The organism is Chitinophaga costaii (assembly GCF_900094705.1).
Classification (GTDB): Bacteria; Bacteroidota; Bacteroidia; order Chitinophagales; family Chitinophagaceae; genus Chitinophaga; species Chitinophaga costaii.
In genome coordinates this window covers 57,672-115,342 of the sequence record NZ_FMAR01000005.1, presented here as the reverse complement: position 1 = coordinate 115,342, position 57,671 = coordinate 57,672, and the positions used below count along the sequence as shown (strand labels likewise).

The 57,671-nt window shown below is 49.4% G+C and carries 48 protein-coding genes, 1 tRNA gene, 1 pseudogene and 1 riboswitch (2 of these 51 cut by a window edge); of the genes and pseudogenes, 28 read left to right on the top strand and 22 right to left on the bottom strand.

From position 1 onward, the window contains the following. Window positions 1–98, top strand: the 3' end of a protein-coding gene (locus GA0116948_RS09145; protein WP_089711326.1) for a M48 family metallopeptidase. Its footprint begins 700 nt before the window's first position; the window shows 98 of its 798 coding nt (coding positions 701–798); the start codon falls outside the window, past its left edge; it ends in the stop codon at window positions 96–98. Window positions 99–176: 78 nt separating this feature from the next. Here GA0116948_RS09145 and GA0116948_RS09140 read toward each other — a convergent pair whose 3' ends face one another. Next, window positions 177–1,136, bottom strand: coding sequence for a hydrogen peroxide-inducible genes activator (locus tag GA0116948_RS09140; RefSeq protein ID WP_089711324.1), 960 nt, complete (start codon window positions 1,134–1,136; stop codon window positions 177–179). Between the two features lie 395 nt (window positions 1,137–1,531). Beyond that, entirely contained in the window at window positions 1,532–2,755 is a 1,224-nt protein-coding gene (locus GA0116948_RS09135; RefSeq protein ID WP_123891758.1) for a hypothetical protein, read from the bottom strand. Window positions 2,756–3,045: 290 nt separating this feature from the next. On the opposite strand from GA0116948_RS09135, the gene GA0116948_RS09130 reads away from it, so the two are divergent. Then, entirely contained in the window at window positions 3,046–3,843 is a 798-nt protein-coding gene (locus tag GA0116948_RS09130; RefSeq protein WP_240619191.1) for an O-methyltransferase, read from the top strand. Window positions 3,844–3,904: 61 nt separating this feature from the next. Here GA0116948_RS09130 and hemL read toward each other — a convergent pair whose 3' ends face one another. The 7 genes from hemL to hemA form a co-directional block, all read right to left on the bottom strand. Then, the gene (gene hemL, locus GA0116948_RS09125) at window positions 3,905–5,191 is read right to left on the bottom strand and encodes a glutamate-1-semialdehyde 2,1-aminomutase (RefSeq protein ID WP_089711317.1); all 1,287 of its coding nucleotides are present in this window, start codon (window positions 5,189–5,191) and stop codon (window positions 3,905–3,907) included. Window positions 5,192–5,200: 9 nt separating this feature from the next. After that, window positions 5,201–6,175 (bottom strand): porphobilinogen synthase, encoded by a 975-nt coding sequence (gene hemB, locus GA0116948_RS09120; RefSeq protein ID WP_089711315.1) that lies wholly within the window; start codon window positions 6,173–6,175, stop codon window positions 5,201–5,203. 49 nt (window positions 6,176–6,224) lie between these two features. Further along, window positions 6,225–7,136, bottom strand: coding sequence for an oxygen-dependent coproporphyrinogen oxidase (hemF, locus tag GA0116948_RS09115; protein ID WP_089711313.1), 912 nt, complete (start codon window positions 7,134–7,136; stop codon window positions 6,225–6,227). 89 nt (window positions 7,137–7,225) lie between these two features. Continuing rightward, window positions 7,226–8,257: a uroporphyrinogen decarboxylase gene (hemE, locus tag GA0116948_RS09110; RefSeq protein ID WP_089711310.1), complete on the bottom strand. Its 1,032-nt coding sequence runs from the start codon at window positions 8,255–8,257 to the stop codon at window positions 7,226–7,228. Continuing rightward, a complete protein-coding gene (locus GA0116948_RS09105; RefSeq protein ID WP_089711308.1) occupies window positions 8,254–8,961 on the bottom strand; it encodes a uroporphyrinogen-III synthase in 708 nt (235 codons plus the stop codon). Before GA0116948_RS09105 ends, hemE begins: the two co-directional genes overlap by 4 nt. Continuing rightward, complete coding sequence (gene hemC, locus GA0116948_RS09100) at window positions 8,951–9,874, bottom strand: hydroxymethylbilane synthase (protein WP_089711305.1); 924 nt, start codon at window positions 9,872–9,874, stop codon at window positions 8,951–8,953. The genes GA0116948_RS09105 and hemC overlap by 11 nt, the downstream gene beginning before the upstream one ends. 3 nt (window positions 9,875–9,877) lie before the next feature. Beyond that, window positions 9,878–11,131, bottom strand: coding sequence for a glutamyl-tRNA reductase (hemA, locus tag GA0116948_RS09095; protein ID WP_089711303.1), 1,254 nt, complete (start codon window positions 11,129–11,131; stop codon window positions 9,878–9,880). Between the two features lie 227 nt (window positions 11,132–11,358). Here hemA and hemH point away from each other — a divergent pair, with 227 nt between their 5' ends. The 3 genes from hemH to GA0116948_RS09080 all read left to right on the top strand — a co-directional run bounded on the left by hemH (window position 11,359) and on the right by GA0116948_RS09080 (window position 15,076). After that, complete coding sequence (gene hemH, locus GA0116948_RS09090; protein WP_089711301.1) at window positions 11,359–12,396, top strand: ferrochelatase; 1,038 nt, start codon at window positions 11,359–11,361, stop codon at window positions 12,394–12,396. 94 nt (window positions 12,397–12,490) lie between these two features. Then, a complete protein-coding gene (gene hemG / locus GA0116948_RS09085; RefSeq protein WP_089711300.1) occupies window positions 12,491–13,840 on the top strand; it encodes a protoporphyrinogen oxidase in 1,350 nt (449 codons plus the stop codon). A 228-nt stretch (window positions 13,841–14,068) separates the two neighbouring features. After that, window positions 14,069–15,076, top strand: coding sequence for a LysM peptidoglycan-binding domain-containing protein (locus GA0116948_RS09080; protein WP_089711298.1), 1,008 nt, complete (start codon window positions 14,069–14,071; stop codon window positions 15,074–15,076). Between the two features lie 54 nt (window positions 15,077–15,130). Here GA0116948_RS09080 and fmt read toward each other — a convergent pair whose 3' ends face one another. Both fmt and GA0116948_RS09070 read right to left on the bottom strand, forming a co-directional pair. Beyond that, window positions 15,131–16,057: a methionyl-tRNA formyltransferase gene (fmt, locus tag GA0116948_RS09075; RefSeq protein WP_240619190.1), complete on the bottom strand. Its 927-nt coding sequence runs from the start codon at window positions 16,055–16,057 to the stop codon at window positions 15,131–15,133. Window positions 16,058–16,075: 18 nt separating this feature from the next. Continuing rightward, the gene (locus tag GA0116948_RS09070; RefSeq protein ID WP_089711752.1) at window positions 16,076–17,245 is read right to left on the bottom strand and encodes an exo-beta-N-acetylmuramidase NamZ family protein; all 1,170 of its coding nucleotides are present in this window, start codon (window positions 17,243–17,245) and stop codon (window positions 16,076–16,078) included. A gap of 172 nt (window positions 17,246–17,417) precedes the next feature. On the opposite strand from GA0116948_RS09070, the gene GA0116948_RS09065 reads away from it, so the two are divergent. The 5 genes from GA0116948_RS09065 (at window position 17,418) to GA0116948_RS09045 (ending at window position 20,772) form a co-directional block, all read left to right on the top strand. After that, a complete protein-coding gene (locus GA0116948_RS09065; RefSeq protein WP_089711296.1) occupies window positions 17,418–17,846 on the top strand; it encodes an FKBP-type peptidyl-prolyl cis-trans isomerase in 429 nt (142 codons plus the stop codon). 90 nt (window positions 17,847–17,936) lie between these two features. Next, a complete protein-coding gene (locus tag GA0116948_RS09060) occupies window positions 17,937–18,173 on the top strand; it encodes a cysteine-rich CWC family protein (protein ID WP_089711295.1) in 237 nt (78 codons plus the stop codon). Window positions 18,174–18,242: 69 nt separating this feature from the next. Next, window positions 18,243–19,490 carry a peptidase T gene (pepT, locus tag GA0116948_RS09055; RefSeq protein WP_089711750.1) on the top strand — a complete coding sequence of 416 codons (1,248 nt, stop codon included), beginning with the start codon at window positions 18,243–18,245 and terminating at the stop codon, window positions 19,488–19,490. A 116-nt stretch (window positions 19,491–19,606) separates the two neighbouring features. After that, window positions 19,607–20,344: a MotA/TolQ/ExbB proton channel family protein gene (locus GA0116948_RS09050; RefSeq protein ID WP_089711293.1), complete on the top strand. Its 738-nt coding sequence runs from the start codon at window positions 19,607–19,609 to the stop codon at window positions 20,342–20,344. Window positions 20,345–20,346: 2 nt separating this feature from the next. Beyond that, the gene (locus GA0116948_RS09045) at window positions 20,347–20,772 is read left to right on the top strand and encodes an ExbD/TolR family protein (RefSeq protein WP_089711291.1); all 426 of its coding nucleotides are present in this window, start codon (window positions 20,347–20,349) and stop codon (window positions 20,770–20,772) included. A gap of 49 nt (window positions 20,773–20,821) precedes the next feature. On the opposite strand, the gene prmC is transcribed toward GA0116948_RS09045, so the two are convergent. After that, window positions 20,822–21,688, bottom strand: a complete 867-nt coding sequence (gene prmC, locus GA0116948_RS09040; protein ID WP_089711289.1) for a peptide chain release factor N(5)-glutamine methyltransferase — start codon at window positions 21,686–21,688, stop codon at window positions 20,822–20,824. Between the two features lie 76 nt (window positions 21,689–21,764). On the opposite strand from prmC, the gene ribD reads away from it, so the two are divergent. Next, window positions 21,765–22,799, top strand: a complete 1,035-nt coding sequence (gene ribD, locus GA0116948_RS09035) for a bifunctional diaminohydroxyphosphoribosylaminopyrimidine deaminase/5-amino-6-(5-phosphoribosylamino)uracil reductase RibD (protein WP_089711287.1) — start codon at window positions 21,765–21,767, stop codon at window positions 22,797–22,799. A gap of 18 nt (window positions 22,800–22,817) precedes the next feature. Beyond that, window positions 22,818–23,414 (top strand): IMPACT family protein, encoded by a 597-nt coding sequence (locus GA0116948_RS09030; protein ID WP_089711285.1) that lies wholly within the window; start codon window positions 22,818–22,820, stop codon window positions 23,412–23,414. A gap of 5 nt (window positions 23,415–23,419) precedes the next feature. On the opposite strand, the gene GA0116948_RS09025 is transcribed toward GA0116948_RS09030, so the two are convergent. Both GA0116948_RS09025 and GA0116948_RS09020 read right to left on the bottom strand, forming a co-directional pair. Continuing rightward, window positions 23,420–24,310, bottom strand: coding sequence for a 3-hydroxyacyl-CoA dehydrogenase family protein (locus GA0116948_RS09025; RefSeq protein WP_089711283.1), 891 nt, complete (start codon window positions 24,308–24,310; stop codon window positions 23,420–23,422). Between the two features lie 120 nt (window positions 24,311–24,430). After that, complete coding sequence (locus GA0116948_RS09020) at window positions 24,431–25,072, bottom strand: carboxypeptidase-like regulatory domain-containing protein (protein WP_089711281.1); 642 nt, start codon at window positions 25,070–25,072, stop codon at window positions 24,431–24,433. A gap of 184 nt (window positions 25,073–25,256) precedes the next feature. On the opposite strand from GA0116948_RS09020, the gene GA0116948_RS09015 reads away from it, so the two are divergent. From GA0116948_RS09015 to GA0116948_RS09005, 3 genes are all read left to right on the top strand, one after another. Further along, window positions 25,257–26,354: an Mrp/NBP35 family ATP-binding protein gene (locus tag GA0116948_RS09015; RefSeq protein ID WP_170876078.1), complete on the top strand. Its 1,098-nt coding sequence runs from the start codon at window positions 25,257–25,259 to the stop codon at window positions 26,352–26,354. A 398-nt stretch (window positions 26,355–26,752) separates the two neighbouring features. Next, a complete protein-coding gene (gene pyrF, locus GA0116948_RS09010; protein ID WP_089711747.1) occupies window positions 26,753–27,583 on the top strand; it encodes an orotidine-5'-phosphate decarboxylase in 831 nt (276 codons plus the stop codon). A 124-nt stretch (window positions 27,584–27,707) separates the two neighbouring features. Then, the gene (locus GA0116948_RS09005; protein WP_170876077.1) at window positions 27,708–28,883 is read left to right on the top strand and encodes an acyl-CoA dehydrogenase family protein; all 1,176 of its coding nucleotides are present in this window, start codon (window positions 27,708–27,710) and stop codon (window positions 28,881–28,883) included. An 83-nt stretch (window positions 28,884–28,966) separates the two neighbouring features. On the opposite strand, the gene metE is transcribed toward GA0116948_RS09005, so the two are convergent. The 4 genes from metE to GA0116948_RS08985 all read right to left on the bottom strand — a co-directional run bounded on the left by metE (window position 28,967) and on the right by GA0116948_RS08985 (window position 33,968). After that, entirely contained in the window at window positions 28,967–31,279 is a 2,313-nt protein-coding gene (gene metE / locus GA0116948_RS09000; protein WP_205686104.1) for a 5-methyltetrahydropteroyltriglutamate--homocysteine S-methyltransferase, read from the bottom strand. A gap of 148 nt (window positions 31,280–31,427) precedes the next feature. Continuing rightward, window positions 31,428–31,566, bottom strand: a riboswitch (cobalamin riboswitch). A gap of 61 nt (window positions 31,567–31,627) precedes the next feature. Next, complete coding sequence (locus tag GA0116948_RS08995) at window positions 31,628–32,248, bottom strand: HAD family hydrolase (protein WP_089711275.1); 621 nt, start codon at window positions 32,246–32,248, stop codon at window positions 31,628–31,630. An 18-nt stretch (window positions 32,249–32,266) separates the two neighbouring features. After that, window positions 32,267–33,538, bottom strand: a complete 1,272-nt coding sequence (locus GA0116948_RS08990; protein ID WP_089711273.1) for a DUF2130 domain-containing protein — start codon at window positions 33,536–33,538, stop codon at window positions 32,267–32,269. Between the two features lie 166 nt (window positions 33,539–33,704). Further along, window positions 33,705–33,968: a hypothetical protein gene (locus GA0116948_RS08985; protein WP_089711271.1), complete on the bottom strand. Its 264-nt coding sequence runs from the start codon at window positions 33,966–33,968 to the stop codon at window positions 33,705–33,707. A gap of 138 nt (window positions 33,969–34,106) precedes the next feature. On the opposite strand from GA0116948_RS08985, the gene GA0116948_RS08980 reads away from it, so the two are divergent. Both GA0116948_RS08980 and GA0116948_RS21035 read left to right on the top strand, forming a co-directional pair. After that, a tRNA-Leu gene (locus tag GA0116948_RS08980) sits at window positions 34,107–34,190 on the top strand. A gap of 400 nt (window positions 34,191–34,590) precedes the next feature. Next, a pseudogene (locus GA0116948_RS21035) lies at window positions 34,591–34,731 on the top strand (transposase); the annotation flags it as partial. Window positions 34,732–34,767: 36 nt separating this feature from the next. On the opposite strand, the gene GA0116948_RS08975 reads toward GA0116948_RS21035, so the two are convergent. From GA0116948_RS08975 to GA0116948_RS08965, 3 genes are all read right to left on the bottom strand, one after another. Next, a complete protein-coding gene (locus GA0116948_RS08975; protein WP_205686103.1) occupies window positions 34,768–34,992 on the bottom strand; it encodes a restriction endonuclease in 225 nt (74 codons plus the stop codon). 162 nt (window positions 34,993–35,154) lie between these two features. Next, on the bottom strand, window positions 35,155–35,751 hold the full coding sequence (locus GA0116948_RS08970) for a mobile mystery protein B (RefSeq protein ID WP_089711269.1): 597 nt from the start codon (window positions 35,749–35,751) through the stop codon (window positions 35,155–35,157). Next, window positions 35,742–36,200 (bottom strand): mobile mystery protein A, encoded by a 459-nt coding sequence (locus GA0116948_RS08965; RefSeq protein ID WP_089711267.1) that lies wholly within the window; start codon window positions 36,198–36,200, stop codon window positions 35,742–35,744. The genes GA0116948_RS08970 and GA0116948_RS08965 overlap by 10 nt, the downstream gene beginning before the upstream one ends. Before the next feature lie 152 nt (window positions 36,201–36,352). Here GA0116948_RS08965 and GA0116948_RS08960 point away from each other — a divergent pair, with 152 nt between their 5' ends. From GA0116948_RS08960 to GA0116948_RS08945, 4 genes are all read left to right on the top strand, one after another. Continuing rightward, window positions 36,353–37,084 carry a reverse transcriptase domain-containing protein gene (locus tag GA0116948_RS08960; RefSeq protein WP_089711265.1) on the top strand — a complete coding sequence of 244 codons (732 nt, stop codon included), beginning with the start codon at window positions 36,353–36,355 and terminating at the stop codon, window positions 37,082–37,084. A gap of 148 nt (window positions 37,085–37,232) precedes the next feature. After that, window positions 37,233–39,362: a hypothetical protein gene (locus GA0116948_RS08955; RefSeq protein ID WP_089711264.1), complete on the top strand. Its 2,130-nt coding sequence runs from the start codon at window positions 37,233–37,235 to the stop codon at window positions 39,360–39,362. 242 nt (window positions 39,363–39,604) lie between these two features. Then, window positions 39,605–41,788, top strand: a complete 2,184-nt coding sequence (locus GA0116948_RS08950) for an alpha-L-rhamnosidase-related protein (RefSeq protein WP_240619189.1) — start codon at window positions 39,605–39,607, stop codon at window positions 41,786–41,788. A 93-nt stretch (window positions 41,789–41,881) separates the two neighbouring features. Beyond that, window positions 41,882–43,456, top strand: coding sequence for a glycoside hydrolase family 28 protein (locus tag GA0116948_RS08945; RefSeq protein ID WP_089711741.1), 1,575 nt, complete (start codon window positions 41,882–41,884; stop codon window positions 43,454–43,456). Between the two features lie 79 nt (window positions 43,457–43,535). Here the strand turns inward: GA0116948_RS08945 and GA0116948_RS08940 are convergent, their stop codons facing one another. Next, complete coding sequence (locus tag GA0116948_RS08940; protein ID WP_089711739.1) at window positions 43,536–44,597, bottom strand: LacI family DNA-binding transcriptional regulator; 1,062 nt, start codon at window positions 44,595–44,597, stop codon at window positions 43,536–43,538. A 263-nt stretch (window positions 44,598–44,860) separates the two neighbouring features. Between GA0116948_RS08940 and GA0116948_RS08935 the strand changes: the two genes are divergently transcribed. The 7 genes in view from GA0116948_RS08935 to GA0116948_RS08905 are tightly spaced (at most 57 nt apart) and all read left to right on the top strand, a layout consistent with a single transcriptional unit that may run on beyond the window. Continuing rightward, window positions 44,861–47,914, top strand: coding sequence for a SusC/RagA family TonB-linked outer membrane protein (locus GA0116948_RS08935; protein ID WP_089711260.1), 3,054 nt, complete (start codon window positions 44,861–44,863; stop codon window positions 47,912–47,914). Window positions 47,915–47,961: 47 nt separating this feature from the next. Beyond that, entirely contained in the window at window positions 47,962–49,455 is a 1,494-nt protein-coding gene (locus GA0116948_RS08930; protein ID WP_089711259.1) for a RagB/SusD family nutrient uptake outer membrane protein, read from the top strand. A gap of 57 nt (window positions 49,456–49,512) precedes the next feature. Next, the gene (locus tag GA0116948_RS08925) at window positions 49,513–50,343 is read left to right on the top strand and encodes a sialate O-acetylesterase (RefSeq protein WP_089711257.1); all 831 of its coding nucleotides are present in this window, start codon (window positions 49,513–49,515) and stop codon (window positions 50,341–50,343) included. Beyond that, window positions 50,327–52,933: a glycoside hydrolase family protein gene (locus GA0116948_RS08920; protein WP_089711255.1), complete on the top strand. Its 2,607-nt coding sequence runs from the start codon at window positions 50,327–50,329 to the stop codon at window positions 52,931–52,933. The genes GA0116948_RS08925 and GA0116948_RS08920 overlap by 17 nt, the downstream gene beginning before the upstream one ends. A gap of 51 nt (window positions 52,934–52,984) precedes the next feature. Further along, on the top strand, window positions 52,985–54,661 hold the full coding sequence (locus GA0116948_RS08915; RefSeq protein WP_089711253.1) for a sodium:solute symporter family protein: 1,677 nt from the start codon (window positions 52,985–52,987) through the stop codon (window positions 54,659–54,661). A gap of 46 nt (window positions 54,662–54,707) precedes the next feature. Then, window positions 54,708–56,687 (top strand): glycoside hydrolase family 2 protein, encoded by a 1,980-nt coding sequence (locus GA0116948_RS08910; RefSeq protein ID WP_165798416.1) that lies wholly within the window; start codon window positions 54,708–54,710, stop codon window positions 56,685–56,687. 4 nt (window positions 56,688–56,691) lie between these two features. Next, window positions 56,692–57,671: the start of an FAD-dependent oxidoreductase gene (locus tag GA0116948_RS08905; protein WP_240619188.1), read on the top strand. 1,303 nt of this gene lie beyond the right edge of the window; the window shows 980 of its 2,283 coding nt (coding positions 1–980); it begins with the start codon at window positions 56,692–56,694; its stop codon lies off the right edge, out of view.

Sequence of the window (57,671 nt, the reverse complement as noted above, 5' to 3'; positions counted from 1 at the left end):
ATGAGTTAATAAGTACCCACCCCAGCGATGATAGACGTATTGCGGAGTTACAGCGGGAAATGCCGGAAGCGATGCGGTATTATAAAAAGCCAGTGTAAATTTTCACCACACATAAACAATTCCCGCAGTCCTATGGATGGCGGGAATTGTTTTTTATAGGCAGGGTGATGTCGACTTTATGATTCGAGGACTTTATCGGGTAATATGTCTACTACTTTGCGTTGTTTATGTATTTTCATTTTCTCCGGTATCTGGGAGAGGATTTCTTTTTTGAAGGCTTCGATCAGTGCTTGTTTAATGAAGTAACGGTGAGTTACCAGGCTAATCTCGCGCACAGGTTCGGGCGACTTGAAATATCGTACCATGCTGAGCTGGCGCTGGGTAAGATCTTGCAAGGAAAGTTCTGGCAGGATGGTAAAGCCTTCATTCAGATCTACCATGCGTTTTAAGGTTTCCACGCTGCCGGTGTTATACTCCAGGTTTTTATATTCGCCCATGGTGAATTTGTCGCGGCATATATTGAGCACCTGGTTGCGCATGCAATGTCCTTCGTTGAGCAGCCATACTTCTTTTACATCCAGGTCTTCTGGTTTAATGACTTTTTTCTCAAATAGCTTATTGGATTTGGAAGTATATACCACAAACGATTCGTAAAATAGCTGATGCTCTTCGATATGCTGGTTGTGCAGGGGAGTGGCCAGTACACCGCAATCCAATAGCTCTTGTTTCAAGTGTTGTACGATCTGTTCGGTGGGGTATTCCCATATCTCCAATTTTACTTTGGGATATTTTTTCATGAAAGCCGTGAGAATACGCGGTAGCAGGTAAGGCGCCAAGGTAGGAATAATGCCTACGCGCAGGTTGCCCTGTATCTCTTTTTTCTGATCGGAAATGATCTCCCGGATGCGGGCATTTTCCTTGATGATCACGCGGCCCTGCGCTACTATTGCACTGCCAATTTCCGTTGGCACCACGGGCAGTTTGCTACGATCAAATATTTTAATACCCAATTCATCTTCCAGCTTTTGTATTTGCATACTCAGCGTGGGTTGTGTCACAAAACACTTTTCTGCGGCTACGACAAAACTCCGGTATGTCTCCACTGCCACGATGTATTCCAATTGTACGGTTGTCATAGGCCAAAATTATCAATGCAAAGGTATTGATAAAATCTATCAATATTCAATATCTTATAAATTATTACACAGATGGGCAAGGTGTCGTAAAATGCATGGGAAGGCTAGTAGGATGCGCAAATGCTGGGGTTCTGTTCTTGCTTTATACACTACCCGGAACCTTATTGTGCTGCCGTGCATGTAGCTGTAAAGCGGCTATTCAGTGCAGCCGGTACGACTTATTTTTTGGGGCTTTGTGGTTTGAGTACAAGTTTTTTGCAGGCTGTGTAATGCAAGCGAAGAGGCGGCTTTCATGGAGCAGCATACAGCAGGCTTTTGTGCTGGTATACAACAAAAACGGCGAACGGTATAAACCATCGCCGTTTTTATGGTGTAAACAGGTTGATGCAATTGGTCTATAATACGCGGTAGCGGTATTTGATTTTATCCGTATTAATGTACAGTTCCTTAATGTTGATAGAAGCTTGTATTTCGTTTACCGCTTCTGTTTTAAGGTCGCGGAACTCGGCTTGTTTTGTTTCGATGGTGCTTTTATCGCTCAAACCGTTGTCCTGTGCCAGTTTCAGGGAAATATTCACCTTGGAGTAATAAGAATCCAGCAGGGTGAAATATTCGTTGTACAGGTTTTCAAAGCGCTTGCTTTGCAGCACCAGGTCTTCCATCTGGTTATTCACTTCCTTCAGGTTAGGATTTTCGCGCAGTAGTTTTTCGTAGTCAATTTTTTTGCCCACAGTATATTTTGTTTCCAGGTCGCTGAAAAAGTCGATCACTTTGTCTTTCTTGAAATCGAAAAAGAAGGTGTTTAGTGTTTCACCGATGGATTTATTGCCTCTTTCCGGCAGTTTAAATTTGAGTACGCTGGCGGTGAACATCAGGTGATCGTAGAGATTGTCTTGCAGCAGGTTTAACTGATCTTTATTGAAGTTCAGGCCATATTCAAATTTCTGATTAGCGTCGTTGAGGGCGGCGTAGTAGATCACATATTTATTGAGTTCCTTTTCAAAACTGGCCAGGGCTTCTTTGCTGATGGCTTTGTTGTTCACACTTACAGCGTGCAGGAAGTTCATGATCGAGTTGGCAATGGCCAGGGGCGGGGTCAGCGAGGTGAAGCTCTGAAAAATAGGGCTGCTGATGATAGACATGGTAGATTCCATGATCTTGCCACCACGGTCGTTTTTCTCAGTCTTGCCTTTGAGGATCACTTTTTGAACCAGTTCAGAAATACGGTCGCTGTAAGAAAAGCCAAGGGCTTTGCTCTCCGGGTTATTGAGCGAAGTGATGAAAACATCTAAATTGTTAGTAGTAGTTCTGGATTTAAGGTCAATGATTTTTTTATTCATCAGGTAGTACGTTTCGCTGGCATTGATAATGTTATTTTTTATCAGCTCGTACTTGGTGATGTTGTCTACCTCGCGTCCTTGCAACAGGCTTTGGATAACGTTGGAGTTTTGCCGGTCGTTGTCCTGCACCTGTTGCAATTGCTCCATCATTTTCCGGAGGGTAGTATCTTGTGCTTGTTTTGATACCAATGGTTTGGGTACATCGGGATCTTGAGCGTAAGCGGTAAAAGTGGCTCCTGTAAAAATAAAGCTTAAAATAAGCAGGCTTTTAAAGCGCATGTTCCGCAGTTTTTTTACAAATATACCCCTAAAAGGCACTTGTTGAGGCGGGTGATCTAGCAGGGGTGTTTGTAGGTTTGTTTCCGGCTTATGAAGCATGGTGTGTCAGCTTTTTTAACATGTTTTTAAAGAAAATATAATGCCAAAATGATGATGGGCAAAGATAATAATGTATTTTATGAATGTGTAAAATACATATCTAATAGTTGTTATGGATAGAGTTAGGTTAATTTTTTATAGGTAATTAAGAATAAATCTATCCGTAGATTGCGGACTAATTCATAATGTTCGTGAATAGAAAAGACCAATGGCAGTTAGCTAAAAAATACCTGCGGTACCGTTTTGGTGCAGGTAATCGGCATTCGGTACACTCGCCTTTTGTTTACGCCATTGCAGATAAGCTGTTACGGGACCACAAGCCCCAGGCGGCTTTCCGGCAGATAGAAGGTTTGCGTAAGTCGTTGTTGTCCAGCAAGGAAACTGTAACCGTAACCGACCTGGGCGCTGGTTCCCAGGTAGCGGGGGGCAACGTGCGCCGTATCAGCGATATTACAAAGTATGCCGCCAAGCCGGCCAAATTTGGCCAATTCTTTTACCGCGCCGTGGCTTATTTTCAACCCAAATATTTGCTGGAACTAGGCACTTCCATGGGTCTCAGTACGGCTTATATGGCTAGCGCCAACCCGGCCGCCACTGTAATTACCATTGAGGGTTGTCCTAATATTACGCAAAAAGCCAAAGAAAACTTTGCCCGCCTGGGACTGCAAAACATCCGGCAGGTAACGGGCAATTTCGATACCGTGCTGCCCGAGGTGCTGGACACCATTCCTTCGCTGGATTGGGTATTTATTGACGGCAACCATCGCGCAGCGCCCACTATGGCCTATTTCGAAGCATGCCTGCCCAAAGTGCATGACGATACGGTGCTTATCTTTGACGATATTCACTGGACGGCAGATATGGAAAAAGCGTGGGATTACATCAAGTCTCACCCGCAGGTGACTACTACGATAGACCTGTTTTTTATAGGGTTGGTATTTTTCAAAAAAGACATGAAGGCCAGGCAGCATTACGTGCTTAAATATTAAACGCAGATCGCCCGCAGACACTAGGTTGCGGGCGATCTACTTTTATAGGTGTTTTGCGTAATTACGCGATGGCTTTCATGCTGTCTTTGGCTGCGGCAATTGTTTTGTCCAAGTCTTCCTGCGACAGTGCATTGGAAATAAACCAGCTTTCAAATGCGGAAGGTGGCAGGTACACGCCGCGTTCTAGCATAGCGTGGAAGAAAAGTTTAAACAGTTCATTGTTGGCCCCCGCTGCCGCCGTAAAATCAATGATGGGATATTCTGCAAAATGCACGCTCATCATAGAGCCCAACTGATTTACCTGGTGTACGATACCGGCTTCGGTAAAAACTTGCTTGAGGCCTTGCACCAGGTAAGCAGACTTTTCTTCCAGTTGTGTATAAATTTCCGGGTGCAGGTCCAGTGTAGAGAGCATGGTATAACCAGCGATCATGGCGATGGGGTTGCCGCTCAGGGTACCTGCCTGGTATACCTTTCCAACCGGGGCTACCCATTCCATGATTTCTTTGCGTCCGGCAAATGCGCCAACTGGCATGCCGCCGCCGATGATCTTACCAAAGGTGAGGAGGTCGGCCCGGATGCCCAGGCGTTCCTGCGCGCCGCCCCTTGCCAGGCGGAAACCGGTCATTACTTCATCAAAAATAAGGAGGATGTGATGGGTATCACATAGCGTGCGAAGGCCTTCCAGGAAGCCCGGCTGAGGCAGAATGCAGCCCATATTGCCCGCCACTGGCTCTACGATGATAGCGGCAATACTGTCTGGATTTTCTTCTATCAATTGTTGTACGGCGGGCAGGTTGTTGTACGGCGCGGTAAGGGTATCGTTGGCCACGGCCTGTGTAACGCCGGGGATAGACTGAATATCCAGCGTAGCCACGCCGCTACCAGCGCTAACAAGGAAGCTGTCTGCATGCCCATGATAGTTACCCTCAAACTTGATGAACTTATTTTTGCCGGTGTAGCCACGTGCTATGCGCAGGGCAGACATGCAGGCTTCGGTACCGGAATTTACCATACGCACCATGTCTATATTAGGCACCATACTTACTATAAGCTCCGCCATTTTTATTTCCAGTTCCGTAGGTGTACCGAAAGAAGTGGAGTAGGTAGCATATTCCTGTATGGCTTTCAGCACTGGCTCGTAGGCATGGCCCAGTATCATGGGCCCCCAGGAGTTGATGTAATCCAGGTAGGTATTTCCATCTACATCGTGCAGATAGGCCCCTTTGGCCGATTGCATGAACACGGGGCTGCCTCCTACGCCTTTAAACGCGCGTACGGGGGAATTTACTCCGCCGGGTATTACCTGGCGGGCTCTTTCGAATAAGGTCTGGCTATTTTGGAACATGGCGGTAAGTTAGTAGTTGTTGATCAATTTAGCCGCTTCCTTGGCATAGTAGGTAGCGATCAGGTCGGCACCTGCGCGCTTCATGCTGGTGAAGCTTTCAATGAATGCCTTTTCTTCGTTTAGCCATCCCCGTTGTGCCGCTGCTTTAATCATGGCATATTCGCCGCTTACATGATATGCGCTCACGGGTACGTTTACGCGGTCTTTAATGATGCGCATAATATCCAGGTATGCCATAGCGGGTTTTACCATCACGATATCGGCGCCTTCTTCAATATCCATAAGGGTTTCCTTAATGGCTTCGCGGCTGTTGGCGTAGTCCATCTGGTAGGTTTTTTTATCGCCGAAACCGGGGGCGGAATCCAGTGCATCGCGGAAGGGGCCGTAAAAACAGGAGGCATATTTGGCGCTGTAGGCCATGATGCCGGTATGTACGAAGTGATGGTCTTCCAATATTTGGCGGATGGCCAGGGTGCGGCCGTCCATCATATCGCTGGGGGCTACAAAATCGGCGCCGGCCTGTGCGTGGCTGAGGCTCATGCGGGTGAGCACGTCTACGGTGGCGTCGTTTACGATGGTTTCGCCTTCAACGATGCCATCGTGGCCGTAAATAGAATAAGGGTCTAGTGCAACGTCTGTCATCACAATCATTTCCGGCAACGCGTCTTTAATGGCGCGGATGCTGCGTTGCATGAGTCCATCGGGATTTACGGCTTCGGTGCCTTTGTTGTCTTTCAGTTCATCGGGACATTTGATGAAGAGTAAAACGCTTTTAACGCCCAGGCTCCACAATTCTTTTACTTCTGTGATGGTGCCATCGATAGACCGGCGGAATGAGCCGGGCATAGAACTAATTTCTTCTGTTACGTGATTGCCTTCGGTCACAAATAGTGGGGCAATAAAATCGGATGGTTTCAAAAAATTTTCGGCCACCATGCTACGGATGGCGGGTGATGTTCTGAGTATCCTGTTACGTCTGATCATGATATATATTTTGCACGGGCGGCTTTCGCTGTCCGCTGTGGAAAATGCATTATTGCGCCCACTGACGTGGTTGTAAATACGCCACCAATTGGGCTTCTGGGCTACCAGGCTGTGGGTGGTAGTCGTATTCCCAACGGGCCAGTGGCGGCAGGCTCATTAAAATAGATTCAATGCGGCCGTTGGTTTTCAGGCCAAACAAGGTACCCCGGTCGTGGATGAGATTAAACTCCACATAACGCCCGCGCCGGTAAGCCTGCCAGTTGCGGTGAGCCTGGGTATATACCTTGTCTTTGGTACGCTGCACAATAGGCAGATAAGCTTCCAGAAAGGCCTCTCCATTCGCTTTAGAGAATGCCAGGCGGGCCTGAGCGTCTGTAGTATCGTTGGGCCGCAGGTAATCGAAGAAGATACCACCAATGCCCCGGGCTTCATTGCCCCGGTGTTTGTTGATGAAATACTCGTCGCAGGCCTGTTTGTATTTCGGGTAAAGGGCTGTCCCGAAAGGATCGCAGGCGTTTTTAAAGGTTTGGTGAAAGTGAATGCCATCACCTTCATCGAGGTAGTAAGGGGTAAGGTCGGCGCCGCCGCCAAACCAACTGTCTTTTAGCAAGCCGTTGGCATCATACAGTTCGAAGTAGCGGAAATTGGCGTGTACGGTGGGTACAAAGGGATTGAGCGGGTGCATAACCAGGGAAATACCGGCTGCCAGGAAATTGGAATCAGTTACATTAAATTGCCTGGCCATGGCTTCCGGCAGCTCGCCGTGTACTACGGAAGTGCTTACGCCGCCTTTTTCAAACACCTTCCCATCGGCGATCACGCGGGTTTTTCCGCCGCCGCCACCCGGGCGCTCCCAGGCGTCTTCGCGAAATGCCGCCTGGCCGTCTATCTCCTCAAACGCTGCACAGATGCGGTCTTGAAGTGAATGTATGAAGGTGATGAATTCGTTTTTTACTGACATGTGAACGGGTAATGTTAGGTATTATATACCAGGTGCAGCGATGGAAGTGTTGGTATATTTGCCATCCGCTGTTTGGCTACTGGTACATTTTAATGTTGGTATGCTTTTATTGTTTCAACGAAGGCACGTGCATGGTCTACGGGTACGTTTGGCAAAATGCCGTGACCCAGGTTGGCAATGTGGCGATGAGGGCCAAATTCCTGTAGCATCCGTTTAGTGGCTTTTTCTATTTCCGGAATGGGCGCCAGCAGGTTGGCCGGGTCAAAATTGCCTTGCAAGGTTACCTGAGAGCCAGCCATCTGGCGGGCCAATTGTGGCTTAATACCCCAGTCTATGCCCAACCCGGAGGCTCCTGTGGCGGCCATTTCTTCCAGTGCAAACCAGGCACCTTTGGCGAATACGATGACCGGTGCGATGTCTTTCAGCGCGGCCACGATCTGGCGGATGTATTGTAAAGAAAAATTTTCAAAGTCGTGTGGGCTTAACAGGCCGCCCCAGGAATCAAATATTTGCACGGTATCGGCGCCGGACCTGATTTGTTCGCGTAGGTAAGCGATAGTAGTATCGGTAATCATTTGCAGCAGCGCGTGGGCTACGGCGGGTTGTTGAAAGCAAAAGCCTTTGGCCTCGTCGAAGGTTTTGGAGCCTTTGCCCTGCACCATGTAACAAAGAATGGTAAACGGGGCGCCGGCAAAACCGATCAGCGGTACGCGGCCATTCAATGTTTTTTTGATCAGTTGCAGCGCCTCGAATACATAACTCAGGCGATCATTTACATCGGGTACCTGTATGCGTTTCAGGTCTTCTGCAGTTTTGATGGGATGGGGCAGCAGTGGGCCTAGTTTTTCGATCAGTTGTACTTCCAGGCCCATGGCCTGGGGTACTACCAGGATGTCAGAAAAAAGAATGGCGGCGTCTACGCCTACCTGGTCTACCGGCATCACCGTAATTTCAGTGGCCAGCTCCGGTGTCTGGCAGCGTTCGAAGAAAGAATATTTATCGCGCAGTTTGATGTAGTCTGGCAGGAAGCGACCGGCTTGTCGCATCATCCATACTGGTGTGCGGCTGGTTTTTTCGCCCCGTAATGCTTGTAACAAAAGATTGTTCTTTAATGCGCTCATGCGTTGCTGTTGTAATGATGTTCTAAATGATCGATAGCCATTTGCAGCAGGGTAGCGGCAGCCGGGTTATCGGCGGTAATAATATCGTTATGAGTAGTGGCCTGCAAGGCTGCGCCGGTGGTGTGTCCGATGGCAAAACACCGGGTAGTGGAGGGCAATGCATTCACCGAAAAAAAGCTTTTCACTGCGGTGGGGCTGAAGAAAAGCAGGGCATCGTAGTGATTATTTATTTTTTGTGGCGTGGCGGTATTATGATACACGATCCTTTCGGATACGTGGATACCGTTTTCGCGCAAACGTGTGGGAATGGTATCTCTCCGTTGATCGCCACAGAGGTAATACACTTCCTTCAGGGCTGGGAATTCCAGGAGCTGGGTGGCCAGCGCATCGGCATGAGGCGCTGTAAGCACCACCGTGGCTTGTTCTGGCAAAGCAGCGCGGGTAGCCCCTTCCAGGCAGGCAATCTGCCAATGGTGGTGAGGCGGTGTTATGTGGGCAAATGCCCTGGCCGCATTGGCACTGGTAAAAACCAGTAACGCATGGGCAGGGATAGCGGCCACAATACCAGCAACTGCTTCGTCAGCTAGCAGGGAAATGTCAATAAAATCCAGCATGTCCAGTTGCACGCCTGCGCGTGTGGCCAGCCCGGCCACGCCGGGGGATAAAACTTTGGTACTGAGTATGCGGAATGGTTTATTGAGCATTGCGCGACAAAGTTACGATGTCTGCGGCGCCCTGTTCCAGTAATATTTTGGCGGCGGCGGCGCCCAGGTCGTATGCCGTGGTGGCGTGTGCCGTACGTGCTATGGTGAGCGTTTGTGTGCCGTCGGGGCTGCACACTTCCCCATTAAACTGAATATTATTGTTCGTAGCTACATAGGCGTAGGCGCTGATCGGGGTGGTACAGCCGCCCATGAGCGTACGAAGGAAATCTCTTTCTATATGGGTGCAAAGCCGGGTAGGGGCGTGGTTAAAGGAGGTGCAGGCCTGGCGGGAAAATTTATCATCCTCGCGGCACACGGCCACCACGGCACCTTGTGCGGGTGCAGGCAGCATCCAGTCTAACTCCACTGCGTTGGCAGGGCGGAGGCCTATGCGTTCCAGGCCAGCTGCAGCGAAGATGGCCCCGTTCCAGGGTTCACTGTTTAATTTTTGCAGGCGGGTATTCACATTACCCCGCAGGTTATGCAACTGGTGTTGCGGGAAGCGGCGTAGCCACTGTGCCTTGCGGCGGGTGCTGCTGGTGGCAATGTGGGCCACGTAATCGGCCTGCTGCATCCAGCGAACGTCTTCTTTATATACCAGGAGATCCTTCACTGGACCACGTTCCAGGACGGCTGCGGTAACAATATTTTTGGGCATTTGGGTGGGTACGTCTTTGAGGGAATGTACCGCAATGTCTATACGGCCGCTGAGCAGGGCTGCATCCAGTGTTTTTGTAAAAATGCCTTGTACACCTATTTCATAAAGAGGCGTTACCAGGTCGATATCGCCTTCGCTTTTGATGGGTACCAGCACGGTGCTGTAACCGGCGGCGTGTAGTAAATCCTGTACCCGGTGGGCCTGCCATAATGCAAGCTGGCTTTCACGGGTTCCTATCCGAATCTGTTGTTGCATGTATTAATCCTGGTTCACACCGGCTTCAAAAATATCGTTGATCAATGCGATGTACTGGTCGCTCTTCTCTGTATCCCTGCGCACTTTTCCCGCCATCAGATTGATCATTTTTTGTATAATACGGGAAGAAACTTCTTCTATATCCTCTAATTGAAAACCGGCGTTATTTTTTTGTTGCTGAATTTCTTTGCTATGTATTTCCGTTAACTTCTCTTTCACGGCTTTAAGTACCACGGCGTGTTTGCGCATGCGGAACCAGTAGAGGAATTCCTGCATATGCTCATCAATAATGGCGATGGCTTTGGGAATTTCGTGTTGGCGCATTTGCAGGGTTTCATCCTGCACTTTTGAAAGTTCATCTACATTTACAACCTGCACATGGGGGAGTGTTCTTACTTTATCTTCCACGTTAAAGGGAATGGAAAGATCTATCACAAATTTGGGGGAAGTATTTTCGAAGTAGCGGGCCAATACGGTAGGTTGTGGAGCATTGGTGGCTACCAGTATTACGTCTGCTGCATGCAGTACAGGTTCCAGTGATTCTATGGGGGCGTGCTGCAAACCATGGGCACAGGCAAATTCTACTGCTGCGGCTGCGGTGCGGTTTACCAGGGTAATATTGGAAGTGCCCAGGTAATCCATCATGTTTTTGCAGGTATTGCGGCCTATCTTTCCTACGCCCAGCAATACGATGTTTTTATTTTTAATATCGGGTACCCTGTTTCCCAGCAAACGTACGGCAGCAAATGCTACAGATACGGTGCCGGCGCTGAGGGAGGTTTCATTCTTAATCAGTTTGGATACTTGTACCACACTGTTGACCAGTCTTTCCAGGAATCCGCCCAGGCATTGCTGTTGTTTGGAAAATTTGGCGGCGTTGCGTATCTGACCTACAACTTCATAATCACCCAGTATCTGAGAATCCAGCCCGGTGCCTACCTGATAGAGATGACGGATGGCTTCTTCCCCTTTTTTAACGTAAGCGATCTGTTCAAACTGTTCCAGGTTTCCATTGGTTTCCCGGCAGAGCAGTTCCATAAAATCTTGCGCCTGATTGGCAAAACCGTATATCTCCGTCCTGTTGCACGTAGAAAGTATGAAGAAGTCGTTTAGTTGCACACTCTTTCCATGAGCTAAAAGTTGTTCATACTGCGATGGATTGATCGCAAATAAACCACGGATAGCGGCATCTGTTTTTTTGTAATTAATCCCGACGACGAAAAAATTGGCTATATCTCTTGAATGACTGACCTGCATTTTCTTTCTAATAAGCTTCCGGATGCAAATGTACTTGCACGCATCGCAATGCCAACGGGGTAGCTGTCACTTGTATGTCATTTCTATCCCTGTAAAGTAAGTACACGGAAAAATGATTTTCGTCATCTTTACATTTAATGCTGGATTCAACAATTATATGACATTTGTTGTCCGGGAAACCCGTGTACAACAGGTTACATTTGCAGCAATTTCGGACAAGCACTAATATGGAAGCAGTAACAGACAAGGGGATCATTTTAATGAATTTAGGTTCGCCAGAGAGTACGGAGGTGCCCGATGTGAAGCGGTATCTGATGGAGTTTCTGATGGATAAAAAGGTGATTGATTATCCTTATCTGTTACGTTTATTACTGGTAGGCGGCATCATTGTACCGCGTCGTTCGCCCCAGAGTGCGGAGGCTTACAAACGTATTTGGTGGCCGGAAGGTTCGCCCCTGGTGGTGCTTACCAAGCAACTGCAAGCTGCTGTGCAGGACGAATTGCAAGACATACCCGTTACCATTGCCATGCGTTATGGCAATCCCTCTCCGCAAGCTGCTTATGATGAGCTGCTGGCTAAAAATCCCCGCTTAAAGGAGGTGATCTTGTTGCCCTTATATCCACATTACGCTATGTCTTCCTATGAAACGGCGGTGGATTATGCCAAGGCGATCCATAAAAGGAAAAAATACAAATTTAAACTAACCACCATACCACCTTATTACGGGAATGAGGATTACATACAGGCGCAGGCTGCTTGTATGCAACCTTATCTGGAACAAGACTATGATCATGTATTGTTTAGTTACCACGGGGTACCGGAAAGGCATATACGAAAAGGCGATATCACCAAAACGCATTGCCTGAAAGTGGATGATTGTTGCCATGTGGCATCGCCGGCGCACGAATTTTGTTATCGTCACCAGGTATTTCACACTTCCGAAAGGGTGGCTGCTGCACTGAACCTGCCCAAAGAGAAGTGGGGCATTTCTTTCCAGTCCCGGCTGGGAAAGGAGCAGTGGTTGCTACCATATACAGCCAGCCGCCTTACCGAGCTGCCCGCCGAAGGCAAGAAAAAATTGCTGGTGGTATGTCCGGCCTTTGTATCTGATTGCCTGGAAACCCTGGAGGAGATTGGTATGGAAGGCAAGCACAGTTTCCTGGAAAGCGGGGGGGAAAGCTTTACAATGATTCCCTGCATGAACCTGCATCCGATGTGGGTACAAGCTATTGGGAAATGGTGCAGGCAACTTATCCAACCATAAAGTTCAACAAAAACTATTTTTGCTCACATCCTTTGCTAGTTGCTCCGTCATTCTTTTGTGCTGTAAAGCCTATAGTGCTTAATTTTTTCAGATTATGAACAAGCAACATCCTGTTATCGTTGTGGGGGGGGGATTGTCCGGGCTTAGTCTGGGGTATGCCCTCCAGCAGCAAGGAGTTCCCTATCGTGTATTAGAAGCCTCCGGCCGTCCGGGAGGTGTGATTAAATCCCTGCATGTAGCGGGCTTTGAACTGGATGCAGGACCTAATAGCATTGCCATGTCGCCAGCGCTCCGCGCGTATTTTGAGGGGCTTGGCCTGGGTGAGCTGCTTGTAGAAGCCAGTGCAGCCGGCAAGCATCGTTTCCTGGTGCGCAATAACAAAGTACATGCTATATCTCCGCATCCCTTCAAGATTATTAGTTCCAGATTCCTGAGCGGGGCCGCGAAGTGGCGCTTATTCACTGAAATTTTCCGCAAGCGTGGTGCTGCCAATACAGAAGAAACTGTGGCGGATTTCGTGACGCGCCGGTTTGGGAAGGAGATAGCCACCTACGTTTTTGATCCGGTATTATCGGGCATTTATGCGGGCAATGTGGATCGCTTGTCTATACAGGAAGTAATGCCCATGCTGTCAGACTGGGAAAAGCAATATGGCAGTGTTATAAAAGGCATGATGAAAAGTAAAGGCATGGGAGGTCGAAAAATTGTGACGATGAAAGGGGGCAACGGGTTGCTGGCCGATAGGCTGGGAGCCTTACTGGGAAAGGATTTGCAACTGAATAATAAAGTTACCGGTGTATGGCTGGCCGAAGATGGGAGTTATGAACTGAGTGTTTCCATCAATGGGCTCGTGTCTACGCTCAAAGCATCGCAGGTGGTATTTGCCGCCCCGGCCTATGCCACGGCTTATGCCATTGAAACGTTGGACTACTCGCTGGCGGCTGCTTTGCGCCAGATCGAATACCCTGCTATGGGGGTGCTGCACCTGGGATATGATAAAAATGAGTTGCCAGCTATTCCCGATGGTTTTGGTTTTTTGGTGCCTTCCGCCGAGCAAAAACATTTTCTGGGCCTGATTTATAACAGTGCTATTTTCCCCTTTAAGGCACCGGAAGGCAAGGTGCTTTTTACGGTATTCATAGGTGGCGCCCAGCAACAGGAAGTATTACAGCAACCTGCCGAAATGTTGCAGCAGCAGGTGATTGCGGAAGTGAATGCCTTACTCGGTATAAAAGTACAGCCGGTCATGAAAAACTTCCAGGTATGGGAGAAGGCTATACCCCAGCTAAACGTAGGTTACGCGGAGGTGCGTAATAAAGTGGCCCGTTTCGAAGCGGGGCATCCGGGTCTGTATGTTGCGGGAAATTATGTGCAGGGTGTATCAGTACCCAATATTATTTCCAGCGCCGAAAAACTGGCGGGAAGGATCCGGGATGCGCAATAATTCCATGCCTTAGTGTTTATGCGCGGGAAACTGCGTATGCTTAAAGAAATTTTACAGAAAGCGCTGGAATGGCGCAGCACGGAATGATTTTTGAATAACGGGAAGCGATATAGCTGCAATAAGCCTTCAAATTCAACGTTTAAGGCCAAATACATAGCGGGAGCGTAGTTGGGGGTTGTCAATTTTAACGCCTATATTCGTTCCCATAAAAAGAAAATTACCAGGAATATGTTAAAAACGATTATGACATGGGCAGTGTTGGCAATGGGTACCGCGGCGGGTGTACAGGCGCAGGATACATTGCAGGTGCAGGGAACAACGCCCAATCTTTTCCTGTCGCATAAGGTCAGGAAAGGGGAAACTTTTTATAGCCTGAGCCGCGCATATGGATTGCCGGCCAAGGATATTGCCACGATCAATAAACTGCCTTTTGAAAAAGGAGTGCAAATAGGAGAGAGCGTGAAAATTCCGCTAACGGCGGCCAACTTCACCCAGGCAGCCAGCAGCGCCCCCGGCGCCAGCTTGCATCCGGTATACCACCGGGTGGCCGAAAAGGAAACGTTGTACCGGGTAAGCCAAAATTATAATAAAGTACCTATCGATAATATCCGTCACTGGAATAACTTTTCCGGCGATGGTTTGCAGAAAGACAGTTATGTAGTGATTGGTTATGTAAAAGGCGGCGCCAGTGCGGCTGCCCTGGCACATGGCGGTGTTGCATCCGTTCCCCCTGCCACGGTGGCACCACCACCACCGGTAGCTAGTACGGAACCGGCTGCCAAACCGCAGCCTTCCACTCCGGAGGTTTCTAAACCAGTAGCTACTACTCCGGCAGCAACAACTGCACCACCTGCTACCGCCACTCCTGCCAGCGATCCTGCCCCGGTGATTGCTATGCCGGTGAGTACGCCGGCTGGTGTGAGCTTTGAAAGTATTTTCAGCCAGCAAATCAAAGGTAAGGATGTAAAGACGGAGAAAGGTCCTGGCGGCTGGTTTAAGAGCAATGCGGTGTTAAATTCCGGCAAGTACTACGCGTTGCATAACTCCGCACCCCGTGGCACTATTATCAAAGTAACTAATCCGCTGAATGGTAAATTTATTTACGCCAAGGTGCTGGATGCTATCCCGCAACTGAAGCAGAATGCAGGACTTATCATTAAGCTGAGCGACGCTTCCATGGCGGCATTGTCTACTTCGGATGCTAAATTCTATTGTGAGCTGAGTTACGTGGAGTAATCATTACAGATTAAATATTTTTATCAATGGCCTGTTTTGCGACAGGCCTTTTTTTTATGCGAAGCGGTAACCTCTTAAAAATTCTTCCACTTCCATTTGTTTTTTGCCTTCCAGTTGCAGGGTTAGTATTTGTAAATATCCATCCGGGGTAGCGAATTTCAGGAAGGTCTTATGGTCGGAGAGCGGCGTTCCTGGCGCTTCCTGGGGGATAGTGAGTTCTTTTGCAGCTTTGAAGATCTTCAGTGTTTTATGGTGCAGCATTGTCCACGCGGTAGGATAGGGGCTAAGGCCGCGTACCAGGTTATAGATTTCGGCTACGGGTTTTTCCCAATTGATCTGGCAGTCTTCTTTAAAGATCTTTGGAGCATGTTTGGCATTGACTACCGTAGGCTGAGGGGTTTCCTGGAAATTGCCACTGGCAAGGGCTTCCACGGTTTTCAGCAGCAGGGAGGCGCCGGTTTGCATGAGGTCGTCGTGCAACTCACCAGCGGTTTCGTCTTCCCGGATGGGTACAGTAGCACTAAATAAGATATTACCGGTATCGATAGCCTGTTGCAATTTAAAGGTGGTAACGCCGGATTGTTTTTCGCCATTGATCACGGCCCAGTTGATCGGTGCTGCGCCGCGATAGTCAGGCAGCAGGGAAGCATGAACGTTGATAGTACCCATTGGTGGCATATTCCACACTACTTCCGGCAGCATACGAAAAGCCACCACCACTTGCAGGTCTGCCTGCAGGGCGCGGAGGGCGGCGAGAAACTCCTCATTTTTCAGTTTTTCCGGTTGTAATACCGGGATGTTATGGGCGGTAGCATATTTTTTCACCGCGCTTTCGCTGAGCTGTAGGCCGCGTCCGGCGGGCTTGTCCGGCGCAGTGATCACGCCTACAATGTTATAATGGTGCTGCACTAAGGTATCGAGGGAGGCCACCGCGAAGTCGGGTGTACCCATAAAAACGATGCGAATATTAGAATTTGCCATGGTGCCAATCGGTTTAAACTATTCTGCGTAAAGTAAATATTTTTTGCGGATGGCCTTAAAGCGGGCCAGCCCTGGTGCCCAGCTTGCGCGGATTTCCGCTGCGGTTTTACCTGCTACCAGTTGCTTGCGCAATTGGGTGCCCCCAGCCAGCTTGTCGAAGAAAGGAGTGAAGAAGGTGGCTTTGTCTGGATATAACTGGTAGGCGGTGATCAGCCATTGCAATTGTAATTGGTGTCCGTATTTTTTATACACTTCGCCGGCATCTCCCTGCAGGTTGAAGCCGTAACAGCGTTGGTTTTGCAGGACGGGGGTTTTGGCTCCGGGCCTGCTTTCTGGGGTGAAATGATAACCTGCATCAGGAAATAGTGGTGAGCCAAATTGCTGAAAGGGCTTATCGGTGCCACGGCCTACGCTGATGGGTGTACCCTCGAACAAGCAGAGCGAAGGATAGAGATAGGTGGCGCTGGCATTGGGCAGGTTGGGCGAAGGCATTATTGGAATATCGTAGCGGGTATGGTGGGTGTAATGCAGGCAGGGTATCACCGTGAGTTCACATTGTTCGTGATGGGCTAGCCATTTTTCACCATTCAGCAGTTGGGCGTATTCGCCGGTGGTCATACCGTGAACGATGGGAATGGGCTGCATGCCTACAAAAGAGCGAAAGGCCGTGTCCAGGATGGGACCATCTACATAAGACCCGTTGGGATTGGGCCGGTCCAGCACCAGCAGGGGCTTGTGGTTTTCTGCTGCGGCCTCCATAAGCTCCTGGAGGGAGGAAATGTAGGTGTAAAAGCGGGCGCCTACATCCTGTATGTCAAAGATTAGTATATCTACATTGGAGAGGTCGGCGGCGGTTGCTTTGTGGTGGCCGCCATAGAGCGAAACGATGGGCAGGCCGGTTTTTTCATCGCTGCTGTTGTTCACTGATTCGCCGGCGTCTGCATTGCCGCGGAAGCCATGTTCCGGGCTTAATATCTTCACCACATTTACGTGCAGGGCCAGCAGGGAATCTACCAGGTGGGTAGGGCCTATGGTAGCCGTTTGGTTTACCAGAAGCGCCACCCGCTTGCCTTTGAGCAGGGGTAGGTAACTGGCGGTACAGGCCGCACCCGTAATGATGGTGCTGGACTGGGCGTTGCTATACAGCGCCAGGCTGCAACAGGCTAAGAGCAGGAGGAAGTATCGCATAGATGTAAAGGTCAAATTCCCGTTGGCAAATTCCAAATCAACAGGTGTATTCGCCAGGGAAAACATATGTTAGATACTGTTAATATGACAGGTATTCTGCCGCCCAAAAGCGTTGCTAATGTCATTTTTACTTACCTTGCGGATACATTAATCAACGATTTAAAATTTAATTATGCAAACAGTAAAACAGGGCGATACCGTGCGTGTACACTACCATGGCCGTTTGGACAATGGTAACACTTTCGATTCTTCGGAAGGCCGCGCACCGCTGGAATTTACGGTGGGTGCTGGCATGGTGATCAAGGGATTCGACAATGGCGTGATCGACATGAAGATTGGCGATAAAAGAACCTTGCACATACCCGTAGATGACGCTTATGGCCCGAAGAATCAGGAAATGGTGCTGGATTTTCCAAAATCCAATATTCCATCCGATATGAAGCCTGAAATTGGCATGGACCTTCAGATGAGCAATAATGAAGGCCAGGTATTCCAGGTGAAAGTAGTAGGTATTAACGAAGAGTTTATTACCCTGGACGCCAACCATCCGCTGGCAGGCGAGCCGCTGACGTTTGATATTGAACTCGTAGAGATCGTATAATTGCACTTTACCCATAACCGTTCCGCTTTACTTTTTTTGTTGGATTACCGGCAGGAGAGGTAAAGCGGAACTTATTTTATCCTCCCATGCATGCATGAAAGTGTAGACTGTGCCCGCTGCGGTGCCCATTTTGAATGTAAGGTGGGCAATATAACCCAATGTCAGTGCCAGGCCGTAACGCTCACCGATGAAGACCGTCGGTATATCCGTACGCAGTATGAAACCTGCCTGTGTGCAAAATGCCTGTTGGCCTTACGCAATGAGCGTAAGCATTTGCCCTGGTGGCTACAGGTGCAGCAGGCCTTTAAACAATTTGGTAAGCGGTGAAGGAACGGTAACATGCGTTATGCCTACCCTATAAACTACCGGGTAAGTATCCGGTATAATTTTACTATCATGTTTGAAAATTATGCTTATACAGTGGCGGAGCGCTTTCTGCGTTACGTTCAGATTGATACACAGTCCGATCCTTTAAGTGAAAGCTTTCCTTCCACGGAAAAACAAAAAGATTTGGGACGCTTGCTGGTGGCAGAATTGCAGGCGTTAGGAATTGTGGATGCCCATCTCGATGAATGGGGATATGTGTACGCCACCCTGCCAGGTAATACGCCTAAAAAAGTGCCGGTGATCTGTTTTTGTTCCCATATGGACACTTCCAGCGATTGCAGTGGCGCTCAGGTAAAGCCCATCGTTCATCATCACTATGCCGGCCAGGATATTGTGTTGCCCGATGATCCTGCGCAGGTAATCCGCACCGCCGATCATCCTTACCTGCTGCAAAAAACCGGCGACGACATCATTACCGCCAGCGGCCTTACGCTGCTGGGGGCCGACGATAAAGCCGGCGTGGCTGCCATTATGGATGCTACCTGTTTTCTGCTGCAACATCCGGAAGTAAAACATGGAGATATCCGCATTCTTTTTACCCCCGATGAAGAAGTGGGCCGTGGCGTGAACCACCTGGATATGCAAAAACTCGGTGCTCAATTTGGCTATACGCTGGATGGAGGAGAACTAGGCTCGCTGGAAGATGAAAATTTTTCGGCAGATGGTGCCAAGATCGTGATCGAAGGCGTAAGTGTACATCCCGGCACTGCAAAAGGCAGGTTGGTGAGTGCCATTAAAATTGCGGCGGAAGTGCTGGCAGCATTACCGGCAGATAGCCGTTCGCCCGAAACTACCGAAGGCCGGGAGGGCTTTATACACCCTGTGCGTGTAGAAGGCGTAGTGGAAAGGGCAGAGATCGATTTTATTATACGTGATTTTGATACACCTGCATTGCAGGAACATGCGGATTTCCTGCGGAGTGTATTGAATAAGGTAATGACCCGCTATCCCACGGCCAGGGCCACGCTCCAGGTGAAGGAGCAGTACCGCAATATGAAAGAAATATTGGACCAATACCCACAGGTGGTGGAATATGCCAGCATTGCTATGCGCAAGGCCATGATAGCCCCGGTGAACCTGCCCATCCGGGGTGGTACGGATGGCTCCCGGCTTTCTTTTATGGGCTTGCCCTGTCCTAATATTTTTACCGGTGAAATGGCCCTGCATGGCAAACAGGAATATGTGAGCATACAGGATATGCAGAAGGCCGTGCAAACGATTGTATACCTTGCCCAAACCTGGGAAGCGCACCTTTAAGGCGTTCGTATAGGCGGTCTCCTTTTGACTTTCCGCTAAAATAATTTGGGGCAAGCGACGTTTTTATTAGTACTTTAAATGCTTATTGATACTTTTGCAAGGCTAAACTGCATAACATGTTCCTGGGAGTTTTATCATTCATGATGGATACGCTTTTACAACCTAAAGCCGATACCGTGGCGCGTGCCACGGATGTTGCAACGGCAGCTGCCACGCCTCACCTAGACCTGCTCGAACTGCTCAAAAGCGGGGGTGTATTAATGATACCCCTGGGTGTACTGTCGCTCATTGCCGTGTTTGTGTTTGTAGAGCGTTACCTCACCATTACCAAGGCTGGCCGCTTGCAAAGCAATTTTATGCCGATGATACGGGATCATATTTCCAGTGGCAATATTGCTGCTGCACGCTCGCTGTCTAAAAATACCAATAGCCCTATTGCCCGTATGATAGACAAAGGTATACAGCGCATTGGCAAACCGATTGACAATATTGAAAAGTCTATGGAGAATGTAGGCAAGCTCGAAATTTATAAGATGGAAAAGAACCTTACCATTCTTTCCATCATTGCAGGCATTGCGCCGATGTTCGGCTTCCTGGGTACCATTGCAGGTATGATACAGACCTTTTTCAACATTTCCATTACTTCCGACATTACGCTGAGCACCATCGCTTCCGGTATTTATGTGAAGATGGTGACCTCCGCATCGGGTCTTATCATTGGTATTATTGCTTTCATCGGTTCCAGCTACCTGAATGCGCAGATTGATAAGGTGATTAATAAAATGGAAACGGCTTCCTCCGATTTTATCGACATTTTGCAGGAACCGACCGCTTCTCAACCTAACAAATTCTGATCATGAACCTGAGAAACAGCAGGCGTAAACGGGCAGTAGAAATGCACAACTCGGCGTTGAACGATATTTTGTTCATCCTGCTGTTGTTCTTCCTGATCGTATCTACCCTGGCCAACCCCAACGTGATCAAGCTTAACTTGCCCAAGGCCAAGACCAATACCAAGTCCAAGCAAACAGTGGTGGTGAGTATTAACGGCAACCGTGAGTTTTTCGTGGGTACTGCCAAGGTATCTTTCGATCAGCTAAAGACTTCGCTGATACCGGCCTTAAAGCGGGAAAACATTGACCCTACGATTGTGATCAATGCAGAAAAATCTGTACCGGTGGAAGATGTAGTGAGTGTAATGGAAGTGGCCCGGGAAATTGGTGCCAAGGTGGTACTGGCTACGGCCCACCCCACCAGCGGCGCGCCGCCCTTGCATGAATAACTTTTTCGCATTGCATAAAAAAAGCGGCGTACCTACCTGGTGCGCCGCTTTAGTTTTTAATGGCCAGTATCATGCGGTCTTTCCCAAAAATATCCTGCTTCAGTGTAACCCGGCTGAAACCGAGTGTAGTTAACAGTTCCAGTGTTTCGGGGCCTTTGGCTTCATTGATCTCGAAGAACAATTTTCCCCCGCTTACCAGTTTTTGCCGGGCCAGTATGCCAATGGCGCGGTAAAAGAGCAAGGCATCGTCGTTGGGAACAAACAGGGCCAGGGAAGGTTCAAAGTTTACCACCTGTGGCATCATGCCTGCTTTTTCTTCTTCCAAAATGTAGGGTGGATTGCTAACGATGATATCGAAGGTGGGCAATGCCTGGGTGGCTGCCGTATCGAGTGCGTTGAGCAGGTAGAAGTGGATGGAAGTACCCAGCCGGTGGGCATTTTCACGGGCTATATCCAGCGCGCCAGCACTAATATCTATGGCATGTATGGTGGCCAGGGGCAATTCTTTTTTCAGGGCAATGGGTATGCAACCGCTTCCGGTGCCGATGTCGATCATGCGTACCTCCTTACTGCCGGCGGCTTTCACTTCTTTTACTATCCATTCCACCAGTTCCTCGGTTTCCGGACGGGGAATGAGTACTTGCTCATTGACGATGAACTCCATTCCGTAAAACCAACTGCGGCCCGTTACATAATGAACGGGCTGCCCCTGTAGCAGGGCGGTGGTGGCGGCATCCAGCGCTTGCTCCTGCTCCGGTGGCAGGGATTGGTCTTTGTGCAGGATACGGTCTAATTTGGAGAAGCCGGTAATATGCTCCAGGATCATGTGTGCAATATTTTGGGCTTCCCGCGTTTCGTACAGCGGTTGCAGGGCTTGTGAAACCCGGGCAAAAGCGGCCTGAATGGTTATTGACATGCGGCAAATGTAAGGCTAGTAAGGAAAATCGCCGGCGAAACGATATTTTTGCAAACTTATCACATCATTTTTTTACATGGAAGAGGGCCGGGATAAAATTTTTATGGAGCGATGCCTGCAACTGGCACAGCTAGGGGCGGGGCATGTAGCGCCCAACCCCATGGTGGGTGCCGTGCTGGTACATGATGGCCGCATTATAGGCGAGGGTTATCATCGCCAGTATGGACAGGCACATGCGGAGGTAAACTGCCTTGCCAGTGTGCGCCCCGAAGACCGTGCATTGATCCCACAATCTACCCTTTACGTAAGCCTGGAGCCTTGCGCCCATCATGGCAAAACGCCACCTTGTGCAGACCTGATTGTGCGGGAGCAAATCCCGGCCTGTGTGATTGGTTGTGTAGACATCTTTGCGAAGGTGGCGGGCAAAGGCATTGCCCGGCTGGAAGCTGCCGGCATTCGCGTAAAGACAGGGATGCTGGAGCGGGCATGCCAGGAGTTGAACCGCCGCTTCTTCACCTTTCACGGGCAAACGCGCCCTTATGTGGTACTGAAGTGGGCGCAATCGGCCAATGGATTGTTGGGGGCCGCCGGCGGGCAGCCGGTGCGCATTTCCCACCCCGTTACCGATAGGCTGGTACATAAATGGAGAAGCGAGGAAGCCGCCATCCTGGTAGGCACCCACACCGCACTGACAGACAATCCGAGGCTGAATAACCGCCACTGGACAGGCGCTCAGCCCTTACGCGTGGTGATAGACCTGCACGATAAAGTGCCGGCTACTCACCAGGTGTACGACTCCTTGATCCCCACTGTATTTGTAAGCACCCGCGCCAAAGCAGGACAAGATCAGATCCTAATAAACGAAGGAGCGCCTTTGTTGCCGCAACTACTGGCGCAACTGCATGCACGCAGTGTTCAGAGTGTGCTGGTGGAAGGCGGCGCCTTCACCCTGCAACAATTTATCGACAGTGGCCTTTGGGACGAAGCCCGGGTAATTGTGGGAGCTGCATCCATACCCCAGGGAGTGCGTGCCCCGGTGCTTACCCAGGCCAGCCTGGAACAAACGCTGCCGCTGGAAAGCGACCAGTTATTTTTTTACCGCCATTGGTAACAAGCCACCCCGCAGTTCATGGAAGTTTATTTTACGATAGAAAAGACCGCCACGGCGGCATTCAAGGATAAGGGCAGCAAATTTATTTCCTACGCTTACCCGGTAAAAACCCCGGAGCAAGTAAAGGAGTTTTTGCAGGAGGTGAAGAAGGAACATCCTAAAGCCACCCACCACTGCTACGCCTACCGGCTGGGTACCGACGGCCTGGCCTTTCGAGCCAATGATGATGGAGAGCCTTCCGGTAGTGCGGGTAAGCCCATTTTAAACCAGATAGACAGTAAAGACCTGACGGACGTGCTGGTGATTGTGGTGCGCTATTTTGGCGGTACATTACTGGGGGTGCCAGGCCTCATCAACGCATACAAAACGGCTACCGCGCTGGTGTTGCAACTGATACCCGCCATGCAGAAAAATGTAGAGGCCACCATTACGCTGGACTTTGATTATACCATGCTCAATGATATTATGAGAATAGTGCGGGCGCACCACTGCACCGTAATTGCGCAAGACCTGCAATTGTTTTGCTCCATGAAAATTGGCGTACCGAAATCCAACCTGGAATTGTGCTTGCTGAAATTAAAAGATTTGCGGGGGGTAGAAGTGAAGGCAAAGTAGCAGCATCATCCGGCAAAGCGCTCACTCACCACCAGGTCTTTACTGCCCGCTGAATACTTATAAAATCCTTCTCCGCTTTTTACGCCCAGGTATCCTGCCGTCACCATATTCACCAGCAAGGGGCAGGGTGCATATTTGGGATTGCCGAAACCATCGTGCAATACCTGTAAAATAGACAGGCATACATCCAGTCCAATAAAGTCTGCCAGTTGCAGGGGGCCCATGGGATGGGCCATGCCCAGCTTCATTACCGTATCAATCTCCGTTATCCCGGCTACACCTTCGTACAGGGAATAAATGGCTTCATTGATCATTGGCATGAGTATGCGGTTGGCAATAAAACCGGGATAGTCGTTTACCACACAGGGTACTTTGCCCAACTGTTCGGAGAGGGCGACAATTTCCGCTGTTACACTTTTCGTAGTGGCGTACCCGTTAATTATTTCCACCAGTTTCATGACCGGCACGGGATTCATAAAGTGCATACCGATTACCTGGCCGGGGCGTTTGGTGGCGGCGGCTATGCGGGTGATGGAAATAGAAGATGTATTGGTAGCCAGGATGGTGGCTGCCGGGGCATGCTGGTCCAGCTCCTCGAAGATCTTTAGTTTCAGCCCTATATTTTCTGTAGCGGCTTCTACCACCAGGTGGGCCGCTGCCACGCCGGCAGCAATGCTGGTAAAGGTGGTGATGTTTTGCAGGGTGCTGTTTTTTACGTCTTCCGTAATGCCGCCTTTAGACAACTGGCGGTCCAGGTTTTTGGAGATAGTCTGCAAAGCCTTGTCCAGCGCAGGCTGCGACACATCGATCAGGTGAACGGAGCATCCATGCTGGGCAAATACATGGGCAATGCCATTGCCCATAGTACCTGCCCCGATAACGGCAATTTGTTTCATGGTGTATGAAAATGATTTAGAAAAGCAATATAACTATAAAAAAAATGAGCCATTCTCCACGCAGGAAAATGGCCCGTTTCTATTTTTTATCACCGCCCCGAGTATTGGCCGGAGGCTATGCTAATCATCTTTGTTCTTGAAATCGCCCCGCTTCCATGCCTGGATAAACTGGGCCCAGGCCAAGGGGTTAAATATATTTTGCGGGGGCGACTGCCCGGCGTAGTAAAGCGATTGTGCCTGGCGCTGGAAATAAGTGTTGGTGGCCTCGTGCGCATCTGCCGGCGTGAAGCGCGACAGGGCATGCAGCTTGGCCGCTTCGGTATTTTTACGGGCTATTTCGTAATAATCATCCGGTATATCGCCGTAAGCAAAGGCCCGGTCAAACTCTTCCCGGGTAGGGTAAGGGTGAATGATGGTAACCGGGAGGTAGGTAGTGTCTTCGGTAAGCAGTTGGATCACGGAATAATTGTTGCCAGGCAGGTTTTCGGGAATGTGATAGTCCACCTTCTTAAATCCAATGGCAGTAAATGCCAGCGTATCGCCTTTAAAGGCTACGATAGAAAACACGCCCTGGCTGTTGGAGATAGTACCCCGGTGCTGGCCCCTGATCACCACGCTTACTGCAGGAATAGCCCGGAGGCTGTCCGCAGTCATAGTAATGCCGGAAATTTGGATAATACTGTCCTTGAAAGCCGTGATCTGGGCTTTGAGAAACAGTGGAGAAAGTGTAAATAATAACAGTATGTAAATTTTCCTGAGCATCACCCCGCTAATATAGTGAAATGTTTAATCTGATTAATAACCGCTTATACAAAAGCAGGCCAGCACTTTGTGAAAATTGACGGCTCATAAAAAAATGGCATAGGAAACCTTCAAAAAGCCGCCGGTAAAATAATCTTCAATTAGGTTAACTTTGCTGTAGGAATATGAACTTTAACACGAAATTATGATAACGAAAGAGCAGATTTTACAGGCCCTCAGCAATGTGGAGGAGCCTGATCTGGGCAAGGATCTGGTGACGTTGAATATGGTGAAAGATATTGAGATAGCAGGTAATGACGTAAATTTTACGGTGGTGCTTACTACACCTGCCTGCCCTATGAAAGATCTGATCCACAATGCATGTGTGAATGCGGTGCATCACCTTGTGAGCAAAGATGCGGTGGTGAAAATTAAAATGACGGCCAACGTAGTAACGGGTCGCAAGGATGGTAAAGGGGTATTGCCCAAAGTAAAAAACGTAATCGTCGTAGCCTCCGGGAAAGGTGGCGTGGGTAAGTCTACCGTTGCGACCAATCTAGCCCTGGCCCTGGCCGAAGGCGGTGCCTCGGTAGGGTTGATGGATGCTGATATTTACGGCCCTTCTGTACCTATTATGTTCGGTGTGCGCGGCGAGCGCCCGATGATGGTAGACGTGGATGGTAAAGGCATGATCATGCCCATGGAGAAATTCGGCATCAAGTTCATGTCTATCGGGCTGCTGATAGATGAGCGGCAGGCGGTGGTGTGGCGCGGCCCTATGGCCAGCAGCGCACTGCGTCAGTTCATCACCGATGTGTATTGGGATGAGCTGGACTACTTAATCATTGACACCCCTCCCGGCACGGGCGATGTACACCTGACCTTGGTGCAAACTATTCCGGTAACCGGCGTGGTGGTGGTAACTACCCCGCAGGACGTAGCCCTGTCTGATACCAAGAAAGGGATTACCATGTTTAGTGGTGCCCAGATCAATGTGCCTATTCTCGGCCTGGTAGAAAATATGGCTTATTTTACCCCGGAAGAGTTGCCCAACAATAAATATTACATCTTTGGCAAAGACGGTGGCCGCCAGTTGGCAGAAGACCTGGAAATTCCTTTCCTCGGACAAATTCCGCTGGTACAAAGCATCCGCGAAGGCGGGGACGAAGGCATACCGGCCCTGGTGGGCAAAGAGCCTGCCACCCGCAGGGCCTTTATGGATATAGCCGGCAGCGTGGCCCGCAGTGTGGCCATGCGCAACGCCAACATAGCGCCTTCAAAGATTGTAGAGATCGTGGTGTAAAGCTGATGCTGCAATATATTTTGTGCTACCAATGTTCGAGGCGTTATGCCCGGATGTTGGTAGCATTTTTTATATATTTTCATAAATACTGCTACTAAAAAGTGAACATGGGCAGGCTTTGTAAATGACGGTGTATCAACGTAAACGGGGGCAGGGCAACCGGGCATCTGCTATCCGATATTTATATTATAAAATATTATATATATCATACAGATCAGCCGTGGTGGCGGCGTAATAGCAAGCTCTTCTATTGTATTGATCTTCAAATATTTCCCCGGTTTTTGTCGGGAAAAAAACAGAACTTTAAATCGATGACTGGTTTGCCTGGCCGGTATGTTATGACCTTATTCCATTTGGCGCAGGGATTACTTATTTTTGCGCCCCAAATACACTGCTATATGAATCGACAGGAACTTGTGCATACGATCAGGGAAAAACAATCTTACTTGTGTATCGGTTTGGATACGGACTTGCACCGTATTCCCCGTCACCTGCACGCGCATGCAGACCCAGTGTTTGCATTTAACAAAGCCATTATTGATGCCACCAAGGATTTGTGTGTATCCTACAAGATTAACACGGCCTTTTATGAATGCATGGGCATCCGGGGATGGGAAACGCTGCAGCGCACCATCGAGTACATTCCTGAAGGCATTTTCACTATTGCCGATGCCAAGCGTGGCGATATTGGCAATACCGCCACCCAGTACGCCAAAACGTTTTTCGACACTTTTCAATTTGACTCTGTAACGGTGGCGCCTTACATGGGCAAGGACAGTGTAACGCCTTTCCTGGAATTTTCCGGCAAGTGGGCCATCCTGCTGGGCCTTACATCAAATGAGGGGAGTGGGGATTTCCAGTTGCAGCGCATGGAAGGTGGGGAATATCTTTACGAAAAAGTATTAAGGGCCGGCACTTCCTGGGGTAGTGCGGACAACCTGATGTTTGTAGTAGGTGCTACCCAAACAGAACAGATGGCTCGCATCCGCGCCCTTGTACCGGATCATTTTTTCCTGGTACCTGGTGTGGGTGCACAGGGGGGCGATCTGGCACAGATTTCACAACTGGGGATGAACAAAGATTGTGGCTTGCTGGTGAATGTAAGCCGGGGCATTATCTACGCTGGTAATGGCGAAGACTTTGCTACGGATGCCCGCCAGGCCGCCCAGCAATACCAAACGGCCATGGCCGACTTGCTGGCCCGTACCACGCAGACGGTAGGCGTTTAACATTATCCTGATCGTATAACGGAGAAGCCTGGTGATTGCCAGGCTTCTTTGTTGTAAGGCAGTTTGTTATCTAGTATTTATTTGTGATCTTCATAAGGATTTCACGTTATCACAATCCTCCATTATGCAAGACTTGTTTCAGTCGCCCGACTACTTTGGCATAGATGAGTTGCTTACTACCGAGCAGCTGATGGTGCGCACGGTGGTGCGGGATTTTGTGAAAAAAGAAATATCGCCTATCATTGAAGATGCCTGCCAGCAGGCGGTGTTCCCGCAGCAAATTATTAAGGGTTTGGGCGCTGTGGGTTGCTTTGGGCCTACCATCCCGTTGGAATACGGCGGCGGGGGCATGGACTACATGTCTTACGGATTAATGATGCAGGAACTGGAGCGGGGCGACAGCGGGGTACGTTCTACGGCATCGGTGCAGGGCTCTTTAGTGATGTTTCCGATTTATGGTTTTGGCAACGAGGCGCAGAAGCGCAAGTACCTGCCCAAGCTGGCTACGGGTGAATGGATGGGCTGCTTTGGGCTTACTGAGCCAGATTTTGGATCTAACCCGGCAGGTATGCGCACGCATTACAAAGACGCCGGCGACCATGTGGTGCTGAATGGTGCTAAGATGTGGATATCCAATGCCCCTTTTGCCGACATTGCTGTGGTATGGGCTAAAGATGAGGAAGGCAAAGTGCGTGGCCTGATCGTGGAGCGGGGTATGGAAGGCTTTACCACGCCGGAGATCAAAGGTAAGTGGAGCCTGCGCGCCAGTGCTACCGGCGAGCTGGTATTTGACAATGTGAAAGTACCGAAGGAAAATATCCTGCCCAACGTGGTGGGCTTGCGCGGGCCGCTCAGTTGCCTGTCTTCGGCGCGTTTCGGCATTGCCTGGGGTGCTATTGGTGCAGCCATGGATTGTTATGACGCCGCGCTGCGTTATGCAAAACAACGGATACAGTTTGACCGGCCCATAGCAGGTTTTCAGCTTACGCAGAAAAAGCTGGCGGAGATGATCACTGAAATATCCAAAGCGCAGCTCATGAATTGGCGGCTGGCAGTATTGCGGGATCAGAACAAAGCTACGCCCGCGCAAATTTCTATGGCCAAGCGCAATGCCTGCGACACGGCCTTACACATTGCCCGGGAAGCCCGCCAGATTTTAGGGGGCATGGGCATTACCGGCGAATACCCCATTATGCGCCATATGATGAACCTGGAAAGTGTGATCACCTACGAAGGCACCCACGATATTCATTTGCTCATTACCGGGCAGGATATTACGGGCATCAATGCGATTTCCTGACAACTTTATGCTACCTGTTTTTCATCAAAAAAGACCGTACACATTGGTGGTGTACGGTCTTTATTTTTAAGCGAATGCCGGTATTAAGCGATTGCCTGCGACATTTTAACCCGCGCAGCTTTTGCGGCGGCGATCATGTTTTCCAGTGCGGCCTTTGTTTCCGGCCAGGCCCTGGTTTTGAGGCCGCAGTCGGGATTTACCCAAATGTTTTTAACGGGCAGCAAGGCGGCTGCTTTTTCCAGCAGTGCCTCCATTTCCGCTACAGACGGTACTCTGGGCGAATGAATGTCGTACACGCCGGGGCCTATTTCATTGGGGTATTTAAAGCCGGCAAATGCTTCCAGCAACTCCATTTGCGAGCGAGAAGTTTCGATGGTGATCACATCTGCGTCCATGGCGGCGATGTGGGCAATGATGTCATTGAACTCGCTGTAACACATATGGGTGTGTATTTGCGTTTGGTCCTGCACGCCACTGGCCGATATGCGGAAGGCCTTCACGGCCCATTCCAGGTAGGCGGCACGGTCTTGCTGCCGCAGGGGCAAGCCTTCTCGGATAGCAGGTTCGTCTATCTGTATAATAGCGATGCCGGCGGCTTCCAGCGCTACCACCTCATCGCGGATGGCCAGTGCTATCTGATTTGCCGTAACGGAGCGCGGCTGATCATCGCGTACGAAAGACCATTGCAGGATAGTAACCGGGCCAGTAAGCATGCCCTTCATCCACTGGCGGGTGTGGGACTGTGCAAAACTGCTCCAACGCACCGTCATATCTGCCGGGCGCCATACATCACCGAAGATCACGGGTGGCTTTACACAGCGGCTGCCGTAGCTTTGTACCCAACCATTGGTAGTGAATAAAAAGCCTGCTAGCTGTTCGCCAAAATATTCCACCATATCATTGCGCTCAAATTCACCATGTACCAGTACATCTAAACCTACTGCTTCCTGCCAGCGGATAATTTCTATTGTAGCTTGTTCCAGGGCCGATTCATATTGCGCCTGCGTAAGCTCTCCTTTTTTCCAACGCGCCCTGAGCTGACGGATATCTGCCGTTTGCGGGAAAGATCCTATCGTAGTGGTGGGGAATAAAGGCAATTTAAAGCGGGCATGCTGAAGGCGCTGCCGCGCTGCGAAAGGTTGGGTACGGGTGGCGTCTTGCTCCGTAAGTGCCGCTACCCTGTTCTTCACGGCAGGTTGGTGAATGCGAGTAGAGGTGCGGCGCTGCTCCATAGCTTGTTGGTTAGCGAGCAGCAGGCTGGTATTGCCTTCCAGGATGGCGTGCAGTTCGCTCATCTCCTGTAATTTTTGTTTGGCAAAGGCCATCCAGTTGCGCACTTCATCCGGCAGTTTTACTTCTGCATCGAGGTCGAAAGGTGAATGCAATAAAGAGCAGGAAGGGGCAATCATAACCCGCGCTGAGCCCAGTACTTCCACGGCACGTTGCAGCAATGTTTTTGATTTTTCGTAATCGTTTTTCCAGATGTTGCGTCCATCTATTACACCCAGGGAAAGGCTTACTTCCGCAGGAAGTGCCTGTAACACCGTTTCCAATTGCTGCGGCGCACGTACCAGGTCTATATGCAGGGCGCTCACCGGCAGGCCTGTTGCCAGTGCGGTATTATCACCCAGCGCACCGAAATAGGTGGTGAGTAATATCTTGATGTGAGGGCAATTTTTTTTGATCTCCGCATAGGCATAGTGAAACGCTTGTTGTTGCGCTTCGGTAAGGTCCATAGCCAGGAAAGGCTCGTCCAGTTGTACCCATTCTACCTGGTAGTCAGCCTGCAATTTATTAAGGATGTCTACATATACCGGCACCAGGTTTTTGATCAGATCTATCTTATTAAAGCCGGCTTCTTTTTCTTTCCCGAGCAGTAAATAAGATACGGGGCCAATGAGTACCGGCTTGGGTACATGGCCCAGGAAGTGGCGTGCAGCGCCGGTTTCGGCGAACACCTTGTTGGAAAAAATGCGGAAGGTTTGATGGGCTTTGAATTCAGGTACAATGTAATGGTAATTGGTATCAAACCACTTGGTCATTTCCATGGCTGTGATGTCCAGTCCATCGCGCTGGTAGCCGCGGGCCATGGCAAAGTAGAGATCTATCTCCGCATTGTTTGCCACGTCTGTAACCACGGGTGTGTAGCGGTCGGGGATAGCGCCCAGCAGCAGCGACATGTCCAGCACCTGGTCGTACAGGCTAAAATCGTTGCAGGGTACCAGGTCTACGCCGGCATCTTTTTGCAACTGGAGATTGGCTTCGCGCACCTGTGTGGCGGCCATGAACAAAGCGGAACGGGAAAGCTGGCCGGACCAATAACCTTCACAGGCTTTTTTAAGTTCCCGGCGAGGGCCTACACGGGGGTAGCCCAGGTTGTTTTTCAGCATACGCATAAAACTGGTTTAAAACATTAAATAAATTAATGTCCTTACGTTTGATGAGTATGCTTTCGGAAGTAAAAGACAGGAAAGGACACCACGGGGCGATGAGTAGGAGCTACCCGGCGCACGCGGTCCTGACGATTGCTTTAAACTGCGAAAGCATTAGTCCGTATTCAAGGTAAGTATCTGGCTTACCCGCTATGGAAGCGGGTTTACAGTTGCGCAACAGCCCGTGATTTGCACACGGTTCCTTTTTCCTACCGGGTATTACACCGGCAACCTGGAAGACGTTATTTTCGGTAAAGAACACCCAAAGTAAGTAAACTTGCAGGAGACGGGCAAGTAACTTTACAACATTTCTTATTGTGGCCGGGGCAGTATGCCCTTTTCGTACAGCACTTCCGCCAGTGCTGCTGCGTTGGTAAATACCACGCTTTCTATGCCCAATGCTTCGGCTGCGGCCACGTTGCGGGCATTGTCGTCGATGAACAGTGTATGGTGGCGGTCTATGTGGTAACGTTCCAGCAGCAGTTCATAAAAGGCCGGCGTGGGTTTGCGCATACCTTCCTGGCCCGATACCACGATGCCATCGAACCATTGAAGAAAGGGATAGTTTTCTAGCGCAATGGGAAAGGTTTCTGCGCTCCAGTTGGTGAGGGCGTAACAATGCAGGCCAGGCTGTTGTTTTAACTGGTGGAATAGCTCCACCGTTTCGCCGATGGGGCCTGCCAGCATTTCGCGCCAGCGGCCATAATAAGCGCGGATGGGTGTTTCATGTTGAGGATGCATTTTTACCAGCTGTTCCGTGCCTTCTGCCAGCGATCGTCCGGCATCCTGCATTTCGTTCCAGTCGGAGGTGGCTACGTGCGAAAGGAAGTGATCGATCTCTGTTTCTGTGTCAAAAATTTTACGGTACAGTAAGCGTGGATTCCAGTCTATCAGTACGGCGCCTAAATCAAAAATGATGGAGGTGTAGCGCATAGCTTATTTTTTATCGGTTTATTCTTCCAGGAGATCAGCGGCGTCTTCCAGTAGTTTCAGATCTACCGAATCGCTGCCGGCAATACCTTCGATAGAGCCTTTGATATGGGCAGCATTCAGCATTACCTTTTCGAGTTGTTTTTCGCGGGCTTTCCATATCTTTTCCATGGCTTCCCTTTCTTTAATGATAGAATTGCGCATGGCCAGGAAGCCTTCGCGGATGGCCTTCCATTGTTCGGCAAATTCGCCACTGGTCAGGTAGGCATAGAGCATGTGAACTTTATCGCCTTTATTTTCTTGCGTTTTCATGGCGGAAGATATCCGGATCACGCCATCGCGCAGTACATGGGCCAGGCTTTTTACTTCGGCGAAGGTGCATACCCAAACGCCTTCTTTTTCGCCAAAGCGTTCCAGTTCTTTGGGTAAGGTTTGGGTAACCAGCACGGCTACTTCAATGCCGTTGCCGCGCATATCCGCTTTCAGTTTTTCCACCCAGTCTTTGCCAAATTCCTTGGTGCGTTTGCTTTCATACATAATCTTTCCGCATTCCTGGCCATACTGGTTGCGTATTACCTGTATGCAGTCGGCCCCGCGCACGCCTTTGCCCACGGGTACTACTTCGTCGAAGGGGAAGGTGGCGCGCAGCATTTCTTCCAGCGCCAGTTCCTGTGCTTCGCCTTGTAGCTGCATGGAACCTTGTTCGGCTTTCTGCCGCATTTCTTCGGCCAGGCGGCGCTGGTCTTCAAATTTCTTTTCCATTTCGCGGAGGCGAAGCTGGTATTCGGTGTCTTTTAACTGGCTGCGTTCGGCTTCTTCTTTGCGGATGGCTTCAGTGAGTTGGTTGCGTTGTTCCAACAGGCGTTTTTGCAATTGCAGTTCCAGCTCCTGCTCTTTGTTCAGTAGCTCCTGTTCTTTTTTGAGGAATGCTAATTCTTTCTGGCGGGCGTTGCGCAATTTTTCTTCCATTTCCTGCTGGGATTGCTGTGCCAATTGCAGGCGATTTTCAAAGTCGCCCATCATTTCCTTGCGGATGGTTTCGCTGAGGCTTTGCTGCAGGCGGGATTTTTCGGTTTGGAGGCGTTGCTGCAGTTCTTGTTCCTGTTGGCTTTTTTGTAGTTCTATTTGCTGTCGGAGGGAAGCTACCTGGGTTTTTTCCGCCTGGAGGGCCTCCATGCGTTTGCGCCATTCCACTTCCATTTTACCGCGCATATCTTTTTCGATATCTGCGGCAAAGGCGTCTTCCATCACAAACTGGTGTTTGCAGCTCGGGCAGGTGATTGATGTTCCCATGTGATCTATGTTTTGTACGGCTGTAAAATAGCAGTGCAGTGCGCATTGTATCTGCGATGTGCAAAGGTAATAAAACTGCCATTGTGGGGGTGGATGCGGATATAAAAAAGGAAGGGTGGTGGCCCTTCCTGGAAATATGTGTTGATCAAAGATATGTTGCAGGCGGTTATTCGAGGTCGAGGTCTTCTTCGTCAAATTCGTAGAGCGGATCGTCCGGATCTGCGCCATCGTCCAGAAGTACGGAAAGCAGGAGGGCGTTTTTGGTAGTGTCGTGGTGAAGTACTTTGTATTCAATAAGCTGCCAGCCTTCAGCGAGGAGGGCATCGATTTGAGGCAGTTCGTTCACCAGCACAGCGCCCTGTTGATCGGGGCTGCCAGCCGGAGGTTGGATTTTGTCCAGCAGGAGTGTAACGATGATGATTTTCTGCATAAAAGCCTGGTTTTAGTGCCCGAATATACGATAAGGAGCGGAGGGTGCGGGTAAGAAAATTTTAAAAAAAAGAAGGCGGAGGCAACTTAAATTTGTCTATGTTGAAAATCCATGTATTTTTGCACCTCCTTACCAAATGCGAAGGTGGCGAAATTGGTAGACGCGCTACTTTGAGGTGGTAGTGCTCGAAAGGGCTTGGGAGTTCGAATCTCCTCCTTCGCACGAAAGCAACTAACGACCCGCTCTAAGAGCGGGTTTTCTGTTTTATGACCCTAACGGGGACACAGAAAATATAAGTTTGTTACCGATAATAGGACATTATAGTTGAAGGATCTGTTTTAACTGTTCCATTGCTAGGGGCTTTTGTGTTATGCTCCTGTTTTTTGGAGCAAATGACCGTAAAAAGCGCTTACTCATTATCATTTACCTGCAGGTGGGTCAACATGCCAGCATGACAATGGCACATCGTGACCAAAAGTGCAACCTGGGTGGGGCAACATCCCAGAATTGATGAATAAAAATTTTGGAAGACCTTCAAAATTGGTGGGTCAGCATCCCAGAATGGTGGGTGAGCATAAAACAGAATGATGGGTCAACATAAAACAGAATCTACAATCGTACTATAGAGAATGCCTTGTCTCTGTATTGGAGCAATGGGCCGGTCGAAGGAAATGTAAACAGGCTTAAAATGATTAAAAGGCAGATGTATGGAAGAGCAGGTTTTGAATTACTTAGAAAGCTGGTTTTGTTTGCACCGTTTTAATCACCAAAATTGGGGAAGAACCGAGTTCACCAGAATCTACAATTGCAATGCTTCATCAATGATTTGTCTAATCTTTTTATTATTCAATTGTGTCTTAAACTCAACCTTATATCCATCAATTGTTAGCTGATTAAAGAACACTCTTGCACAATCAATTTTTGCTAGTTCAATACCTCTCAATGAAGTTTGATTTTCTACATCCTTTGTTTCTATAATCACATTTAAAATCTTTTCTCCGTTATCCTTTTTAACTACATACATAAAATCGGGGCTATTTCAGCCTTAAAACGCTCCACATCAAAAGACCCATCAGCCTTAAAGCAAGAGGGGAAATGCTCCTTTAATACTGCCAACTGTTTACTGTTTACTGTTGGGTGTTGTGTTTTCGTTTTGTTGTTCTATATCTTTTATCATCTTCTTATTTTATGATCTTGCAAAAATTATTAAAGGTGCCATGTCTCCACTATCTGCCGCTTTCAATGCTTTTAAATATTTCTTTCTCTGGTCGCCCAGCTTTACCAGGTTTGCAGCCCCCCATGTAAACACTGTCAAACCAAACATCTTTTCAATAATTATATCTGCCATCAAACGGCTATGCCTTCCGTTGCCGTTGGGAAAACAATGAATGCATACAATACGATGCTTAAAGCGTATGGCAATTTCATCTGGCGGATAGGTGTTGTGCTCAGTCCAATATTTTGCATCGGCTAACAAATGGTGCAGGTCTGTTGGTATCTGCCATTTGTCAACACCAATGTTTTTATTTGTTTTTCTAAAATCACCCGCCCATGCCCATATATCACCGTACATTCTTTTATGCACATTTCTTACAAAGTCTTCCGTAAAGATTGCCTCCTGTTTAAACTTTCTTTTTAAAGTCCAGAGGATTGCCTGTTCAATATTCTGCTGTTCAAATTCATCCAGTTCGCCACGGGTAGCGATGGTGGCAATTTTCAGCCCTTCTTTTTCATCTTCGTCCAGCGGTGTTTGCCCGTCCTGATATTCCAGGTCTAATCCCATAATGTTTTGGGCATTTCGTTTTTAATTTCGGTTGCTCTTTCCTCTATTGCCTTTTCAATCCTGGCGCTTGAATTTTCCTGATCTTCCAATTTCATCGTATTGGAAGTGCGTAGCACAATTTGCCTTGCCAGCTCTTTTGCTTTTCTTTCGATCAATGCATCCAGCGAACCATCTTTGGGCACAAAGCCATAGATCAACTGCATATCTAAAGCGGCGGCAGTTTCCCGAAGAGATTTTATGGTAATAGCACCATCTTTTTCCCGCTGCTCCATTTCCTGCACACTTTGCCGTGTAATGGAAAGGCGGCTGCTCAACTGTTGCAGGCTCATGCCAATGGCAGTTCGTACCGCTTTAATCCAGCCGGTAGGCGGCGGAGCAATCTTTTGCAAGCTGTTATAAACCAGCATTTTATCATTCAGTTGCTGTATTTGTAATGATTTCTTAGCCATATTTGTAAGGTTATGTCCTGACCAATCAAAACAAATATAAGGAAATAGCCTGACAATTGTAAGAGGAAATGAAGGTTTTACCCTGACAGATTTAGCCTCCTTGTAAGAGGATTGGTAACTTAACTTTTTATTAAGATTCAGCAGGGGGCCATGTGTATGCCAGCAAACAGGGAGTTCCTCAAGGCGGCCCGCTAAGTCCATTCTTATCCAATATTATCCTCGATAAGCTGGACAAGGAGTTGGAAAAGCGGGGTCACCGTTATGTACGGTATGCAGATGACTGTAGCATTTACGTAAAGACCAAACGTTCCGGGGATCGTGTGATGGAGAGTATAACCCGTTACATAGAAAAGGAATTGAAGTTAAAAGTAAATGCTGAAAAGAGCAGCGTAAGACGTCCCTGGACGATGAAATTACTCGGCTTCACCTTTTATCATAAGAAGGGAGAGAAGGGAATTGGCATTCATAGCAAAAGCATCGTGGTTTACAAGGACAAAATCCGGGGGATTACAAGCCGAAGTAAGCCTTATGCGATGTCTCAGCGTATGGATCGAATTGGTCAACTAAATATGGGTTGGGGTCATTACTTCAAGCTAAGCGAAGCCAAATCGGTGTTTGAAGAACTGGACAAGTGGGTAAGAAGTCGTCTGTGTTTATGTTACTGGCAACAATGGAAAAGGGAACGAACGCGGGTGGCGGGGTTAATCAGATTGGGGATACCTCCCCATACGGCTTATCAGTGGGCAAACACACGCAAAGGCAAATGGCGTACGGCCCAGCGTCCAATACTTAAACGCGCTTTGAGCAACAACTACTTAAAGGAAGAAGGCTTTATCAGTCTACTAGACATAGTAAAGCCTTCCTTGAAAACCGTTAATGTTTAATGAACCGCCGTATGCCGAACGGCACTTACGGTGGTGTGAGAGGACAGTGAGGGAACTAATCCCTCACTTCCTACTCAATAAAACAAATTCGATGTGTAGAATTTTGTAGTTTTAAGCGGAAACTCATGCTATCATAATTTAATGTACAATGCGGAAGTGTGCTTTAATATTTCTCTTTTTATTTCTTATTACAAAATATGGATATGCACAAAAAATTGATAGGAAGTCTGTTATTAAACGACACGATATTTATCAAAACAGTTGCGACACTTTATCTGCTATAACCATTGGCAATGGAGGGTTTGCTTTCACGGCCGATGTTACCGGATTGCAAACATTTTATAAAGCCTATGCCCACGGAGTGCCACTCGGTACACAGTCGGACTGGGGATGGCATTCTTTTCCAAATACGAAAGATCTTACGATAGCACAAACTTATAAATACTATCCGTTATACGGCAAAAAAGACGTATCCTATTCCGTGCAATCTAACGAAGCCAGCGCGGCGGTTGAATATTTCCGGGTAAACCCCCACCGGCTACAGTTAGGCAATGTGGGGTTTGTGTTTTTGATGAAGAATGGAGATACCGCCACTTTAAAGGATATAAAAGATATAAAGCAGCACCTGGATATTTATAAGGGCTTATTGGAAAGTCAATTCACCGTGGAGGGTGTACCGGTAAATGTGGTGACGGTGGCCAACCAGGAAGCAGATGGTATTTCTTTTACAGTAGCATCGCCGTTAATAAAATTGCACCGGCTTTTTGTACGGGTAGCCTTTCCCTATCCTACCGGTAATTTTGAGGATATGGGTGATTATTTTCCCCCTACCGCCTCACAGCAATCTGCTTTCTATGGCAACACGCATAGCGGCGGCACCTTTAAACACAGCCTGGATACGACCCGTTATTATGTAAATGCCCACTGGAACCAGGATGTGGTGATGGATTCTTCCAGCAACTTTTATTATATCAGGCCTAGGAATATCGGGAAGTCTAATCGATTTGAAGTTAATTTAGTTTTTAGCCCGACAGAAATAAATAATAAAGAACTTTTTGACAAAGTAAAGGACCATAATATTATGGCCTGGAAGCGTTTCTGGGAGTCTGGCGGCGCTATAGATTTTACGGGAAGCACGGATAAGAGGGCGTTTGAACTGGAGCGCCGCATTATACTTTCCCAATATTTAACAAAGGTCCAGTGTGCAGGAATTTATCCCCCGCAGGAAACCGGGCTTACTTACAACAGTTGGTACGGCAAGCCTCATTTGGAAATGTACTGGTGGCATGCTGCGCATTTTGCTTTTTGGGGAAGGCCACAACTGTTGGAGAAAAGTTTTGATTGGTTTATTACGGTAGCCGGCAAGGCAAAAGCTATCGCCAGCCGGCAGGGTTTTGACGGTGTGCGCTGGCAGAAGATGACCAGTCCACAGGGCGATGAATCGCCGGCTTCTGTAGGGAATTTCCTGATCTGGCAGCAACCGCATTTCATTTATCTCGCCGAGTTGTTGTACCGCACCATGCCCCAAAAGGCCGCCATGCTTAGCAAGTATGGAACGCTGGTAGCTGCCACGGCGGATTTTATGGCATCGTTCGTAGTATATGATACGGCTACACATCACTATAATTTAGGGAAAGGACTTATTCCGGCACAGGAATGTTTTAATCCTTTTGACACTTACAACCCACCCTATGAATTAGCTTATTGGAGCTGGGCTTTAAAGGTTGCACAGGAATGGAGAGTGAGAAGCGGGCTACCGCGCAAACAAGCCTGGGACGATGTGATAAACCATTTATCGCCCTTGCCCCAGCAAGATGGTTTGTACCTTGCAGCGGGCAATGCTACCGACAGTTACAGTGACGCAAGCCATTATACCAAAGACCATCCTGCGGTGCTGGCTGCATTGGCCACCATACCGGTTGCTAACGGATTGGACACCGCTATTATGCATCATACCTTCGACACCATTAATAAAGTATGGCATTGGGAAACCACTTGGGGCTGGGATTATCCTCTCATGGCGATGACGGCCACCCGGTTACAACTGAAAGATCAGGCCGTGGATATGCTGATGCGGCATGTGCAGAAAAACACCTACCTGCCCAATGGGAATAATTACCAGGATAATACGCTCAGGATTTATTTGCCGGGCAACGGTGGGCTGCTTTCCGCGATTGCATTGATGTGCGCGGGCTACGATGGCTGTCCCGTTAAAACACCGGGTTTTAATAACCAAACATGGCGGGTTAAATGGGAGGGATTAAATCCTATGCCATAGCTTTTGATTAAATAAGCAAGGCTTTTTTTAAACTATATTATTCATACGATCGCTGTTGCAGCACAAACAAAACGCTTTAGAAATCAATGACAATATTGGGGAATAAGATTGGTCGGATTTTATCATTATCCATCGCATTATCAGGGACCTTACCTGCGCAAGCCCAACAAATTACAGCACCAGCAGAATTGCGGATAGATCTGTTGTTGCATGCAGACAAAGTGTGGAAAAACGGGTTGGAGGTGAAGCAAAGCTTAGCAGCCGCCGCGCAGCAACCCGATGTTTATCAAACAGCCCGTATCGCTAACGAGCAGCCGTTGTTTTCCTGGGTAATCAATGGCGATGCGCCCGGCGCTTATCAAACAGCCTATCATATCCTGGTAGCCTCCACCGCCCAGAAGTTAGCAGCTGGTATTGGAGACGTGTGGGACGCTGGCAAAATATTATCCGGCGATCAACTTGGCATTGCGTATAAAGGCAAAGCACTGCGTCCAAACACGGTGTACTATTGGAAAGTAAAAATATGGGACAACAAGGGAATGCCAACAGCGTATTCCAAGGGGGCTTCATTTCTTACCGATAGTATCTTGAAATCTTATCAGGTGCCTTTTACGCCATTAGTAAAATCTGAGCAGGAGCCTATCCTGGAAAAACAATTGAGTAATGGAAACAGCTTCTATGATTTTGGAAAGGATGCTTTCAGTCAGTTGTTCCTGGTGGTGCAAGCAGGCGTTGGGCAGGATACATTACGCGTGCATGTGGGGGAAGCGTTAGATGCGAATGGACATGTGGATAGAAGGCCGAAAGGTTCCCTGCGTTATCAACTATTAAAAATTCCTTTAAAGCAGGGAAAGTATCCTTACTATCCTGAATTTAAGCCAAGCAGGTATAATACAGGTCCCAGGGCTATTCGCATGCCCGGATATATCGGCGAGGTATTTCCTTTCCGGTATGTGGAAATAGAAAAAACGGGAACAGATATCCAGGTGATGAACCCTGGGCGTTATGCGGTACACTATATTTTTAATGATAGTGCTACCATATTTCAAAGTGCAGATACCGTGTTGAACAGCGTTTGGGCGTTGAGCAAATACACCATGAAGGCCACCAGCTTTACTGGTTTTTATGTGGATGGAGACCGGGAGCGTACGCCTTACGAAGCGGATGCACTGATTAACCAGTTGTCGCACTATGCCTCGGATGCGGAGTATAATATGGCCAAGCGATCATTGGAATATCTTATTTATCATGCTACCTGGCCTACAGAATGGTCCTTGCAAAACTTGCTGATTGCCTGGAATGATTATATGTATTCGGGGGATATCCGTACCGTAAAGGCGCTTTATGAAGCATTGAAGCCCAAAACCTTGTTGGCATTGAGCCGCCCGGATGGGTTAATCAGTACCCGTACCGGAAAGCAAGACAGCGCCTTTGCCAAGTCCATTCACCTGATAGATTTTGATGGTAAAACGGTGATGCGGGATATTGTAGACTGGCCGCAGAAAGGCGGGGTGGGTTTAGCGCCCACTGCTATTGGAGAAACCGATAATTTTGAATTTACCGATTATAATGCCGTGGTGAACGGATTTCATTACCAGGCCCTGGTGTGTATGAAAAACCTGGCAGCTGCTTTAGGGAAAAAGGAAGATGTGGTATTTTATGAACAGCAGGTAGCAAAAGTAAAACAAGCATTTCAGCGCAGCTTTATCGATCCTGCATCGGGGCTTGTAAAAGATGGGGAAAGCACAACGCATGCTTCCTTGCATGCCAATATGATAGCGCTGGCTTTTGGCTTAGTGCCGCCGGAAAACAGGGAGAAGGTGTTATCTTTTATGCAGTCGAGAGGAATGGCTTGCAGCGTATATGGTGCACAATTTTTAATGGACGCGCTGTATGATGCCAATGACGCTGATTACGCGTTAAAGTTATTAACGTCTACGGATATACGTAGCTGGTACAATATGATCCGCACCGGCTCCACCATGACAACGGAGGGCTGGGATATGATATACAAAGGCAACCAGGACTGGAACCATGCCTGGGGTGCGGCACCGGCCAATATTATTGTAGAAAAATTAATGGGGGTAACGCCTTTGTCACCTGCTTTCGGTAAGATTGAAATAAAACCTCATGCCGGAACATTGCGCCATGCATCTTTACAACTGGCCACTTTAAGAGGAGCTGTAACAGTGCGCTTTGAGCAGCAGGATTCGTCATTCCGGCTGGAAACCCATTTGCCATTCAATACCAGCGGCGTAATTTATTTGCCCCGCCGTGCTGCATCCGATGTGGTTTTTAGAAACGGTAAAAAAGTGACAGCTTCGCCAGCAGGAGAATTTTGGATGTTTAAGGACGTGCGTGCAGGGAAAGATAATTGGACGGTTCAATATAATCAGCCAAAAAATGCCGGTTATACCGTGCAATAGTTTTCAACAGTGTAGTACAATAAAAGCACGGGCGATGACACCTTTCATGACAGTATGATTTTAATCAGCAGATAATGTTATTGTTTTATGGGTATGAAAAATTTTAAATTAAATACAGGCTTTTTCACTTTGTCGGTATGGGTGTTATGTGTATGGACGTGTCGTCCTTTATTGGCGCAAACTCCCAAGCAATATAACATCTCGGACTACGGAGCCGTGAGCGATGCACACACGGTCAATACAAAAATTATTCAAAAAGTAATTGATAAGGCTCATGAAAATGGTGGTGGAACAGTGGTAGTTCCCCGGGGAAAATTCCTCACTGGTAGTCTGGAAATGAAGAGCAATGTAACCCTGCATTTACAAGAAGGGGCTTTCTTATTGGGCAATACCGACCCGTTTGATTATAAAGAAGTGGCCATGCCGGGCCACCCCGTTAGCCCTAAACAGGATGATAATTCAGCTATGGCACTGCTGGTAGCCTACCGTGCCGATAATATTGCCGTTACAGGACCGGGTACAATAGATGGGCAGGGAACAGCGCTGGCGTTGAATATAGACAGCCTGTATCACCTGGGTCTTATCAAAGACCCCAATTATGCAACCTGGGGAAACCGTCCGAATGAAAAGGTGCGTCCTAAACTTTTCCGTTTTTCTTTATGCAATCATGTAACGATACAAGACGCCACCTTAAAAAATGCAGCCTGCTGGGGCTTGTCGTTTGAATTGTGTACGCATCTTAAGTTAAACAAACTGTTCGTTACTAACCGGGCATATTGGAACAATGATGGGATGGACATTACCGATTGTAAAAATGTACAGATTACAGACTGCGATATCAATTCCGCAGATGACGGCATTTGTTTAAAGTCTTATTTTCCTGGAAACAGTAACGATTCGATTTACATCGCCAATTGCACGGTGCGTTCGGGGGCAAGTGCCGTTAAATTTGGAACGGCCTCTTATGGTGGATTTAAAAATGTTACCATCAACCATATTAAAATCTTTGATACTTATCGTTCTGCTATTGCCATTGAATCGGTGGATGGTGGTGATATAGAAAACATTAAAGTGACCAACATTGTGGCGAAAAATACCGGTAATGCCATTTTTATACGGCTGGGAAACAGGATCAAGCAAACGCCGGGAAAAGTAGAAAATATATACCTGGGGAATATTAACGTGCAAATTCCTTTTGGCAGACCGGATATTGCTTACGACCTCCGGGCGGAAGAACCTGCTTATCACAATCCTTTTGCTTCTTCCATCACTGGCATTCCTGGTTATGCTGTTAAAAATGTTACACTGGAAAATGTAACCATCACCTATCCCGGAAGAGCATCAAAAGGGCAGGCCTATTTTCCTTTAAGCAGGCTGGAACAATTTCCGGAAAAAATAAACAACTATCCCGAGTTCTCCATGTTCGGGGAAATGCCTGCCTGGGGTTTTTACCTGCGGCATGTAGATGATATTAAGATGAAGAACATTACCCTTAAATTAGATAATACAGATTTTAGGCCCCCCTTTATTTTTGACGATGTGAAAAATATTGAACTTACTAAAATTGTGGTGCCGGCACCTGATCAGCCCGACCAGATCATTTTAAGGAACAGTCAAAACTTCTCTATAAAAGAATCCGGGACACTCATTGGGAAGCAAATGCCCTGATGATAAATCACCCTGGAATGAGGTAAAGTAAATCGCTAGCTGGCTGCGCGAATCGCCGCACACGGCTTAACAGATGTGCTTACTTTTTACCCTTCTTTTTTACCACGGGTTTACGCACGGAAGAATCCCGGATAATCAGTTTAGTTTTTAACTGCACACAGGGCGCTTTGCGATTGGTATAATCCGGTTTAGCACCGCTCTGTAATTCCTGTAATAGTAGCCGGGCAGATTCACGGCCAATGTCCAGTGTAGGTTGTGATACAGTGGTAAGCCGGGGAAATACCAGTTGTGCAGAAAAGTCGTTGCTAAAGCCTACAATGGCAATGTCTTCCGGGATAGACCAGCCCTTTTCCTTTACCACTTCCATGGCGGCGATGGCAGTGGGGTCGTTAATGGCAAAGAGCGCATCGGGTGGCGCCGGTAGTTCCAGGAAGTGTTTCATATAAATCCTCACCTTTTCAATCGTGAGATCATAGGAGAGCATCAGCCCTGGATCTATGGGTATCTTGTGTTTCTTCAAGGCGTCGAGATAGCCTTGGCGGCGCAGGCGGGAATTGATCAGGGAATCTGGCCCTGCCAGGTGTGCAATGCGCCGCCTTCCGGTTTTGATCAGGTGTTCCACTGCCTCCAGCGCTGCGCTATAATCATCCACCACCACGTTAGGTACATTTAATTCTTCGCTCACCCGGTTAAAAAATACCAGCGGAATACCGTGCCGCTGCACCAGCCTGAAATGATCGAAGTTGCGGGTTTCCTTGGTATGCGACGCAATAATACCATCCACCCGGTAAGACAGCAGCAGTTTCACATTGGCCACCTCCATATCGTACGACTCATTGTTATGACAGATCACCACCTGGTAGCCCGCTGCCTGGAACACTTCCTGCGCGCCCAAAATAACCGAGGGGAAATAAGTAGACATAAATTCAGGTACCAGCACGCCAATGGTATTGGTATGATGGCGGGTAAGGCCCAGCGCCAGTGAATTGCGCTGGTAGTCCATTTGCTGCGCCAGGTCTAATACCGCTTTCCGCGTTTGTGCATGCACGTTAGGATGCCCCGTAAGCGCCCTGGATACGGTGGATTTGGAAATATTTAACTGTTTGGCAATATCGATGATAGACGTGTACTTCGTTTTCATGATGAGGGGGTATAATACGTACACCCGCCGGAACCGTTTTTTTTCGCAGGCAGGAAGGCTATTTTCCAAATATAAGCAATTGGGAACATTCCCAAAAAAATGGGATCGTTCCCAAAATAAATTTTAATCTAAAATACTTTGTGATGTGAATTTGTTTCCTAAAATTGAGGCCGATAAGTTTAATTCCATGTTATACTATACCGCTTTTCCGCAACAGCCTTATTTTTCAGGCCGTCAGTAGGGAGGTCACAAATTCCACGTCTATGCATACACGTTTACCGGCATTCCGGTGGCTACTATTGGGAATATTCCCAATTCTCCTATTTCCATTCCGGGCTTTTTCCCAGTCCCACCTTATTAAGGGTAAAGTATTGGCTGCCGACAACAGTCTTCCACTGGTAGGTGTTTCCGTGCGGGTGTTACATGCATCCGAGGGTACCGTTACCAATGTGGATGGCGCTTTTACCCTTACTACCACACAGGCGCATCCTGTGCTTTCCTTTTCTTTCACCGGTTATCTTACCAAAGAACTCACCATTACCAATCAGCAAACAGTGGCCGTATCGCTGGAAGTAGATCCGAAGGCGCTGGGAGAAGTAGTGGTAGTAGGGTATGGTACCCAGCGCAAAGGCGACGTAGCCGGCGCCATATCGTCGGTCAAGTCTGCCGATATCCGCCAGACGCCCGTTTCCAACGTGGTGCAGGGTATTCAGGGCCGCGTACCTGGCGTACAGGTTACCCAGAATTCTGCTGCACCAGGGGGCAGCATCAGCATGCGCATTCGCGGTGTAAACTCTATCAATGGTACTTCAGAACCCTTGTATGTAGTAGATGGGGTACAATTGTCCAACACACCCCTTACCAGCGATGGTGCGGGCGGCGTTACACAAATAAGCCCGCTGTCTATGGTTAATCCCGATGATATAGAATCGGTAGCTGTATTGAAAGATGCTTCTGCTACGGCTATTTATGGCGCACGTGGTGCAAACGGTGTGGTACTTATTACTACTCGTCGCGGCCAGTTGGGCAAGTCGGTGGTAACCTACAATGGTTATTACGGAGAGCAGGAAACCACGAAACGCATGCATATGATGGATGCTTCCCAGTTTGCACAATTGGAAAACGATATCTATCATACCAATGTGTATGATGATCCCGCTTCGCTGGGCAAGGGCATCGACTGGCAGGATCAAATACTGCGTACGGCCCCCATCCAGAACCACCAGATCGCGGTATCCGGTGGCAGCGACAAAACACAGTTTGCCATGTCGGGCAACTACTTCAAACAGGAAGGGGTTATTATCAATTCCAATTTTACCCGCTATGCTTTCCGCCTCAACCTGGACCACCGGTTAAGCAAGCTTTTGAAGGTTGGTACCAGCCTCTATACTTCTTACAATGTAAACAATAGCATTCCTACCGGTTCTTCCAGCCTGGATGCGCCGGCAGTAACTACCAGCATCCTGGGCGCTGCACTGGGCGCACCGCCTACCTTGCAGCCCTATAAACCCGATGGCACAGAATGGCCTTTCGGCGACCAGATGGATGGCCGCTACCGCGAGGTAGTAAACCCGCTGGGCCTTGCACAGATACTGAACCAGGATAAAACGAGCCAGACACTGGCCAATATTTACGCAGAAATAACGCCCTTCAAAGGCTTCACTTACCGGGCTAATTTTGACCCTGTGATTTCCAGCACCCTGCATGATTATTATTCTCCCCGCAGTATCATGAACTCCGCTGATCTGGCGGGGGGCGGTGGTACGGCGGCCAAAACGAATGTAAACAACGTGGTGCTACTACATGAAAGCATTTTTACCTACGAAACAAAAATCAAGACAAGCCATTCCCTGAAATTTACCGGCGTATTTGCCACCCAGTCTAACAATACCAACAACAATACCATTAATGCGTCTAACTTTCCCAACGATGCCACGAAAAACGAAGCCGTGCAACTGGCGGTGAACCGTACTGTGAGCAGCGCCCGCAGCAAAGACCGGTTAGATTCTTACATGGGCCGTATCAACTACGCTTTCAAAAACCGTTACCTGGTAGACCTGATTGCCCGCGCAGACGGCGCTACTAAGTTTGGGGAAAATAATAAGTACGGCTTCTTTCCCGCCGCCGCTGTGGGTTGGCGTATTTCAGAAGAGCCGTTTATGAAAGACGTGCGCGTGATCGACAACCTGAAATTGAGAGGCAGTTATGGCCTTACCGGCAATGCCGGTGCTATTGGCCCTTATCAATCACTGGCCACGGTAAGCGCTACTAACACCTATTACTTCAACCATGCTGCTGCCAGTGGCATTGCGCCCACGGGCATTCCAAATGCAGACCTACGCTGGGAAAAATCATTGCAGGCAGATATCGGTATAGACCTGAGCCTGTGGAATTCCCGCCTGAACTTTACCGCCGATGTGTATAACAAGAAAACAAAAGACCTGTTGTTTGTGCAACAACTGCCACTGTCTTCCGGTTATGGCAGCATTACCGGCAACTTTGCCAGCCTGCAAAACAGGGGCGTGGAAATGGCGGTAGATGCGGTAATCTTCAATGGCGCATTTAAATGGAATGTAGCGGCCAATATCACTATCAACCGCAACAAGCTCTTAAGCCTTACCGGCGGCTTACAGGAATATACCGTGAGCAACTACAGCGTACTACAGGTAGGCCAGCCCCTGGGCCTGTTTAAGACCTACCTGTTCAACGGTATTTACCAAACCGGCGATTCGGTGCTGCCTGGCTCTGGCAGCCGCATTGGGGGCGTGAAGGTGAAAGATGTAAATACCGATGGTCAGATCACTGCAGACGACCAAAAGGTGATTGGCAATGCCAATCCTTCTTTTATCTACGGCTTTTCCACCAACTTAAGCTTCAAGGGATTTGACCTGAGCGCCTTCTTTTCCGGCGTGCAGGGCAACAAGGTATATAACCTGATCCGCTACACGTTTGAAAATCCGCTGGGCAACCGTAATATGTATGCTGCGCTGGCAAACCGCTGGTCGCCTACCAACCCTAGTAATGAATACGTGAGCGGCTTCCAGGGTGGCCGTATACCACTTACCGACCGTTTCCTGGAGAATGGTTCTTACCTGCGGTGCAAGAACATTACGCTGGGTTACCACGTGCCTTTCAAAAAGGTGGTATCCTCCGCCAGGATATATGCCAGTGTGAATAACCTGTTTACCATTACCAAATACAGCGGCTTTGATCCTGAAGTGAATACGTTCGGCAATTCCAATACCCTGATCGGGGTGGATAACCTGGTGTATCCGCTGGCAAGGTCTTACCTCCTGGGAGTACAGGTTTCTTTCTAAAAAAATATGGGGCTGCCGGAAGGCAGGAACAATAAAAGCTTTACAATATGCAACGGAAAATATGGATATACAGTGCCTTACTTTGCCTGCTGGCAGTGGGATTGGGCGCTTGTAAACTAAATGAAACACCTTATTCGTCCATTTATACGAATACGTTTTACAAAACCTCTCAGGATGCGGAAGCCGCACTCACCGCCGCCTATGCATCGGTGGCAGACCTGTATGGAGGTCCTTCTGCGGTGCTGATTGCCGATTTCAGCGCAGACCAGGTATATCCCCGCCCGGTAGTGGGCCGCGATACCTACCCGCTATACAGTTATGACCCAGCCTATACCACGGTGGTAAGTTATGGCCGTACTAATGAGTCGCCCATAGATACCTGGACCAATTGTTACAAGGGTATAGAAAATGCCAACTGGGTAATTACCAAAGTACCGGCTACGAACATGGACACCGTGCGCCGCGCCCAGATTGTGGCAGAAGCCCTGTACCTGCGCGCCTTCTTTCACTGGATGCTCACCAAAAACTTTGGCAACGTGGTAGTAAGAACCCAGCCCAGCCAATCGCTGGCAGATGCTTACGTAGCCAAGAGCGATGCAAAGGACGTGTATGTGCGTATTTACAAGGATCTGGATTCTGCCATCATGTTCCTGCCAGACTATACCGCCGGTGGGGTAAAAGGAAGGCCTTCCAAACAGGTAGCACAGGCCCTGTATGCCAAGGCGGCCCTGTTTAATGAAGATTGGGCCACCGCCTTGCAAATGGCACAGCAGGTAATTAATAGCAACCGGTATGAATTGATGACAGATGTACGCGATGTGTATGACCCGGCTAAGGAAGACGCAGCCCGCCAGGAAAATATGTGGGCCTTCGAAGCAGAATCGGCCTCGCCCGCCCGCAGCAGCCAGATTATGAGCCTGTACGGCCCGGCCAATAGTGATGCGCCAGCTTATGGCTCCTCTTCTTATGGCTCTGCCTTCGCTTATCAATCATTCTTCGATTCGTTCGATCCAAAGGACGCCCGGCGTTTGCTGCTCGATACGTTTTACATTAACCGCCAGGGCGCAGTGGTACACCAGGCCAGCATTACACCCATTACCAAGCATGGTGTGCTGGTGAAAAAATACATGGACCCCAATTCCATCGGGGGAAGCCATAGCACCAACATTCCCATCCTGCGCCTGGCAGATGTGTACCTCATTGCAGCAGAAGCGGAGGCCAGGCTGCATGGTGCCACCAGTACGGCCTATGGCTATATTAACCTGGTAAGGCACCGCGCCCACCTGGACGATCTGCCCGCGGGTTTATCTGCCGATGCGTTGATCGCCGCCATACTACAGGAACGTAGCTGGGAACTGTTTGCCGAAGCAGACCGTTGGTATGATCTTACCCGCACCAATACTTTCCTGCAAGTAATTCCACATGCGGTAAACGATGTATTCCCCGCCCGTGCGCCGCAGGCCAAACACCAGTACTTTCCCATTCCGCAGCAGGAGATCAATGCCAATGCAAAACTGGTACAAAACGATCCGTGGAAATAAAATAATCAGCGCATTAAAATGGTTATAACTGCTACGGCTACACGTTAAACGATAAACATGGCTTCTTTTTTATTACTGCTGTCATTATTCCTGCCATCCCTGCCGCCACAGCGGCAACTGATACTGGTAGCAGGGCAAAGCAACTGCACCGGGCATGGCGATAAAACACAGTCGGTAGCTGCCGGGCCGGCTGCCTTTGAATACCGCGGGTCTACCGGCACGCTGGTACCTTTAAAAGATCCGGTAGGAGAGCAGGTCGATCATTTCGAAGCAGCGGCTTCCGGCAGTGCCTGGCCTGCTTTTGCACAGGCCTGGCACGCGCAGACCGGCGATACCGTAATCATCGTACCCACCTCCCGGGGCGGCAGCTCCTGTCATGAAAAGGCCCGGCTGGGCGCTATGGATACCTGGGACAACAGTGGTACCCTCTTTGCCGCTGCCGTGGCCAAAACCAAAGCCGCCATGCGCGCCACCGGCCTTCCCCTCAAATGCATCATCTGGGTGCAGGGCGAGCGGGATGCCAATGCTATCAACGATGGACATTTAACCACCGCTGAATATAAAGCGGCGCTCCAGCAGGTGGTACACCGTTTCCGGGAAGCCCTCGGTGCGCAACTGCCTTTTTACATCGTGAAAACAGGCTATTACGCAAACCATTCCCAGGCAGGTTTCCACGAGGTGCAGCGCATACAAAGTGAAGTGGCTAACGCAGACCCATACACGAAGATAGTGTTTGAAGATGCAGGCACTTTCCTGGATAAAAAGTGGATGACAGATGAAATACATTATAATCAAACAGGCCTTAATACTTTAGGCGCCGCGGTGGCCAGGAATATCCTGCAACTGACGGCCACGCCGCAAAATGCAACGCATGGCAAAGCAAAATAAACGGATAAAATACTTTGTAGCAGGCATATGGCTACTTCTCACCTGCGCACCCCGGCTGCAAGCCCAGGAGGTAGTAGGGTTGCATAGCAGCGCCATCAACCTGCAATGGCGGCGCGGTGCAGATGGTTACCACCTGGCCAGCGGCAGCGTAGGAAATGGGCTGCCATTGCAACACCTCTCCGGCGCATACACGATCTTATATTCCGCTACCGCGCCAGACACCGCCTCCTGGCAGGATAAACTGGGCGCTCGGGAACGTGATTTTCCCGGCGCTATTTATCACTATCTCACAGCATCCTGGCGCGATAACCTGCGCCCGGTGCCGATGAATACTGCCGGCACGGCCCTGTCATTTTTTCCCGGTACAGCACAGCAACGCAGTGATAGCGCCATCGTATTCAGCGGGCAAACTTCCGCTGCTACGGTGCAGGCTACCTGGCGGATAGACCCGGTATATGCCAACGATATTGAGGTAACCATGGTACTCACGGCCCAACAAGCCGGTTATTATTCCCTGGCTTCCCCCACGTTGATGACGACCCCGGAAGCGGCGCTGGACTGGGGCATGATTCCCGGCATCTTCATGGGCCATCATATGCAGCACGACCTGGTGCTGGGCTATGCCTATGGCCAGGGTATTCCCGATAAGCCGGTGATCGTGCGGGAACGTACAGCCAGTACTTTGTCGCCCCTCATCCGTAACCGCGCCGGCATTACCCTTGCAGTAATACCCGCCCCCGGCACGGGACGCGATCCCTGGGAGCAGGACCAGATCACCCACTCCCAATGGAAGCTGGGCCTGTCGCTCATGAACCGCGCCGGCGCACTCACACCTACCCTGTACCATCCCGTGCTGGGGCAGGAAGGATCTTACCTGAAGGAAGGGGAGCAGCGTACGTTTACATTTCGTTATACCCTGCAGGCGGCCAATTGGTATACCGTGTACAAACACGCCATCAACGACGTGTACCGTTTCTCCGCATTCCTGGACTTGAAACAAACCAAACATTCGCTCTCCGACCGTATGATGGCCATGCTGCATTATGTAGACAACGACAGCACTTCCTTATGGAGGCTGGAGCAATATAACGGGCTTACCATTGGTGCACAATCTTACATGGGCGGCGTAGTAGGCTCCGACAAAGACGCCATGAAAAACGCCGACTACGGTGCCATGTGGATGCTGGCCCATATGACGGAAGATACCGCGTTGGCCCACCAGCGACTGCCGTATGCACTGAACTTTAAATTGGTACAGCAGCAGCAAGCACCCGGCTTTTTCCAAGGTGCTGCCACCGGGCAGTATTTCCTGTGGAAGTCTAAACAATTCACGGAAGAGTGGGGGCCTTATGTAGAGCCGATTGGCCTTACTTATTACACCCTGCTGGACATGGGCAATATCCTGCTGTTTGAACCAGGTAATGAAACCCTGAAAGATAGATTGCGCCTGGGGGCCGACAAATTATTATCCTGGCAATATCCCGATGGGCATTGGCAGGTAGCTTATGATCACAGCAGCACGCAGCCGGAATTTACCGACCTGGCAGACCTACGTCCTACCTTTTACGGACTGATGGTAGCTTACCGTATTTTAAAAGATGAAAAATATTTAAAAGCCGCCTGCAAAGGGGCCGATTGGTTCATCACCCATGCGGTGGAGCAGGCCAGTTTCCTGGGCGTGTGCGGTGATACACGTTTTGCGCCAGACTTTGCCACCGGCCAAAGTGCGCAGGCGTTGCTAGACCTCTACACCCTTACCCGGGAAAAAAAATACCAGGATGCGGCCATTGCCACCGCCCGGTTATACACGGCCTCCATTTACACCCAGCCCATTCCTTCCCGCGACATGAAGTCGGTGAACGGACATCCCCGGCAAGACTGGGAGATCAGCCAGGCCGGCCTTAGTTTTGAACATGGAGGAACCATTGGATCTGCCAATGGGAATGGACCTATTTTGCTGGCTAGCCATGCCGGTATGTTTGTCAGGATGTATGCCCTCACCCACGATCGTATTTTCCTGGATATGGCCAGGGCAGCGGCCTGGGGCCGCGATGCATTTGTTGACCAGCCCACGCAGGTAGCTTCTTACTACTGGCGCACCATGGATCACGGTGCGGGTCCCTACCCGCATCATGCCTGGTGGCAGATAGGGTGGATTACCGATTACCTGCTCGCAGAAATAACGCTACGCAGCCACGGCGGCATTACTTTTCCCAGTGGTTTCATTACCCCCAAAGTAGGGCCTCACCTGAGTTATGGCTTTGCGCCGGGTCATATTTTCGGACATACTGCTGCCCTGCATATAACAGATGGTATGCTGGTGGTAAATCATCCGCAGGTAGATTACATGAGCGCCTGGGATGGGGTGCATAAAAAACTATACGTGATGCTGCTCAACGATGCCACCCACGCCTTGCAGGCAGGGGTTACGCTACAGGCACACCGGGTGCTGCCCGGCCAGCAAAGCAGCGTTAACTCCGTACAACTGCTGGACGAAAATGGGAAAACTTTGCAAACGCTGGCAGATAAAGGCACCTGGACCATTCCACTGCCCGCCACCGGCTTGCGGATAATCGTGATCAGTTTCTAACCTGCATGTTTATTTTTTTTAATCAATGCTAAAGGGCAAGCGCTTCCATTCATGACTTCAACGATCGATACAACCGTAATATTTATTTTCTCCGCATTTGTGCTGCTGATCGGGATGCTCTTTGTACGCACTGGGCGCAATATGAAATCTTTCTTTGCGGGCGGAGAGGCTGTGCCCTGGTTTATTGGCGGACTCTCTTTGTTCATGAGCTTTTTCTCTGCCGGCACTTTCGTGGCCTGGGGGTCTGTGGCCTACAAATATGGCTGGGTAGCGGTTACCATCCAATGGACCATGTGCCTGGGCGGCCTTATTACCGGGTTGCTGCTGGCCCCCCGCTGGAAACGTACCGGCGCATTAACGGCCGCCGAGTTTGTAAAACAGCGTTTAGGCGTACCCGTGCAGCAGTTCTATATCTACATTTTTATGCTCGTGTCGCTGCTGAACAAAGGCTCGGTGCTGTATCCCGTAGCCCTGCTGGTGAGTGTATCCCTGGGTTTTCCGCTGCCAGCCTGCACGCTGGCCCTGGGGCTGATGATGATTGCCTACACAGCCATCGGCGGGTTGTGGGCGGTGATGGTGACCGACATCCTGCAATTTGTAATCCTTACCGCCGCTGTACTGATAGTACTGCCGCTGGCATTGCAGCATGCAGGGGGCTGGCATCATTTCGTGAATAATGTACCGCCCGATTTCTTTCATAGATTGAATGGTGAATACACGCTCACTTTCATGTTTGCCTTTGCCCTGTACCACATCGGTTACATTGGCGGCAACTGGACGTTTGTGCAGCGCTACACCAGCGTAGACACGCCCGCTGCGGCCCGTAAGGTAGCCTTTCTCTTTGCCGGGTTGTATGTGATCAGCCCGGTGATCTGGATGTTGCCGCCTATGATTTACAAAAGCATAAACTCCTCTTTAGTGGGCCTGCAAACCGAGAGTGCTTACCTGCAAGTGTGCCGGCTGGTATTGCCACCGGGGCTTATGGGGCTCATGCTTACCGGCATGTATTTTTCTACTTCGGCTACGGCCAATACCACGCTGAACGTAACCTCCGCCGTATTCACCAACGATATTTATAAGGGGCTGATCAATCCCGGTGCATCCAATAAAAAACTCATCGGCGTAGGGCGCTTGTCTTCTTTTATACTGGGGCTGGGTATGATAGGGATTGCCCTGCTGGTGCCGGCTGCGGGCGGTATGATAGAAGTGGTGTTGAGCATTGCCGCCATCACCGGCGGGCCTTTGCTGCTGCCCCCGGTTTGGGCTTTGTTTTCTAAACAACTCAACGGCAAAACGGCTTATATTATTTCCGCCTTTAGCCTGGGCATGAACCTGGTATTTAAATTCATCACCCCCTGGCTTTTTCACCTGAAACTAGACCGTGCTGGAGAAATGTTGTTGGGCATGGGCTTGCCCCTCTTCCTGCTGCTGGTATATGAATTTATCGTACGCGCCGGTAAGCCGGTGAGCGATGAATACCTGCGCTACGCCCAAAGCCGGCTGGTGCAAAAGGAAGCCGCCAATCCCGAAGAAGTATTGGCCATCCGCCGGCAAAACCGTTTCGGATTGCAGGTGATTGCCTTTGCACTGGCCTTCACGGCGCTGTTGTTATTCGTACTAAGTTTTATCACTCCTTCGGGCAAAAAACTGGTGGCCTGCATTGCCGCTGTTATCCTGCTTACGGCTTTCATACCGCTGCGCGCTTCCCGGCGCATCAGCATCGGGTAGGCCAGGCCTGGAACCTATGTTATTTACCTGGAAAAAATACTGCGCTATGCAAAGAAAAAAATTATACCACTTTTATTTACTAACCGGCCTGTTATGGCTGCTCTCCATGAGTGCCACACAGGCAGCAGATACCCTGCAACTTCCCAAACAAAACTGGTTGTTTGCCATAGATCCGCTGCGGGTGGGCGAAGCGCAGCAATGGTACCATACAGATTTTAAAAGCCAAGACTGGGATAAGGTGAACCTGCCCCATTGTTTTTCTACTGACCCCCGTTACTTTTTTTACACCGGTGCGGCGTGGTACCGGCAGCAATTGGACTTGCAGGATGTACCTGCCAACCGGCGACTGTTCCTACACTTTGGCGCAGTGTTTTATAAATGCAAGGTCTATCTCAACGATCAGTTGGTAGGTGGCCACGAGGGCGGCTATACGCCGTTTGAAGTGGAGCTTACCGCTAAGCTGAACGCCGGCAAAAATGTGGTGGCTATATGGGTAGACAACAGTTGGGATACCACCACCATACCCGGCGCGCGCCGGGGGGTGGAGGTAGACGATCCCATTGCCAACCAGGTAGTACCCTGGATTAATTACGGCGGCATTACCCGGGAATGCTGGTTGCTGAGCAGGCCTGCCCAATTTATACAACGGGTGAAAATAGAAGCCACGCCAGACCTGGCCAAAGGCAGCGCCCGCCTCACGGTGCATGCCCTGCTCAGCGAAGACAGTCACCTGCCATTGCAATACACCATCATAGACCCGCAGGGAAAAACCATTCGTTGTAAGTGGACTAACGCTAACGGATATACGCTTACAAGCCTGCCCGCTGCCGCTGTAAAACTGTGGGACCAGGATCATCCATTTTTATACCATCTCCAATGCATAGCTGGTACAGACACCCTGGTGCAATCCTTTGCCATCCGCAAAGTGGAAGTAAAAGGTACCCGGTTCCTCCTGAACGGGCATCCCATAAAAATGGGTGGGGCCAACCGTCCACTGGATTATCCCGGCCTGGGCTCCATGGAACCCGATTCGGTGATTGCCAAAGACATGGGCCTGATGAAAGCCGCTGGCATGGAATTTAGCCGCTTCTGTCATTACCCCGTATCGGAAAATACGCTGAACTGGATGGATGAACACGGCATGCTGATCATAGAAGAAGCGGGCAACTGGCAGCTGGCCCCCGCACAAATGGCCGATCCGGCCATCCGGAAAACCTATGCGCAACAGCTCCGGGAAATGATTACCCGCGACTGGAACCATCCCTGCATTATTGCCTGGAGCGTAGGCAATGAATTTCATTCCTACCGCCCGGAAGGCATTCAATGGGTAAAAGACATGAAAGCATTCGCCCAGGCACTGGATAGCCCCCGGTTAGTAACATTTGCCAGCCGCTTTGTGAGCAGCCCCCGGCTGGTAAATAAACCGGAAGACGAAGCCTCTAACTATGTAGATTTTATCAGCGCTAACATTTATGGCAACTATGCCGCGCAGTTGGAACATGTGCATGCCATTTATCCCAACAAGCCTGTATTCGTGAGCGAGTTTGGCATCCGTACCGATAAGGTAAAGTCGGAGGCCCACCGCATAGCGCATGTGAAGGAAGCTATGGAAGCATTCCGGCAGGCAGACTACGTGATCGGGGCCTGCCTCTGGACGTTCAACGATTACCTGAGCCGTTTCCCCGGCACAGATGCCAATGGTTACCGGCCCTGGGGCGCAGTAGACCCCAACCGTAATAAGCGGGGGCTGTACGATTATTTACAGGAAGCCTTTGCTCCCCTGGTTATCACACAGGCCGGCTGGAAACAGCAGGCGCTGGTGGTGCAGGTGAGCGCCCGCAATGATTTTCCCCTGTACCCCACGGAAGGGTACAAGCTGCAATACAATGGCAGCGAAGTAACCATACCAGCCTTGCAGCCCGGGGAGCAGGCTACCGTAACCCTGCCTGCTACGGCCAGCCCACAGGCCCTGCTTACGCTGATAAGGCCCGGTGGGTTTGTTATTCATAGTGAAAAAATACAGTGATATAATGATGATCAAAGAACAGTTCAGTGAAAAAAGAGACCCGCGTACCGAACACCTGGAAGCGGAGTTGGTAGTAGTAGGAGGCGGACTAGCGGGTGTATGTGCTGCCATCACCGCCGCGCGTACAGGCGTGCGCGTTATATTGGTACAAGACCGGCCTTTGCTAGGCGGCAATGCCTCCAGCGAAATCCGGTTATGGATACTGGGCGCTACTTCGCATATGGGCAACAATAACCGCTGGGCCAGGGAAGGCGGTATGGTGGATGAGATACTGGTAGAAAACATGTGGCGCAATCCCGAAGGAAACCCCGTGATTTTTGACACCATCCTGCTGGAAAAAGTATCGCAGGAAGCCAATATCCACCTGCTGCTCAATACCGTGGTGTACGACCTCGAAAAACAAGCCCCCGACGTAATAAGCCGGGTAACGGCCTTCTGTAGCCAGAATAGCATCCGCTATATTTTAAGTGCGCCTTTCTTTTGCGATGCATCGGGCGATGGGATCGTGGCTTTCCAGGCCGGCGCCGCCTTTCGCATGGGGGCCGAGATAGCCTCAGAATTTGGAGAAAAGTTTGCCCCCTCGCAAGATTATGGGGAACTGCTGGGCCACTCGCTGTACTTCTATTCCAAAGACACCGGCGTGCCAGTTACCTTTGTGCCGCCCGCCTACGCCCTCGAAAATATTACCGATATACCCCGCTACCGCCGCCTCAACGCGCGGGAGCAGGGTTGCCAACTTTGGTGGATAGAATACGGTGGCCGCCTGGACACCGTACACGATACAGAAAAAATAAAATGGGAACTGTGGAAGGTGATCTATGGCGTATGGGATCATATCAAAAACTCGGGCCAGTTTCCCGAAGCCGAAACGCTCACCCTGGAATGGGTGGGTATGATACCCGGTAAGCGGGAGAGCCGCCGCTTTGAAGGCGATTACATCCTCACCCAGCAAGACGTGGTGGAACAACGCACCCATGCAGATGC

Excerpts from the sequence above, each read along its gene's own strand:
- hemA (WP_089711303.1), bottom strand. The coding sequence starts at position 11,131 with ATGCAGGTCAGTCATTCAAGAGATATAGCCAATTTTTTCGTCGTCGGG.
- pyrF (WP_089711747.1), top strand. The coding sequence starts at position 26,753 with ATGAATCGACAGGAACTTGTGCATACGATCAGGGAAAAACAATCTTAC.
- GA0116948_RS09080 (WP_089711298.1), top strand. The coding sequence starts at position 14,069 with ATGTTAAAAACGATTATGACATGGGCAGTGTTGGCAATGGGTACCGCG.
- GA0116948_RS09050 (WP_089711293.1), top strand. The coding sequence starts at position 19,607 with ATGTTCCTGGGAGTTTTATCATTCATGATGGATACGCTTTTACAACCT.
- fmt (WP_240619190.1), bottom strand. The coding sequence starts at position 16,057 with ATGGCAAATTCTAATATTCGCATCGTTTTTATGGGTACACCCGACTTC.
- GA0116948_RS08940 (WP_089711739.1), bottom strand. The coding sequence starts at position 44,597 with ATGAAAACGAAGTACACGTCTATCATCGATATTGCCAAACAGTTAAAT.
- GA0116948_RS09135 (WP_123891758.1), bottom strand. The coding sequence starts at position 2,755 with ATGCGCTTTAAAAGCCTGCTTATTTTAAGCTTTATTTTTACAGGAGCC.
- GA0116948_RS09105 (WP_089711308.1), bottom strand. The coding sequence starts at position 8,961 with ATGCTCAATAAACCATTCCGCATACTCAGTACCAAAGTTTTATCCCCC.
- pepT (WP_089711750.1), top strand. The coding sequence starts at position 18,243 with ATGTTTGAAAATTATGCTTATACAGTGGCGGAGCGCTTTCTGCGTTAC.
- GA0116948_RS08995 (WP_089711275.1), bottom strand. The coding sequence starts at position 32,248 with ATGCGCTACACCTCCATCATTTTTGATTTAGGCGCCGTACTGATAGAC.
- GA0116948_RS08920 (WP_089711255.1), top strand. The coding sequence starts at position 50,327 with ATGGCAAAGCAAAATAAACGGATAAAATACTTTGTAGCAGGCATATGG.
- GA0116948_RS09015 (WP_170876078.1), top strand. The coding sequence starts at position 25,257 with ATGATAACGAAAGAGCAGATTTTACAGGCCCTCAGCAATGTGGAGGAG.
- GA0116948_RS08975 (WP_205686103.1), bottom strand. The coding sequence starts at position 34,992 with ATGTATGTAGTTAAAAAGGATAACGGAGAAAAGATTTTAAATGTGATT.
- GA0116948_RS09025 (WP_089711283.1), bottom strand. The coding sequence starts at position 24,310 with ATGAAACAAATTGCCGTTATCGGGGCAGGTACTATGGGCAATGGCATT.
- GA0116948_RS09140 (WP_089711324.1), bottom strand. The coding sequence starts at position 1,136 with ATGACAACCGTACAATTGGAATACATCGTGGCAGTGGAGACATACCGG.
- hemL (WP_089711317.1), bottom strand. The coding sequence starts at position 5,191 with ATGTTCCAAAATAGCCAGACCTTATTCGAAAGAGCCCGCCAGGTAATA.
- GA0116948_RS08930 (WP_089711259.1), top strand. The coding sequence starts at position 47,962 with ATGCAACGGAAAATATGGATATACAGTGCCTTACTTTGCCTGCTGGCA.
- GA0116948_RS08910 (WP_165798416.1), top strand. The coding sequence starts at position 54,708 with ATGCAAAGAAAAAAATTATACCACTTTTATTTACTAACCGGCCTGTTA.
- hemC (WP_089711305.1), bottom strand. The coding sequence starts at position 9,874 with ATGCAACAACAGATTCGGATAGGAACCCGTGAAAGCCAGCTTGCATTA.
- GA0116948_RS09060 (WP_089711295.1), top strand. The coding sequence starts at position 17,937 with ATGCATGAAAGTGTAGACTGTGCCCGCTGCGGTGCCCATTTTGAATGT.
- GA0116948_RS08955 (WP_089711264.1), top strand. The coding sequence starts at position 37,233 with ATGCGGAAGTGTGCTTTAATATTTCTCTTTTTATTTCTTATTACAAAA.
- GA0116948_RS09030 (WP_089711285.1), top strand. The coding sequence starts at position 22,818 with ATGGAAGTTTATTTTACGATAGAAAAGACCGCCACGGCGGCATTCAAG.
- hemH (WP_089711301.1), top strand. The coding sequence starts at position 11,359 with ATGGAAGCAGTAACAGACAAGGGGATCATTTTAATGAATTTAGGTTCG.
- hemE (WP_089711310.1), bottom strand. The coding sequence starts at position 8,257 with ATGAGCGCATTAAAGAACAATCTTTTGTTACAAGCATTACGGGGCGAA.
- GA0116948_RS08915 (WP_089711253.1), top strand. The coding sequence starts at position 52,985 with ATGACTTCAACGATCGATACAACCGTAATATTTATTTTCTCCGCATTT.
- hemG (WP_089711300.1), top strand. The coding sequence starts at position 12,491 with ATGAACAAGCAACATCCTGTTATCGTTGTGGGGGGGGGATTGTCCGGG.
- GA0116948_RS08935 (WP_089711260.1), top strand. The coding sequence starts at position 44,861 with ATGCATACACGTTTACCGGCATTCCGGTGGCTACTATTGGGAATATTC.
- ribD (WP_089711287.1), top strand. The coding sequence starts at position 21,765 with ATGGAAGAGGGCCGGGATAAAATTTTTATGGAGCGATGCCTGCAACTG.
- GA0116948_RS08985 (WP_089711271.1), bottom strand. The coding sequence starts at position 33,968 with ATGCAGAAAATCATCATCGTTACACTCCTGCTGGACAAAATCCAACCT.
- hemF (WP_089711313.1), bottom strand. The coding sequence starts at position 7,136 with ATGTCAGTAAAAAACGAATTCATCACCTTCATACATTCACTTCAAGAC.
- GA0116948_RS08925 (WP_089711257.1), top strand. The coding sequence starts at position 49,513 with ATGGCTTCTTTTTTATTACTGCTGTCATTATTCCTGCCATCCCTGCCG.
- GA0116948_RS08965 (WP_089711267.1), bottom strand. The coding sequence starts at position 36,200 with ATGGCTAAGAAATCATTACAAATACAGCAACTGAATGATAAAATGCTG.
- GA0116948_RS09070 (WP_089711752.1), bottom strand. The coding sequence starts at position 17,245 with ATGCGATACTTCCTCCTGCTCTTAGCCTGTTGCAGCCTGGCGCTGTAT.
- prmC (WP_089711289.1), bottom strand. The coding sequence starts at position 21,688 with ATGTCAATAACCATTCAGGCCGCTTTTGCCCGGGTTTCACAAGCCCTG.
- GA0116948_RS09020 (WP_089711281.1), bottom strand. The coding sequence starts at position 25,072 with ATGCTCAGGAAAATTTACATACTGTTATTATTTACACTTTCTCCACTG.
- GA0116948_RS09045 (WP_089711291.1), top strand. The coding sequence starts at position 20,347 with ATGAACCTGAGAAACAGCAGGCGTAAACGGGCAGTAGAAATGCACAAC.
- hemB (WP_089711315.1), bottom strand. The coding sequence starts at position 6,175 with ATGATCAGACGTAACAGGATACTCAGAACATCACCCGCCATCCGTAGC.
- GA0116948_RS09005 (WP_170876077.1), top strand. The coding sequence starts at position 27,708 with ATGCAAGACTTGTTTCAGTCGCCCGACTACTTTGGCATAGATGAGTTG.
- GA0116948_RS08990 (WP_089711273.1), bottom strand. The coding sequence starts at position 33,538 with ATGGGAACATCAATCACCTGCCCGAGCTGCAAACACCAGTTTGTGATG.
- GA0116948_RS08945 (WP_089711741.1), top strand. The coding sequence starts at position 41,882 with ATGAAAAATTTTAAATTAAATACAGGCTTTTTCACTTTGTCGGTATGG.
- GA0116948_RS08970 (WP_089711269.1), bottom strand. The coding sequence starts at position 35,751 with ATGGGATTAGACCTGGAATATCAGGACGGGCAAACACCGCTGGACGAA.
- metE (WP_205686104.1), bottom strand. The coding sequence starts at position 31,279 with ATGCGTATGCTGAAAAACAACCTGGGCTACCCCCGTGTAGGCCCTCGC.
- GA0116948_RS09065 (WP_089711296.1), top strand. The coding sequence starts at position 17,418 with ATGCAAACAGTAAAACAGGGCGATACCGTGCGTGTACACTACCATGGC.